Consider the following 54,741-nt stretch of genomic DNA (forward strand, 5'->3'; position numbering starts at 1 on the left):
ACACGACCAATTCGATCTACGCCGGGTCGCCACGCGCGTTCATCGCCGGAATGAAGCTGGCATTCAAATGATCGGACAACACTGCAGGAGGAGTAAAGCCATGCTGCGAATAAGCCTGCTCGCAACGCTCGCCTTCGCGCTTTGTCAGACTGCGGCGAATGCGCAGATGAATCATCATCAGCATGCCTCGGAAGCGGCGTGCGAGGAGACCGCCTTGCGCTGCGCCTCGAAGGTCACGCCGGCGTTTGCGCCTGACGGCACGCTGTGGCTTGCCTGGATGGCGGGTGGCCACATATCGGTGGCAAGTTCAAGGGATCAGGGACGCAGCTTTTCGACGCCGGTCCAGGTGACAAAAGAAAAGCTCAACCTCGATTGGGGCCCGGATGCGCGCCCGCAGATCGTCGTCGAGAAGAACGGCGGCATTGCGCTGGCGTTCTCGCGCTTCAGGGACAAGGCCTTCAACGGCCAGGTGCTTGTCACGAGGTCGGTCGATGGCGGCCAAAGCTTTGCCGAGCCGCAGCCGATCACACCGAACAACGACAGCCAGCGCTTTGTGGCGCTCGGTCTTGATGCTGACGGTTCGGTGTTTGCCGCTTGGATCGACAAGCGCAACCGGCTGCCCGTGCTTGAGGCGGGCAAAAAATACGAGGGGGCAGGGCTGTTCTTCGCGTCATCGAAGGACGGCGGCGCGACCTACTCCGAGACGCAGCTGGCCGCCGACAACACCTGCGAATGCTGCCGGCTCGGCCTCGCATTCGCCGGCCCCGGCCATCCCGTGGTCGTGTTCAGGAACATCTTCGAAGGCGGCGTACGCGATCATGCGGTCATGACGTTTGCCGATCCGGCAACGGCGGGCGAGGTTCGCCGCGTCAGTCAGGACGACTGGCAGATCGCTGCGTGCCCGCACCACGGCCCGAGTCTTTCAGTCTCGCCCACAGGCGCCTACCACGTGACCTGGTTCACCAGCGGCAAGGCCCGTAAGGGGCTGTTCTATGCCCGCTCGCAGGACGAGGGCCGCACGTTCTCCGATCCGCTTCCGCTCGGCCGCGCCGATCGCAATCCGACGCGGCCATATGTTCTTGCCGGCCCGCACCGCACAACCATGGTCTGGAAAGAGTTCGACGGCGAGAAGACCGCGGTTAACGCGATTGTCTCGCATGATGACGGCAAGAGCTGGTCAAAGCCGGTACCGATCGCCACGACGGCGGATACGTCCGACCATCCGCTGCTGGTCGGTGACGGACAGAAGACCTATCTTTCCTGGATGACCAAGGCCGACGGATATCGCCTTCTGCCGATCGGAGACGGATCATGAAACGCCTTCTGCTCGCCGCGGTAATCCTCGTTGCGTGGCTTGGCGCCGCGCCCGGAGCCGAGACGCCGTCATCCGGGCCCACGCTCAAGCCGTTTGTGCGGGGGAGCTGGCAGGATGTGCAGCGTTCGCATGCCGGGCGCCCGACGCTGGTGCACTTCTGGGGCGTCACCTGCGGCCCTTGCAAGGTCGAACTGCCGCTGCTCGGACGATTCATGAAGGATCATTCCGACATCGATGTCGTGATGATCAGCGCCGATCTGGTCCCGAATCTGGACAGCGCCACGCGTGCGATGCTGGAGAAGGCCGGGCTGGGATCGGCGGAGAACTGGATTTTCAGCGATGGCTTCGTCGAACGCCTGCGGTTCGAAATCGACCCCGCCTGGCAGGGCGATATTCCGCGTACGCTCCTGATCGGGCGGGATGGAACCGTCACGACGATCGAAGGTTCGGCAGAAATACCGGATCTCGAAAAATGGCTGGTTCAGCAAAAGGCCACGAACAAATAGCGATGCAATCCCGCTATCGTGAACACGAATGTTGCGTTCTCAAGTTAAGGCAGCGACGGCATCGATCGTCCGTTGTGCCGGCCATACTGGATAAATCGAAAGACATCCGATGAAACATGCCCCGCAATTCTTGGTCTTCGCCACCCTGTTTGCTTTCCTGGGCTCGCCCGCGCATGCGCAGGAGGTCAAGGCCGGCGACCTCGTCATCACCCAGGCCTGGAGCCGTGCTACGCCGAGCGGTGCAAAAATCGCCGGCGGATATCTCACCATCGACAACAAGGGCAGCACGCCGGATAAGCTCGTCGGTGGCTCGGGCGATAATTTCGGCAAGGTTGAGATTCACGAGATGGCCATGAAGGGCGGCGTCATGACGATGCGGCCGCTTGACAAGGGGCTGCCGATCGAGCCGGGCAAGACCGTCAAGCTCGGACCGGGCGGCTATCATCTGATGCTGATGGATCTCAAGCAGCCCTTCAAGCAGGGCGACAAGGTGCCGGTCACGCTTGAATTCGAGAAGGCAGGAAACGTGACATTGTCGCTCGACGTGCAGGGCGTCGGTGCGCAGGGTCCGGCGGACTCAGGCCATACGGGAATGAAGCATGATCATTCCGGCATGAAGAAATAGGGAGTGGCTTGTTGCGCTGATAGGGTGGGCGAAGGCGCACTTGCGCGGTGCCCACCATCGATCGGCAGATCGCGCGGAACATGGTGGGCACGCTTCGCCTTTTCCGACCCTACGAAGCCAACAATTCACCGCCGGAACGATCTACAAATCCTCGTTTTCAGAGGCTTTTTCGCGGCTTCCGGCCTTGTATTTTCGCACCCGATCCGGTTTCACTGCACCTTCTTCCGGTATCCCACTGATTCCTCGAGCTGACCCATGCGATTGTCGCGGTTTTTTCTGCCCATCCTGAAAGAGAATCCGAAAGAGGCGGAGATCGTCTCGCATCGCCTGATGCTGCGCGCGGGCATGATGCGGCAGGAAGCGGCCGGCATTTACGCCTGGCTGCCGCTTGGCTTTCGGGTTTTGAAGAAGATCGAGCAGATCGTGCGCGAGGAACAGGACCGCGCCGGCGCGCTGGAATTGCTGATGCCGACGCTGCAGCTTGCCGACCTCTGGCGCGAGAGCGGCCGCTACGACGCCTATGGTCCGGAGATGCTGCGCATCGCGGACCGCCACAAGCGCGAGCTCTTGTACGGGCCGACCAACGAGGAAATGATCACCGAGATTTTCCGCGCCTACATCAAGTCCTACCGGAGCCTGCCGCTCAATCTCTATCACATCCAGTGGAAGTTCCGTGACGAGCAGCGCCCGCGCTTTGGCGTGATGCGCGGCCGCGAATTCCTGATGAAGGATGCTTATTCCTTCGACATCGACGAGGCGGCGGCGCGCCGTTCCTATAACCGGATGTTCGTCGCCTACTTGCGCACGTTTGCGCGGATGGGACTGAAGGCGATTCCGATGCGCGCTGAGACCGGTCCGATCGGCGGCGATCTCAGCCATGAATTCATCGTGCTCGCGGAGACCGGCGAGTCCGGCGTGTTCTGCAACAGCGACGTGCTCAATCTGCCGATCCCGCCGGACGACGTGGATTATGACGGCGACCTGACGCCGATCATCAAGCAATGGACATCAGTCTACGCCGCGACCGAGGACGTCCATGATGCCGCGCGCTATGAGCGCGAAGTACCCGCCGACAAGCGCGTCAACACACGCGGCATCGAGGTCGGCCAGATCTTCTATTTCGGCACCAAATATTCCGACGCCATGAAGGCGCTGGTCGCAGGTCCTGACGGCGTCGACGTGCCGATCCACGGCGGGTCCTACGGCGTCGGCGTTTCGCGCCTGGTCGGCGCCATCATCGAAGCCTGCCATGACGACGCCGGCATCAAATGGCCGGCGGCGGTGGCGCCGTTCACCGCTGTGATCCTGAACTTGAAGCAGGGCGACGCGGCGGTCGACGGCGCGTGCGAAAAGCTTTATCGCGAGCTGCAGGCCAAGGGCGTCGACGTGCTCTATGATGACACGGACCAGCGCGCCGGCGCGAAATTCGCCGCCGCCGACCTGATCGGCATCCCCTGGCAGATTCTGGTCGGGCCGAAGGGCCTTGCGGAGGGCAAGCTCGAGATCAAGCGGCGAAGCGATGGGTCGCGCGAGAATCTCAGCCCGGCGGAAGTGGTGGCGAAGATCGCGGGATAAGATATCCACCGCGGCTGTAATGTTGGCCAATAAGGCCACATTTGGCCCGAATCATGGGATTATCGAGTAATGGATGAGACCATGAACGAGACAGCCCGCACGCCGCCTTTTGCGCCCTTCGAATGGCTGTTGTCCGGGCGTTATCTGCGGGCGCGTCGCAAGGAAGGCTTCATTTCCGTCATCGCCGGGTTTTCGTTCCTCGGCATCATGCTCGGTGTCGCTACCCTGATCATCGTGATGGCCGTGATGAACGGATTCCGCAAGGAACTGCTGGACAAGATTCTCGGCCTCAACGGTCACCTCCTGGTGCAGCCGCTGGAATCGCCGCTGACGGACTGGAAGGACGTCGCCGAGCGCGTCAGTCAGGTCGACGGCATCCGCCTTGCCGCGCCGGTCGTCGACGGCCAGGCACTGGCGTCCTCGGCGTTCAACGCTGCCGGTGTGCTGGTACGCGGCATGCGCTCTGCGGACCTGAACAACCTCACCTCGATCGCCAAGAACATCAAGCAAGGCACGATGGAGGGGTTTGACGAGGGGCAGGGCGTCATCATCGGACGCCGGCTCGCTGATCAATTGTCGCTGCATGCCGGCGACACCATCACGCTTGTTGCGCCCAAGGGGGCGGTGACCCCGATGGGCACGACGCCGCGCATAAAACCCTACAAGGTGGCGGCCGTGTTCGAGATCGGCATGTCGGAATATGACGCAAGCTTCGTGTTCATGCCGCTGCCGGAGTCCCAGGCCTATTTCAACCGCAAGGACGACGTGACCGCGATCGAGATATTCACCACCAATCCGGATCGAATCGACGCGTTCCGCAAGAGCGTGACGGAGGCAGCCGGGCGGCCGGTGTTCCTGGTCGACTGGCGGCAGCGCAACTCGACCTTCTTCAACGCGCTTCAGGTCGAGCGCAACGTGATGTTTTTGATCCTGACCATGATCGTGCTGGTTGCCGCACTCAACATCGTCTCCGGCCTGATCATGCTGGTCAAGGACAAGGGCCAGGATATCGCCATCCTGCGCACGATGGGCGCCTCGCAGGGCTCGATCATGCGGATCTTCCTGATCACGGGCGCTGCGATCGGCGTTGTCGGCACGCTGACCGGATTCTTCGTCGGCATGCTGATCTGCCTGAATATTGAATCGATCCGGCAGTTCCTCTCCTGGATGACCAACACCGAATTGTTCTCGCCGGAGCTTTACTTCCTCTCCAAGCTGCCGGCCGAGATCGATTTCGGCGAGACCGCCGCGGTGGTGATCATGGCGCTGACGCTGTCGTTCCTGGCGACACTCTATCCGTCCTGGCGCGCCGCGCGCCTCGATCCCGTCGATGCGCTGCGGTACGAGTGAGGACGAGATGGCCGAGGAGGCGGACGACGTACCGGTTATCTATCTCCATGAGATAAAACGCGAGTACAGGCAGGGCGAGGCGACGCTGACCATTCTCAACGGCGCCAAGCTTGCGTTGTGGGCGGGGCAGTCGGTGGCGCTGGTGGCCCCGTCGGGGTCGGGCAAGTCGACGCTGCTGCACATCGCGGGCCTGCTCGAAAGCCCCGACGACGGCGAGGTCTATGTTGCGGGCACGCCGACCTCGCAACTATCAGACATCGACCGCACCCAGATCCGGCGCTCCGACATCGGCTTCGTCTATCAATCGCATCGGCTGTTGCCGGAATTCACCGCGCTCGAAAACGTCATGCTGCCGCAGATGATCCGCGGCCTCAAACGCTCCGAGACGATCAAGCGCTCGCAGGAGATCCTGGCCTATCTTGGCCTCGGCGATCGCATCTCGCACCGCCCGGCCGAACTGTCCGGCGGCGAGCAGCAGCGCGTCGCCATCGCGCGCGCGGTCGCCAACGCGCCGCGGGTGCTACTTGCTGACGAGCCGACCGGAAATCTCGATCCGCATACCGCCGATCACGTCTTCAAGGCGCTGATGCAACTCGTGAAGGCGACGCAGGTCGCGATGCTGATCGCCACCCACAACATGGAGCTGGCCGGCCGCATGGACCGGCGGGTGTCGCTGGTCGACGGCCGGGTCGTCGAGCTCGAATAACGGCGCTCAGTAAGCGTTGCGGTACCGCTTGTTGCGATATGCCGCCGGTCCCTGAGCATGTGCGAAATAGGGATTGATGACGCACTGCGCCGAGCGGCCCGACGCCGACATGTTGCATTGGGGCAGCGAAGTATATCTGCATTCGTAATAGCTGACCCTGCCATACACATGCAGGCAAACCGGATAGCTGGGATCGTACGTCTGTGCTTGCGCCGGGGCGGCCGCCGAGGCTGCTCCGATCGCCAGAATTGCCAAAGCCAGAATGCGCATCAGAATCTCCTTGGAACTGCGTCCGTCCGCGTGTGCTGACGGACAGCAGACATTCGACGCAGTCCGGCGTCAAATCACGTTCACGCGCTATAGGTGCGGGCGCCCGGAGGCTCGCGTGTTGCGGCGGCGAAAGGCGCCGCTGCTCAGTATCTGCCGTAGCCGGGGGCGGGCGGCAGCGCGCGGCCGGGCAGCGGGCGATAATGGGAGGGCGGTGGTTCGCTCTCGCCGACATAATAAGGATTGGCGATGCAGGTGAGAAAGCGTCCCGAAGCGGTCGCCTGACACTGCTCGTAGCTCGTGAACGTGCAGTAGCTCAGCGCCGGATATTCATCGCCCTGAAGGCAGAACGGATATCGCGTGCCGACCGCTTCGGCAGGCGCAACACCGATAGCTGCCAATCCGATCGTGGTCAGCACGGCCAGAATCGCTCTCCGCATTTCGAATCTCCCTATATGGCGCATCGGCGCGTGGCCGTTCCACTTCATCGACACAAGCCGCAGCGCTGCAATCCCGTCAAGCCAATCCGCCTTGCAATACCGCCGCAAAACTAAATGTGAATTTTCTGCGGCGAGCTCCGGCGTAAAGTTTCGAAAGACGCCTGCAAGACAACATTAACTTGCGTTCACACTGCGGCCATTTGGTGTGGGCTGTTGCAGCGAGGTTACAGCAATTCGAGCCAACGATGCTATGAGCATGCCGCGGCCTTGGGGGCTGCTTAAAAAGGAACGGGAATAAGAATGAAGAAGGTTTTGCTTGTTACGGCCAGTCTGATCGCGCTCGGCGCGACTGCGCCGGCTGTTGCTGCTGATCTCGCTGCGCGCCCTTACACCAAGGCGCCCCCGATGGTCGCTGCGATCTATGACTGGAGTGGATTCTATATCGGTGCCAACGGCGGCTGGGGTTCGAGCCGTAACTGCTGGGACTTCCTGCCGGTTGCCGGCGGCGTTGCTTCCGATGGTTGCCATGACGCGTCGGGCGGCACAATCGGTGGCCAGATCGGCTATCGGTGGCAGGCCGGCACCTGGGTGTTCGGCGTGGAAGCGCAGGGCAACTGGGCCGACTTCGAGGGCAGCAATGTGGCCCTTTCCGACAGGAGGTTCCGCAACGAGTCGCGGATCGACGCGTTCGGCCTGTTCACTGGCCAGGTCGGTTACGCCGCCAACAATGTCCTGTTCTACGTCAAGGGCGGCGCGGCTGTGACCTCGAACGAGTACCGTACGTTTGCGGTCGCCACCAACGCGCTCGCTGCCACCACCAACGACGACACCCGCTGGGGTGGTGTGGTCGGCGTCGGCCTCGAATACGGCTTTGCGCCGAACTGGTCGTTTGGCGTCGAGTACAATCACCTGTTCATGCAGGACCGTACCTACACCTTCACCACGCCGGCCGGCGGCTTCTTCGCCAACGAACGCATCAGCCAGGACGTCGATCTCGTCACGGCCCGTCTGAACTACAAGTTCGGCGGTCCGGGCGTCGCGAGGTACTGATCGCTCGCGACCTGCGACCAACATCGAAGCCCCGGGACCTTCCCGGGGCTTTTTTGTTGGGGCGGCGCGCCGGTTAACCAAGCCGGAATGGTCCACGACGCCCCGAGAGATGGGCCCTTGACTCCTAGAACAAAAAAGGAACAATGTTCCTCATATGTTCTCGGACCGTAAGGAGTCGGATCATGTTGCGGATGTTCGTGGAAGAGGCGGCGGCGCTGGCGTCGATTACGCTGTTTGTGGGGATGATCGCGGTGTGGGCGCAGGTGATTCCGCAGCTTTGAAGCGGGGCGGAGACCCGGCCCGATCCGGCTTGGCGGGGTGGGCTGGGGAAAAGCTGGATGGCGGGTGCGCAAGCGGCGTTCCACGTGGACTTCGTCCGGCCAAGGCATCACCATTGCGGCAGCGAGTCGGCGCTTCCTTAGTTGCTGGCGATCGCTCCCCATCACGATGCAAGAGCCCCTTTTAGCGCATGTCCAGTGCCGGATTCGTTCATCTCCACGTTCATTCGGCCTATTCGCTGCTGAAGGGCTCCATCAAGATTGCCAAACTCGGCGAACTGGCGAAAGCCGACCGCCAGCCGGCGCTGGCGCTGACCGACACCGACAACATGTTCGGAGCGCTGGAATTCTCCGACAAGATGGCGGGCTATGGCATCCAGCCGATTGTCGGATGCGAGCTTGCCGTCGATTTCGGCGACCAGGATCCCAACGCCCGCAATTCGCTGGCGGCCACGCCGTCGCGGATCGTGCTGCTGGCGGCGCGGGAGCGCGGCTACCGCAGCCTGATGCGGCTGAACTCGCGGGCGTTTCTGGAAACGCCGGTCCATCAATCCCCGCACATCAAGCTCGAATGGCTGGAAGGCGATGCCGAGGATCTGATTGCGCTGACCGGCGGCCCCGACGGCCCGATCTCGCTGGCGCTCAATGCCGATCATGCAGCGCTCGCGGCAGGCCGTTGCGACCGGTTGGCTAATCTATTCGGCGATCGCCTCTACGTCGAATTGCAGCGCCATGGGGTCGACAAGGAGCGCCGCGTCGAGGGTGGCCTGATCGATCTCGCCTATGCCAAGGGCCTGCCGCTGGTCGCGACCAACGAGCCATATTTCGCATCGAACGACGATTACGAAGCGCATGACGCGCTGCTGTGCATCGCCGGCGGCAAGCTGATCGCCGAGACCGACCGTGAGCAGCTCACACCCGATCACCGCTTCAAGACCCGCGCCGAGATGGCGGTGCTGTTCGCCGACATTCCGGAAGCGCTGGCGTCCACGATCGAGATCGCGGAGCGTTGCTCGTTCCGCCCGAAGACGCGAAAGCCGATTCTGCCGCGCTTCACCGTCGGTGCAGATTCGGGATCCGATGCGGCAACCGAAGAAGCCGCGGAGCTGAAGCGTCAGGCCGAGGCGGGGCTTGCCCGGCGCCTGCAGGTTCATGGCCTGTCGCCCGGCACGACGGAGGAGGAGTACCAGAAGCGTCTCGCTTTCGAGATCGACGTCATCAACCGCATGAACTACGCGGGCTACTTCCTGATCGTCTCCGACTTCATCAAATGGGCCAAGGCGCACGACATTCCGGTCGGCCCGGGCCGCGGCTCCGGCGCCGGTTCGCTGGTCGCCTATGCGTTGACGATTACCGACCTCGATCCGATCCGCTTCGGCCTGCTGTTCGAGCGGTTCCTCAACCCCGAGCGTGTGTCGATGCCGGACTTCGACATCGACTTCTGCCAGGACCGGCGCGGCGAAGTGATCGACTACGTGCAGCAGCGCTACGGCCGCGATCAGGTGGCGCAGATCATCACCTTCGGTACGCTGCAGGCGCGCGGCGTGCTGCGCGACGTCGGCCGTGTGCTGCAGATGCCCTATGGGCAGGTCGACAAGCTGACAAAACTGGTGCCGCAAAATCCCGCCGCGCCGGTGACGCTGGCGCAGGCGATCGAGGGCGAGCCGAAGCTGCAGGCGTTCCGCGACGAGGACCCGGTGGTGGCGCGCGCCTTCGACATCGCCCAGCGCCTCGAAGGGCTGACACGCCACGCCTCGACCCACGCCGCCGGCATTGTGATCGGCGACCGACCTTTAAGCGAACTGGTGCCACTCTATCGCGATCCCAAATCCGACATGCCGGTGACCCAGTTCAACATGAAATGGGTCGAGCCGGCCGGGCTCGTGAAGTTCGACTTCCTCGGCCTGAAGACGCTGACCGTGCTCGACGTCGCAGTGAAGCTGCTCAGGCAGCGCGACATCCATGTCGATCTGGCGACGCTGCCGATCGACGATGCGCCGAGCTATCAGATGCTCGCGCGGGGCGACGTGGTCGGCGTGTTCCAGGTGGAAAGCCAGGGCATGCGGCGCGCGCTGATCGACATGCGCCCCGACCGTTTCGAGGACATCATCGCCCTCGTTGCGCTCTATCGCCCGGGCCCGATGGCCAACATCCCGACCTATTGCGCGCGCAAGCACGGCGACGAGGAGCCGGAATATCTGCATCCGGTCCTGGAGCCGATCCTGAAAGAGACCTTCGGCGTCATCATCTACCAGGAACAGGTGATGCAGATCGCACAGGTGATGGCCGGCTATTCGCTCGGCGACGCCGACCTGTTGCGCCGCGCGATGGGCAAGAAGATCCGCGCCGAGATGGACAAGCAGCGCGCGATCTTCGTCGCCGGCGCGGTCAAGAACGGCGTGCCGAAGGGACAGGCGGAAACGATCTTCGAGCTGCTCGCCAAGTTCGCCGACTACGGCTTCAACAAGAGCCACGCGGCGGCTTACGCGCTGGTGTCCTACCACACCGCCTACATGAAGGCGCATTACCCGGTGGAGTTCCTCGCGGCGTCGATGACGCTCGAACTCAACAACACCGACAAGCTGTCGGAATTCCGTTCCGAGGCGCAGCGGCTCGGCATCAAGGTCGAGGCACCCAACATCAACCGTTCGGGCGCCACCTTCGAGGTCGGCGCGAACACGATCTACTATGCGCTGGCCGCGCTGAAGGGCGTCGGCCTGCAGGCCGTCGAGCAGATTGTGGAGGAGCGCAAGAAGGGGGCCTTCACCTCGCTGGCTGACTTCGCCGCCCGCGTCAATCCGCGCGCGATCAACAAGCGCATCATCGAAAGCCTGGCCGCGGCCGGCGCATTCGACACGCTCGAATCCAACCGTGCCCGCGTCTTTGCCGGCGCGGATGCCATTCTCGCCGCCTGCCAGCGCAGCCACGAGGCGGCGACCATCGGGCAGAACGACATGTTCGGCAATGCATCCGACGCGCCGACCATCATGCTGCCGCAGATCGATCCGTGGCTGCCGGCCGAAAAGCTCCGCCGCGAATACGATGCTGTCGGCTTCTTCCTGTCCGGCCATCCGCTCGACGATTACGCCACCGTGCTGAAGCGGCTGCGGGTGCAATCCTGGGCGGAATTCTCCCGCGCCGTGAAAACCGGCGCGACCGCGGGCAAGGTCGCGGCCACCGTGGTGTCGCGGATGGAGCGGCGCACCAAGACCGGCAACAAGATGGGCATCATGGGCCTGTCAGACCCCACCGGGCATTTCGAGGCCGTCTTGTTTTCGGAAGGGCTTGCGCAATATCGCGAGGTCTTGGAGCCGGGGGCTGCGGTATTGCTGCAGCTCGGCGCCGAACTGCAGGGCGAGGACGTGCGTGCACGGGTGCTACATGCCGAGCCGCTGGATGACGCGGCGGCGAAGACCCAAAAGGGCCTGCGGATTTTCGTGCGCGACACCAAGCCGCTGGACTCCATCGCGCGACGGCTCAACATGCCGGAAGCCACGGCATCAAACGGATTGGCAAACGGTCTGACGAAGGGCCTGCCAGCGAAGCCCGCACCCGCGCCGTCGGGCGGCGCCGACGGCGACGTCTCGCTCGTCATGATGCTCGACCTGCAGACCGAGGTGGAGATGAAGCTGCCGGGCCGCTTCAAGGTCTCGCCGCAGATCGCCGGCGCGATCAAGGCGGTTGCCGGCGTAGTAGACGTGCAGACGCTGTAGGGTAACCGCGCGGATACGCCGTTAGTGCTAGTGCCTAGATGCCGCTCGGCATCGTCGGGCAAATCATTCCCTGATCTGCGCGCTACGACGCATTCGCATTCATCAAGAACTTGTCATTGCCTTTGCGATTCCGGCCCTACCCGATCCGTCGTATAATCCGATCGAGGGGGAACTGTGCTTCATCACGTGATTTATCACTGAAATCGCAGGTACGGAGGTCCGCCATGAAAGTCAAAGACGCGATGCACAAGGGCGTCGACTGGGTTAACCCCGACACGCCTATCACCGAAATTGCCAAGCTGATGCGCGAACATGACATCGGCTGCATTCCGATCGGAGAGGACGACAAGCTGGTCGGGATGGTGACCGATCGCGACATCGTCTGCAAAGGAATTGCGAACGGCAAGTTCGATCCAGCCCGCGCCCAGGCGCGCGACGTGATGACCGAAGGCATCCATTGCTGCCGGGAGGACGACGACCTGGCCAAGGCGGTCCATCACATGGAAACGCTGCAGGTCCGCAGGCTGCCGGTGATCAACAAGAACAAGCGAATGGTCGGCATGATCAGCCTCGGCGACGTCGGCCGCTTGGCGCCCAATGATCTGCTGGCCGGCTGCGTGAAGAGCGTCGCCGCGCATCACTGACGCGCGGCTGGGCGTTTGCGCAGGCCTATCATGATTTTCCCGTCCGCCGCGGGCTCGCCGCTGCGGCGGCGGCAGGAATGGATTTCTCCGGGGCATTTGCGTGGCTACAGGCGATGAGAACAAGCCTGGCGAACAGTGCATCGCCTTTCGGCCTTACGCAGTCTCCGATTTCGGGGCCGTCGCCGAGCTGTGGAGCCGCGTCAATCGGGAGCTGGCACCTGCCGGGATGGAATCCCTGTTCGAGCAATACATCGCGACCACAATCGAGGGCGAGCTCTCGCGTCTGCTTGATGTTTTCTCGCCGGCAAGACGCAATGCCTTATGGGTGGTTGCGCCAGCCGCCGACGACAAACGGATCGTGGGCACGTTCGGCATCGAATGTCACAGCGGTGACACGACAGAACTCCGGCGCATGTATCTCGATGCGGGCTGGCGTGGCCGCGGCTTGGCTCAGCGTATGCTGCGCACGGCCGAGGATATGGCCCGCGAGTCCGGCTTCGCCCGCATGATCGTCAGCACCGCTGACGTCCAGCGCGCCGCCTTGCGGTTCTACACCAAAAGCGGGTTCAAGCGCGTCAGAAGCGAAATCGCTGAAGCCATGACAGCGAAGCAGGCCGGCGGAGGGCTGCTGCGCCACTACTTCGAGAAGGCACTCTAGCGGGCATAATTACGATCGAGCGAACTCAATCATGCGTGCTGAAGTGGCCGCGCCAGGCCTTCGCCGTCAGTTTGGCGAACTGGTCGCCGGCCATACGGATCAGCGTCGAATGATCGCCGCCTTCCATATAGATATCCTGTCGCGCATCGATGCTGTCGTCGACGATGACGTCGAGCCCGTAGCACTCGCCGACCGGCGGGATGGCCCCAATGTCGCAATCGATAAACAGCTCCGCGATTTCCTTTTCGCTCGCGAGGTCGACCTTGTGGCCGAGCTGACTTCTCAGCGCCGACATATGAAGGTGATGGGAGGCCGGAAGCACAGCCATCATGTAGCCGCCGTCGCGGCGCAGCACGACGGCCTTGGCCAGCGCGTCGCCCGGCACGTGGCAGGCCTCCGCTGTACGCGTCGATGACTTCGTCGGAGCATGAGGGATCAGGTCGTAGGTGACGCTTTGATCCAGGTATTTCTGCAGCGTCGGGGAAACGGTCATGGCGGCTCCTCCATTGCACGGGCAATCCGCTACACCGGGAGGAACTCGCGCAGTCGCCTCACGATGCGGGCGAACACGATCTTGGTGAAAGGATACGCCCGCCTGACCGCTGCGACAATGCCAATTTCAGTGCAGGAACCGGGCGAAGCGGGCGCCATGCCTTGCTGAGAGCGCAATTGTTCAAGAAACCTTCAGCTCAAAGCGTCTTCCATGCGGCGCTCGGACGGCGACAGGGTGGGATCCATGCGGCGGTTGGTAAGAAGTCTCTCGGTCCTTTCGATCTCTCTCGCGGCGATATCCGGATTGGCGGGCTATTCGAGCCCCGCCGCTGCGCAGCAGCAGGAAAAGCGTATTGCGCTGGTGGTCGGCAATGGCGCCTATGTGAAATCGCCGCTTGCGACGGCGGCCAATGACGCCGGCCTGATCGCGCAGACCTTGCAGGCGGCCGGTTTCGACGTGATCGGTGCCCGCGATCTCGATGGCGACACGCTGCGCAAGAGTTTTCGCGATTTCATCCAGAAAGCCGAGAGCTCGGGGCCGGACACGGTCGCGATGGTGTATCTGGCCGGCTACGGGCTGCAGCTAGCGGGCGACAACTATTTCGTGCCGGTCGATTCCGCGATCAACCGCGATACCGATGTTCCGACCGAGGCGCTGCGGACCGGTGACTACATCCGTCAACTCGCCTCGCTGCCCCTGAAGGCCGGCATCGTCGTGCTCGACGCGGCGCGCCAGCAGCCTTTCGTCGAAGGACAGATTGCAAGCGGTCTGGCTCTAGTCGAGGCGGACCCGCACATGCTGATGGCGTTCAACGCGGCGCCCGGCACCGTGGCGCCGACCGAGCAGGGGCCGTACGGCATCTATGCGCAGTCGCTGGCCGAGATGATCCGGACCGGTGGATTGCCGCTGCCGGAAGTTTTCAATCGCGTACGGCTTCGCGTCAACGAAGCGAGCAAGGGCGCGCAGGTGCCCTGGGACAGCCAGAAGGTCGACGCGGGCTTTACGTTTTTCGAGCGCGCCCCCGATGCGCCCGCGATCGCGCAGCCGGATCAGGCCGCTGCCATCAAGGACAAGCCGATCCGCGATCTCGGCGTGCAGGACGCCTATGCCGCGGCGCTGGAGCGCGACACGCTGCAAGGCTACGAAGAATTTCTCGGCGCCTATGCGAGCGATCCGCTGGCGAAGCGGGTGAGGGCGATCGCGGCGGCACGGCGCGAGGCGATTACGTGGCGCCGCACCTATCGCGCCGACACCCCGAACGCCTACTGGTCGTATCTGCAACGCTATCCGCGCGGGCCGCATGCGGCCGATGCGCGCCGCCGCCTCGCCATTCTTACCGCGCCGCTGGAGCCGCCGCCGACGTTCGATGTCATCGATTACGACGTACCGCCGCCGCCACCGGACGAGGTCGTCTATATCGAGCGTCCCGTGCTGGCGTTCGGCGATCCCGAGTTCGATTTCGTCCCGCCGCCTCCACCGCCGGTCTACTACCTGCCGCCGCCGCCGGAGGATTTCGTGGTGCTGGAACCGCCACCGCCGCCGATCGGGCTGTTCATCCTGCCGCAGCCGGTCTTTGTGCCGATACCGGTCTATGTGCGGCCACCGCGCTATGTGGCGCCGCCGCCGAACAACATCATCTTTGCCAATATCCATAACCGGACCGTCATCAATAATGTCATCAACAGGCCGTCAGCGCAGGCGTTGCCCGCGGCAGGACTTGGCGACAGGGGGCGTCCCGGCCCGCCGGCCGGAGGGGTTGCGCCCCGGCCGGGGGGCGCGACGCCGGTGCTGCCGCCTGCGGTCGCGCAACGGGCCACGTTGATCCAGCAGGGTAAAGCGCCGTTGCCGCCAAGCGCTGCGATCAATCCTGCCGTCAGGACAGGTTTGCCCGGTGCTCCCGCGGGGCAGGTCGGAAGGCCTAATGCGGTGCAGCCGGCAAATGCGCCAGCCACGCTGCCGTCGACACAGCCCGCGCCGCGGACCAATGCCCTGCCGGTTCCAGGCGCCAGGGGCGCTCCGCCCGCACCTCCAAGCGCTGCAGTAGCACCGGGGACAGGCACTCCGAACGCGAGACTTGCGCCGGGCGCACCCCGCCCGGGACCCGCAACGCCGGCCGCTCCCGGCGGCGGTGCCACCGGCTCCAGGCCCGCCATCGGGGCCGCTGCGCCGGCCGCTGCAACGGACCAGCAGCCAAGGGTAGCCGCGCCGCCGCCCGGCGCCAGCGCACCGCCAAAGCCTGCCGCTGCCGTTGCGCCGAGACCGCAATTGCAGCCTGAGTTGCGGCGAGCGCCGCCGCCGTCTGCGGTGCAGGCGGCCAGGCCTCCGCTACCGCCGGCGGCCCGCGTTGCACCGGCCCCGCCACCGCGGATGGCTGCACCGCCGCCACCCGCGAGAATGGCTGCGCCGTCACCTCCGCCAAGGATGGCCGCACCACCGGCCCCGCCGCCGCGCATGGCCGCGCCACCGGCCCCGCCGCCGCGCATGGCCGCGCCACCGGCACCGCCGCCGCGTATGGCCGCGCCACCGGCACCGCCTCCGCGGATGGCAGCACCAGCGGCGCCTCCGCCCCGGATGGCCGCGCCAGCACCACCGCCACGGATCGCTGCCCCGCCGCCGCGCGCGGCACCTGCGGCGAGAGCATGCCCGCCGGGTGCCCGATGCTGATTGTTGACGAGCCAGATCGTCAGATCTGGCCGGGACGGCGGTAAATCACAGGGCTGAAAGGCCGAAAAACCGGCCGTATTTCCTTGCTTCTGGCTGGAATCCGGCTATATAGCGCGGCATCTCACACGGAAACATGGCTCTCAAAGGCCGTCCGGTGGCAACCGGGCCAGTCAGGCTCGTTTGCTCACACGTTTCCGGAGGAACCAACCGGAGAACTATTACGATGGCGCTACCCGATTTTTCCATGCGTCAGCTCCTTGAAGCTGGCGTGCACTTTGGCCACCAATCGCACCGCTGGAATCCGAAGATGGCGGATTACATTTTCGGTGCCCGCAACAACATCCACATCATTGACCTCGCCCAGACCGTGCCGATGCTGCATCGCGCGTTGCAGGCTGTGTCCGACACCGTCGCCAAGGGCGGCCGCATCCTGTTCGTCGGCACCAAGCGCCAGGCACAGGACGGCGTTGCCGAAGCGGCCAAGCGCTCGGCGCAGTATTTCGTCAACTCGCGCTGGCTCGGCGGCACACTGACCAACTGGAAGACGATTTCGGGCTCGATCAAGCGCCTGCGCCACCTCGACGAGGTGCTGTCGTCGGGCGAAGCCAACTCCTACACCAAGAAGGAGCGGCTGACGCTGCAGCGCGAGCGCGACAAGCTCGACCGTTCGCTCGGCGGCATCAAGGACATGGGCGGTCTTCCGGACATGATCTTCGTGATCGACACCAACAAGGAAGACATCGCGATCCAGGAAGCGCAGCGGCTCAACATTCCCGTCGCCGCGATCGTCGATACCAATTCCGACCCCAAGGGCATCACCTATGTGGTGCCGGGCAATGACGACGCCGGCCGCGCCATTTCGCTGTATTGCGACCTGGTGGCCCGCGCCGCCATCGACGGCATTTCGCGCGCGCAGGGCGAATCCGGCATCGATGTCGGCGCCGCCGTTCAGCCGCTTCGCGAGGAACTTCCGGCCGCCGCGCCCGAAACCTCCGGCTTCCAGGGGCTCGCCGGTCCGCGTGGCACCGCCGACAACCTCAAGAAGCTCACCGGCGTGTCGGGTACGATCGAGAAGAAGCTCAACGACCTCGGCATCTTCCACTACTGGCAGCTCGCCGAGCTCGACCACGATACCGCGCACAAGATCGGTGAAGAGGTTGGTCTTCCGAGCCGCGCCGATGCCTGGGTTGCCCAGGCCAAGGCGCTGACCGCGGAAGCGGAATAATTGGTACGCCGCGTGGCCGGGTCTTCCGGCCGCCGGCTCTGCTCACCAGATTACGGCATTCCCTGTAGCTGACGACGGCAGGGCGCAAAGCGCGCGCCGCGCCCGCCGCTCACGGGCAAGAAGGATATTCGACGATGGCAACGATCACTGCGGCGATGGTCAAGGAACTGCGCGAGTCGACCGGCGCAGGCATGATGGACTGCAAGGCCGCGCTCACCGAAACCAACGGCGACATGCAGGCGGCCCAGGACTGGCTGCGCAAGAAGGGCCTGTCGAAGGCCGCCAAGAAGGCCGGCCGCGTCGCCGCGGAAGGCCTGATCGGCGCTGTGACGTCGGGCACCAAGGGCGTCGTGGTCGAAGTCAATTCCGAGACCGATTTCGTGGCCCGCAACGAGCAGTTCCAGGGCCTTGTCAAGATGATCGCGCAGGTCGCGCTCGATGTCGGCGCCGACGTCGAGAAGATCAAGGCGGCCAAGGTCGGCAGCGTCACGGTCGAGACCGCGATTTCGGACGCCATCGCGACCATCGGCGAGAACATGACGCTGCGCCGCGCGGCTTCCCTCGAAGTCGGCAAGGGCGTGGTATCAAGCTACATCCATGGCGCAGTGATCGAGGGCGCCGGCAAGATGGGCGTGCTGGTCGCGCTAGAATCCACCGGCAAGACCGATGAGCTCGCGCATCTCGGACGTCAGCTTGCGATGCATGTGGCTGCGACCAATCCGCAGGCGCTGGATCCGTCCGGCCTCGACCCCGAGCTCGTCAAGCGCGAAAAGGACGTGCTGGCCGACAAGTACCGCCAGCAGGGCAAGCCGGAAAACGTGATCGAGAAGATCGTCGAGTCCGGCCTCAAGACCTATTACAAGGAAGTCTGCCTGCTCGAGCAGGCGTTCATCCACGACGAAAAGGGCAAGTCGGTCGCGCAGGCGGTGAAGGAAGCCGAAGGCAAGATCGGTGCACCAGTGAAGATTGCCGGGTTTGTGCGCTATGCTCTCGGCGAGGGAATCGAAAAGCAGGAATCCGATTTCGCGGCCGAAGTCGCGGCGGCCAGCGGCAAGAAGTAACCGCTGCGGTCACAGTCTTCCGGCGCCAATGTGCCGGAAGTCGCCTGCGCGGGAGAGGGAAGCGATAAGCAATGGCTGAGCCGGTCTATCGTCGCGTCGTGATCAAGCTCTCGGGCGAGTATCTCGCAGGCAGCCAATCCTTCGGTATCCACCAGCCCACCATCGACCGTATCGCCGACGACCTGATTGCGGCCAAGAAGCTCGGCGTCGAGGTGGCCGTCGTGATCGGCGGCGGCAACATCGTCCGCGGCGTGGAAGTCTCCTCGCGCGGCGTGTCGCGCCCGACTGGCGATACCATGGGCATGCTCGCCACGGTGATGAACTGTCTGGCACTGGAGGCGGCGATCGAGCGCAAGGGGACCCCGGCGCGAACGCTGTCGGCGTTCGTGATGCCCGAGATTTCCGAGCTGTTCACCCGCACTGCAGCGCACAAATATCTTTCCGACGGCCGGATTGTGCTGCTCGGCGGTGGAACCGGCAATCCATTCTTCACCACGGACACCACGGCCGTTTTGCGGGCGGCCGAGATCGGGGCGCAGGCGGTGCTCAAGGCCACCAATGTGGACGGCGTTTACAGCGCCGATCCCAAAAAAGACCCGTCAGCCAAGCGTTTTGACCGCCTGACGCATTCGCAGGCCATCGCCGGCGACTATAAGGTGATGGACGCGACCGCATTCGCGCTTGCCCGCGAGACGTCACTGCCTATCATCGTATTCTCGATCGCCGAGCCGGGTTCGATCGGCGCGATCCTGCGCGGGACCGGCCACGGCACGGTGGTTGCCGGCTAAGACGCCTGTGCAGTGTGAACCGCGGGCAGCAAAGAGGCCGGCGGCAGTTTCCAAGGAGGGGAGAGCGTTATGCCCACGCCCGGTTTTGACATCAACGAGTTGAAGCGCCGCATGCAAGGCGCCACCCACGCGCTCAAGCACGAGCTGGGTGGCTTGCGGACCGGCCGTGCGGCAGCATCCATGCTGGAGCCGGTGCAGGTCGAGGCCTACGGCTCGCACATGCCCCTCAACCAGCTTGCCACCGTCAGCGTGCCCGAGCCGCGCCTGCTTTCAGTGCAGGTATGGGACAAGTCGATGGTGAAGGCCGTTGAAAAGGCGATCGTCGATTCCAATCTCGGCCTCTCGCCCGCGACCGAGGGGCAGGTGCTGCGTTTGCGGATTCCCGAGCTCAACGAGGAGCGGCGCAAAGAACTGGTGAAGGTCGCGCACAAATACGCCGAAGCCGCCAAGGTCGCCGTCCGCCATGTCCGCCGCGACGGGCTCGACATCGTCAAGAAGCTCGAGAAGAATCACGAGATTTCCGAAGATGATCAGGAGCGGCTCGCCAACGAGGTGCAGAAGGCGACCGACGGAACGATCGCGGAAATCGATCAATTGCTTGCGGCGAAGGAAAAGGAAATCCTCACCGTTTGACGGCAACCTGGAAGAGTTGAGACTGGTTCTGGAATTTTGATGATGCCGAACGCCGCCGCTACTGCCACGGAAGGACCGGATCGATCCGTTCCGTTGCATGTGGCGATCATCATGGACGGAAACGGGCGCTGGGCGGCAGCGCGCGGCTTGCCGCGTGCCGAAGGCCACCGTCGTGGCGTCGAGGCGTTGCGGCGTGTCGTTCGCGCCGCCCATGAACTCGGCGTGCGCTATCTGACGATCTTTTCGTTCAGCTCCGAGAACTGGTCACGGCCGGCAACCGAAATCGGCGATCTGTTCGGATTGCTCCGTCGCTTCATCCGCAACGATCTGGCAACGCTGCACAGCGACGGCGTGCGCGTGCGCGTAATCGGTCAGCGGGAAGGGCTGGAGCCCGACATCTGCACGCTGTTGAACGAGGCCGAGGAGCTCACCAAGGACAACAGCAAGCTCAATCTGGTGGTCGCATTCAACTACGGCTCACGCCAGGAAATCGCGGGCGCCGCGCAGCGGCTGGCACGTGAAGTGGCGGAGGGTAAGCGCGATCCGACATCGATCGACGCCGATACGCTCGGCCGCTATCTCGACGCACCCGACATTCCCGATCCCGACCTGATCATCCGCACCAGCGGCGAGCAGCGGCTGTCGAACTTCCTGATGTGGCAGGCCGCCTATAGCGAGCTCGTTTTCGTGCCGATCCACTGGCCGGATTTCGATAAGGCCGCGCTTGAAAGCGCGATTGCCGAATATGCCAGACGGGAGCGCCGATTCGGCGGTCTGGCCGCGAAAACCGGATCGTGACCGAGCCTGAGGCCGCGCCGGCGGCAGCGAGCGGATCAGACAAGCGCAATCTCGCGATGCGCATCGCCGCTGCCGCCGTGCTGATCCCGCTGGCGGTTGCGATCGCCTATGCAGGCGGCTGGCTGTGGGCGGCGCTGGTGACGCTGGCGGCAATCGGCCTGTTCGTGGAATGGCTCGCGATCGTGGGCTTCACCGGTGCGATGCGCGTGATCGTACCCGGCGCGGCTGCGCTTGCGATCGCGGGGGTTTGCTTTGCGTTGCGCCGGCTCGACGCCGCACTGATCGTGCTTGCGGTTGGTTTTGTTGCTGTCGCCGCGATGGCGCCGGAGCGGCGAAGCTGGGCAGTGGCGGGATTTCTGTACGCGGCGGCCGCCGAGATCGCCTCCATTCTGGTGCGCCTCGATTCGGTGAAGGGGTTTGCCGCCCTGATGTTCGTGCTGCTGATCGTGTGGGTGACCGACAGCGGCGGCTATTTCGCGGGACGCGGCATTGGTGGGCCGAAGCTCTGGCCGCGCGTCAGCCCGAAAAAGACCTGGGCGGGCGCCGCCGGCGGATTTGTCGCCAGTCTGGCCGTGGCGTTCGGATTTGCGGTGTTCGACATTGGCAGAGTAGGGCCGCTATTGGTGCTTTCGGCGGCCCTCTCGGTCGTTTCGCAGCTCGGCGATCTCTTTGAATCCGCCGTGAAGCGGCGTTTCGGGGTAAAGGACTCAAGTCACATTATTCCCGGCCACGGCGGGCTAATGGATCGCCTGGATGGATTTGTCGCAGCCGTCGTCGTGGCGGCAGTTTTCGGTCTTTTGCGGGGTGGCGCCGATGGCGTCGGCCGCGGTCTTATGGTTTGGTGAAACGATGAGCGCAGTTCCATTGCGTAACAACAGAGCCGTGGCGGCCGCCGCGCGCACCGTCACGGTGCTGGGCGCCACCGGCTCGATTGGCGACAGCACCATGGATTTGCTGCGCAGCGCGCGCGACCGCTATCAAGTCGAGGCGTTGACCGCTAATTCCAACGTCGAGGCGCTGGCCAAGCTCGCGAAGGAATTCGGCGCGCGATTCGCCGCAATCGCAGACCCGGCGCGCCTTGGCGAACTGAAGAACGCGCTGGCCGGCACGGGCATCGAATGCGGTGCGGGCGAGAGCGCCATCATCGATGCCGCCGCGCGTCCCGCCGACTGGGTGATGGCGGCGGTGAGCGGCGCGGCCGGGTTGAAGCCCGCGCTGGCCGCGGTCGACCGCGGCGCTGCGGTTGCGCTCGCCAACAAGGAATGCCTGGTTTGTGCCGGCGATTTCTTCATGCAGCGCGCCGCGAAGGCCGGTGCCTGCATCCTGCCGGCGGATTCCGAACACAACGCGCTATTTCAGGCGCTCTCTTCCGGCAATCGCGAAGAACTGGTGCGCGTGATCATCACTGCTTCGGGCGGGCCGTTCCGCACCTGGGCGCCGGCCGACATCGAACAGGCGACGCTCGAGCAGGCCCTGAAGCATCCGAACTGGAGCATGGGCCAGAAGATCACGATCGATTCCGCCTCGATGATGAACAAGGGCCTCGAAGTGATCGAAGCCTCTTATCTCTTTGCGCTCTCGGCTGATGAAATCGACGTTCTCGTGCATCCGCAATCAATCATTCACGGCATGGTTGAGTTTTCCGATCGCTCGGTGGTTGCGCAGCTCGGCGCGCCCGACATGCGCATTCCGATAGCGCACTGCCTGGGATGGCCCGACCGAATCGTCGGGCCGTCGGCCCGGCTCGATCTCGCAAAAATCGGCCAGTTGACCTTCGAGGCGCCGGACTTTGAGCGGTTCCCAGGCTTGCGGCTGGCCTACGAAGCCTTACGTACGGGCCGTGGTGCGACCACGGTATTCAACGCCGCCAATGAGGTGGCGGTGGCGGCTTTCATCGCCGGAAAGATCAAATTCGGATCGATCGCGCGCCTGGTCGAAGCCACCATCAACGACTGGATTCGCGCCGGGAACCTTGCGCCTTTGAGCTCGGCCGACGACGCGATCTCCATTGATTATAACGCGCGAAATAGAGCCGCCTCCCTATTGCCTCAAATTGCCTCAAAGGCATCCTAGAGGGTTGGGACGGAGCCATCGGCTCTTGTCGAGGGGAACCTGATGTCAGAATTTTTTTTACATAGTTTCAATACGTTGAGCCACGGGCTCATCGGCTACATCATTCCCTTTTTGTTTGTTCTGACCATCGTCGTGTTCTTCCATGAACTCGGCCACTTCCTGGTCGCGCGATGGGCCGGCGTGAAAGTATTGACGTTCTCGCTTGGCTTCGGGCCGGAACTCGCCGGTTTCAACGATCGCCATGGCACGCGCTGGAAGATCTCCGCGATCCCGCTCGGCGGCTACGTGAAGTTCTTCGGCGACGAATCGGAAGCCTCGACACCGACCTCGGCCGAGACGCTGGCCAAGATGACCGAAGAGGAGCGGGCGGGCAGTTTCCATCATAAAAAGGTCGGCGCACGCGCTGCCATTGTTGCCGCCGGCCCGATCGCGAATTTCATCCTGGCGATCGTCATCTTCACCTGTCTCTTCACCTTCTTCGGCAAGCCGAGCACGACGGCGCGCGTCGACAAGATCGAAGCCAGCAGCGCTGCCGAGCGGGCGGGCTTTCAGGTCGGCGACGTCGTCACGGCCATCGATGGCAAGAAGATCGGCAGCTTCTCCGACATGCAGCGCTTCGTCAGCGTGCGCGCCGGGGAGACCATGACCTTCACCGTCAAGCGCGGTGATTCCACGCTGGAGCTCAAGGGCACGCCGGAACTGCGCGAGGTGAAGGATCCGTTCGGCAATACGCAGCGGCTCGGAATTCTCGGCATTACCCGCGCAACATCGCCGGGCGAGGTGACCACGGAGAAGGTCGATCCGGCGAGCGCGCTGTGGCTCGGAATCAAGGAAACCTGGTTCGTCATCGAGCAGACGCTCGCCTATATCGGCAACATCTTTACCGGCCGGGCCAGCGCAGACCAGATCGGCGGGCCGATTCGGATCGCGCAGATTTCGGGGCAGGTCGCCACGCTCGGGCTGATTCCCCTGCTTCACCTGGCGGCGGTGCTGTCCATTTCCATCGGGCTGCTGAATCTCTTCCCGGTTCCATTGCTCGATGGTGGTCACCTTTTGTTCTATACGGCCGAAGTGGTCCGGGGGCGTCCATTGTCAGAAAAATCGCAGGAATATGGGTTCCGCGTGGGCCTAGTCCTGGTCCTGATGCTGATGGTGTTCGCTTTCTATAACGATTTCCATCAGGTGCCGTGGCTGAAGGGGTTGTTCGGCAGATCGTAGAAGCGGCTTTTTTATGACGTTGCCCATTGGCAACGTCTTGGAATGAAAATGGAATCGCATCGCGAAGTCTGGTTTGCCGCCCTGTCGAAATTGGCTACAAGCAATGCAACTTAGGGAATCTGCCGGTTCGTAAAGGGGTACGGGCCGGCATTGCAATGACGAGGGCGCGTTGCGCATGATGTTGGGAATGCGAGTGCGGGGGGGCTTGCTGGCCGCTCTGATCATGGTTGCCGCGCCGATGGGGAGCGCGCTGGTGTCTGCGCCGGCTGCGGCCCAGACCGCGGCGTCGATCGCCGTTGAGGGGAACCGGCGTGTCGAGGCCGAGACCATTCGCTCCTACTTCAAGCCGGGTCCTGGCGGTCGCCTTGGGCAGGCGCAGATCGACGACGGCCTGAAGGCGCTGATCGAAACCGGCCTGTTCCAGGATGTGCGAATCAATCAGGTCGGCGGCCGGCTCGTCGTCACCGTGGTCGAAAACGCCGTGATCGGGCGCATCGCTTTCGAAGGCAACAAGAAGGTCAAGGACGAGCAGCTTTCGGCTGAAATCCAGTCCAAGCCGCGCGGCACATTCTCGCGCCCGATGGTCCAGTCGGACGCCCAGCGCATCGCCGAGATCTACCGGCGCTCCGGCCGCTATGACGTGCGCGTCACCCCGGAAATCATCGAGCAGCCGAACAACCGCGTCGACCTGGTCTTCACGATCACCGAGGGCAGCAAGACAGGCGTCAAGTCGATCGAGTTCATCGGCAACGTCGCTTATTCGTCCTATCGTCTTAAGGACGTTATCAAGACGCGCGAATCCAACCTTCTGAGCTTCCTCGGCGGCGCCGACGTCTACGATCCTGACCGGGTGGAGGCCGACCGCGACCTGATTCGGCGCTTCTACCTCAAGAACGGCTACGCCGACGTGCAGGTGGTCGCCGCGCTGACCGAGTACGATCCCGACAAAAAGGGCTTCCTCGTCACCTTCAAGATCGAGGAAGGGCAGCAATATCGCGTTGCTTCCGTCGATTTCCAGACCTCGATCCCAACCCTCGATGCCGCCTCACTGCGCAGCTTCTCGCGCGTCAGCGTCGGCTCGGTCTACAATGCCGAAGCGCTCGAGAAATCCGTCGAGGAAATGCAGATCGAGGCCTCGCGCCGCGGCTATGCCTTCGCGGTGGTGCGTCCGCGCGGCGATCGCAATTTCGAACAGCACACGGTTTCGATCGTATTCGCCGTCGACGAAGGCCCGCGAACCTATATCGAGCGTATCAACATCCGCGGTAACACCCGTACCCGCGACTACGTGATCCGCCGCGAGTTCGACCTGTCCGAAGGCGACGCCTACAACCGCGCGCTGGTCGATCGCGCCGAGCGCCGGCTGAAGAACCTCGACTTCTTCAAGACCGTGAAGATCGTCACCGAGCCCGGCTCATCGACCGATCGTGTGATCCTGATCGTTGATCTCGAAGAAAAATCGACCGGCGACTTCTCGGTTTCCGGCGGCTATTCGACCACCGACGGTGCGCTGGCCGAAGTCAGCATCTCCGAGCGCAACTTCCTCGGCCGCGGCCTCTATGCCAAGGCGGCTGTGACCTACGGTCAGTATGCGCGCGGCGGTTCGCTGTCGTTCGTCGATCCCTACCTGTTCGACTACCGCGTCGCGCTCGGGCTCGACCTGTTCTACCGCGAGCAGCTCGCCAACAGCTACATCGCCTACGGCACCAAGACGCTGGGCTTCAGCCCGCGGCTCGGCTTCACCCTGCGGGAAGACCTCGCGCTGCAGCTGCGTTACTCGATCTATCAGCAGGAAATCTCGCTGCCGAGCCAGCTCGCGAACTGTAACAACGTTCAGTTCCTGCCTGACGGATCACCGAATCCGAACTTCAATCCCAGCCCGGCCTTTGCAAATGCGACCGGGATTAGCCTGGTCTCCACAAACGGTCTCGGATGTTACTTCGACGGCGAAGCATCGCTGCCGGTCCGCAGGGAATTGCAGAGCGGCAAGGCGCTGACCTCGGCGGTCGGCTATTCGCTGAACTACAACACCCTGGACAACAACAAGAATCCGACCGACGGCTTGCTGATCGACTGGAAGCAGGACTTCGCCGGCGTTGGCGGCGACGTGAAGTACATTAAGTCGGCGATCGACGCGAAGTACTACACCCCCCTGGTCGCCGATATCGTCGGTTTGATCCACCTCCAGGGCGGTATCCTCAATCAGTTCGGCGGCAGCGAGCTGCGCATGCTCGACCACTTCCAGATGGGTCCGAATCTGGTTCGTGGTTTCGCGCCAAACGGCATCGGTCCGCGCGATATCAACCCGTTCGGCACACGTGACGCGCTCGGCGGCACCAAGTACTGGGGCGCTTCGTTCGAACTGCAGATGCCGTTCTGGTTCCTGCCGAAGGAAGTCGGGCTCAAGGGCTCGGTCTATGCCGATGCCGGCGGACTGTTCGACTACAAGGGACCGACGTCCTGGGCACAGACGGGCGAAGTTAATGTGCCTGGCTGCGTCCCGCCGACACAGGCAACCGCAACGACCGCGGCCACTCCCGGGACCTGTTTGGGATTGCAGTACGACAACGGCAATGTGGTTCGCACCTCGGTGGGTGTCGGTATTATCTGGGCCTCGCCGTTCGGTCCGCTGCGCTTCGACTATGCGGTTCCGCTTACGAAGGGTCAGTTTGACCGCGTGCAGGAATTCAAGTTTGGCGGTGGCACATCGTTCTGAGGCGTCTCGTAGCAAGCGGACGTAGGGTCCGCGTGACGAGAACACCAGGGAATAAGAGGAGGGCTTGGCTCCGTTTTGTCGGAGCCGGCCCTCAGGTGTGAGCACCGGCCGGACTGCGACGGGTGGAATGGCGCAGCCAATATTCTTCAAGCAACCACCTTCCGCGATGCTGGCCGACCTGGCCGCGTTGACGGGAGCGGTATTGGTTGACCCCGCACGGGGTGGTCACGTGATCAGGGGTCTCGCTTCGCTCGACGAAGCCGGCCCGATGCATCTGGCGTTCTTTGACAACCTCAAATACGCCGATCAGCTCAAGACGACCAAGGCCGGCGCCTGCCTGGTCAGCCCGCGTTTCGAGGCCCAGGTGCCGGTCCATGTGGCGGCGCTGCGGGCCGCCCAGCCGTTCCGCGCTTTCGTGAAGCTGGCGCGCGAATGGCATGGCGATGCGCTTCGTCCGCAATCCTGGTTCGACAATGAGGGCATCGCGCCGTCGGCGATCATCGACCCTTCCGCGCATCTGGAGGACGGCGTCATCGTCGATCCGCTGGCAGTGATCGGTCCGCGGGTCGAGATCGGCACTGGCACCGTGATCGGCGCCGGCGCGATAATCGGCGCAGACGTCAAGATCGGCCGCGACTGCAATGTCGGCGCGCGCACCGCGATCCAGTTCTCACTGATCGGCAACAACGTCCTGATCCATCCGGGCTGCAGCATCGGCCAGGACGGCTACGGGTTCATCTTCTTCGGCCCCGAAGGCCACCTCAAGGTGCCCCAGACCGGGCGCGTCCTGATCCAGAACGACGTCGAGATCGGCGCCGGCACCACTATCGACCGCGGCAGCCTGCGAGACACGGTGATCGGCGAAGGCACCAAAATCGACAATCAGGTCCAGATCGGCCACAATGTAACCATCGGCAGGCACTGCCTGCTCGCCGCCCAGATCGGACTCGCGGGCAGCTTGACGATCGGTGACAACGTCGCGCTGGGGGCGAAGGTGGGTATCAACAACCACCTCAAGATCGGCGACGGCGCCCAGGTGACGGCCATGAGCGCGGTCAAGGACGATATTCCGCCGAATGGCCGCTGGGGCGGTCATTTTGCCAAACCGACCAAGCAGTGGTTTAGAGAGATTGTTGCGGTGGAGCGGCTGGTGCAAGGCGGTACGGCCGACCCGAAAGGCGAAGGGCGAGAGTGATGGAGGAGGCACCAGTCAGGTTTGAGCTCGTGGATATCAACGAGATCCTCAAGACGCTTCCCCACCGTTATCCGATGCTGCTGATCGACCGGGTGATCAAGATCCGGACCGACTACAGCGGCATCGGCATCAAGAACGTCACCTTCAACGAGCCGCCGTTTCTCGGCCATTTTCCCGAGCGGCCGGTCTATCCCGGCGTGATGATGATCGAGGCCATGGCGCAGACCGCCGGCGTCATCGGCATCAAATCGGTCGAGGGCACCGAGAAACCGCGCGCGGTTTATTTTCTTACCATCGACAAGTGCAAATTCCGCAAGCCGGTGATGCCCGGCGACACCATCGAGTACCACATGCGCTCGATCGGTCGCCGCAAGGCGATGTGGTGGTTTCACGGCGACGCCAAGGTGAATGGCAGCGTGGTCGCCGAGGCCGACGTCGGCGCGATGCTGACCGATTGAATCTGACCGGATTTTTCCGTCACACAACTGACGGATTCCTGATGTCTCTGCTCAATCATTGGTGGTGGAACCCATGCCGAGGTCGATTGAGGAGATTTGCTGCCTAAATTCCGGGTTGGGTCCACGCTTTTCAACGGGGGCGTCCGTGAACAAGCTTGCTTCCATCATTTCGTGTTTGGTCATTTTTCTGCTGATGTCGTCGCCTGGTTACGCGACTGATCTGAATGGACTTGTCGCGTCGCTCAAGGGCGGTGGTTACGTCATCGTGTTTCGGCACGGCGCCACCGACGATAGCCAGAAGGACGTCTATCCCTTCAAATTCGACGACATGAGTGCGCAGCGGCAACTAAGCGACAAGGGCCGCGCCCTGGCGCGCGAACTTGGGGCCGCGCTCGCGAAACTGGGCGTGCCGATCGGCGAAATTTACACGAGCCAACTGAACCGCGCGGTCGAGACCGGCAGGCTGATCGGCGGCAAGGACGTGTCTCCTGTCGAGGCCCTGACAGATAGCGGCGCGGGCAGTTGGTCGGCGATGGCGAATCCCGATGGCAAGAACGCCAACATTGGACGCTCCGTGCGCGACTTGGTCAGTGCGCCCCCGAAAGCCGGCGTCAACAATCTGGCGGTAACGCACAAGACCAATGTCGCCGACGCCTTCGGCAAGGAATTTGCCGATATCCGCGAAGGCGAAGCGCTGGTGTACAAGGCCAGCACGTCGGGTCAGCCCGTCCTGGTTGCGCGCGTGCAACCCGGCGAATGGATCGCGCAGGCCGGCAGCTAGATTTGAACGCGGCGCCTGCGCGAAAGCCGTCGTCAGTGTGATCTGCCTGCCACAAGGCACGGCATCGGCAGGAGCCCTTGTGCTGCGCAAAAGCTGCTTAATGTCGGATCGTCGACAGAGCGAGGTACTCGGCTGCGCAGCACGTGCGGTCCGTCATTGCGGGCCGGTTACGTCGGGAACTTAGCTTCCTCGACGGACTTGTAATCTCCGGGCGACAGATCGCTGTTTGAGATAGTCGCATGAGATTTCTCAGAACTGCTGTAGTGCTCATTGGCTCGGCCTCTGTTTTCGCCGGAAGCGCAATGGCACGCGACGACGGCCGTTACGCCAATTCCCCGCTCAAGTCCTGGTTCGACAGCCTGAAAAGCGGCAAGGGGCCGTGCTGCTCCGACGCCGACGGTTCGGCCGTCTCCGACGTCGATTGGGAATCGAAGGATGGTCACTATCGCGTGCGACTGGAAGGTCAGTGGATCGACGTCCCTGACGACGCCGTCATCACCGAGCCAAACCGCGTCGGCCGAGCGATGGTGTGGCCGATCAAGGGATCGTATGGAATATCGATCCGCTGCTTCCTGCCCGGCAGCATGACGTGAGGCCACCGATCGTTCTGGCGTTCGGCAGGCTCGGCTGGACACCTCGAAACACGCCGTAACCATACGTCACTAGACAGCCCTGGTATGCCGCGCTAACCACCGGAAAACGCGAGATATTCGCGTGCAACGGATGGGCTGGGCTGCTTGATGGGTACGATCGATCCAACCGCGCGGGTTGAGGATGGCGCTGTGATCGGTGAGGGGACCTCGATCGGTCCTTACTGCATCGTCGGGCCCAATGTCGTCATCGGTGCGCACTGCAAGCTGATCGCACATGTGAACGTGACGGGGCATACCACCATCGCCGATGGTTGCATGATTTACCCATTTGCGGCACTCGGCGGCCCGCCGCAGGATCTCAGCTATCGCGGCGAACCGACCCGCCTCGAAGTTGGCGAAGGCTGCACCATCCGCGAAGGCGTAACAATGAATATCGGAACGAAGAAGGGTGGTGGCCTCACCCGGGTGGGCGCACGCGGTTACTTCATGAACAATAGCCACGTCGGCCATGACTGTGTCGTCGGCAATGACGTGATCTTCGCCACGTCGGCGACGCTGGGCGGCCACTGCGAGATCGGCGATTTCGTCTATATCGGCGGGCTCTCCGCCGTGCATCAGTTCACCCGGATCGGACGGCAGGTGATGGTCGGCGGCGTCTGCGGGGTGCGCGGCGACATCATTCCGTTCGGGCTCGCCAACGGCCAGTATGCCAGCCTCGAAGGGCTGAACATCATCGGCATGAAGCGCCGCAAGTTTACCAGGGAGCGGCTCGCGAAGGTGCGCGCCTTCTACCAGAAGCTGTTTCACGGCCCCGGCATCTTCGCGGAGCGGCTGAATGACGTGCAGCCGCTGGCTGGAGAGGATCCGGCGATCGCGGAAATCCTCGCCTTCATCGGTGATGGCAAGCTCCGCCCGCTCTGCCTTCCTGCCGGCGACGGCAACCGGAATTGATCACGGATCGCCGCAGCCATGACTTCAGCGGCTTCTGACATCTCATCACCCGTCGGCGTCATCGCAGGCGGCGGCACGATGCCGTTTGCGGTGGCGGATTCGCTTGCCGCGCGGGGGATCGCCCCGGTGTTGTTCGCGCTACGTGGCGCCTGCGATCCCGATCGCGTTGCCCGCTTCCGGCATCACTGGATTTCAGTGGGGCAGCTTGGTCGCGCGACAAAGCTGTTCCGCAGCGAGGGATGTCGCGACCTGATCTTCATTGGCACGCTGCTGCGCCCGGCGCTATCCGAAATCAGGCTGGACTGGGGAACGATCCGCGTCCTCGGCCGCGTCTGGGCTGCGTTTCGTGGCGGCGATGATCATCTGCTGTCGGGGATCGGCCGCATCCTCGAACAGGATGGTTTCCGGATGGTTGGTATCAGGGATGTGGCGCCCGAGGTCCTGATGCCGGAGGGAAGTATTGCCCGTGCCTTGCCCGATCCCGATGCTGCCGCCGATATCGAAAAAGGGCGGAAAGTCCTCGCTGCGCTCGGCCCATTCGACATCGGCCAGGCTGTTGTGGTGATCGACGGGCATGTGGTGGCGGTGGAAGACATCGAGGGCACTGACGGGCTATTGGCGCGCGTGGCACGGCTGCGCGAGGCCGGGCGCATTCGCGCCAAGTCCGGTCGCGGCGTGCTGGTGAAAGCGCCGAAGAGCGGGCAGGATTTGCGCTACGACCTGCCGACAGTGGGCGCCAGGACGGTCGAGGGCGCAGCCCAAGCCGGCCTCGCCGGCATTGCCGTGATCGCCGGACAGACGATCGCCGCGGATTCGCAAGCGATGATCGCGGCGGCCGATGGCGCCGGCCTGTTCGTTCAGGGGCTGCCCGCGTGACGCCGGGTCGCGCCACCGCCGGGATGGAGCGGAGGGTATTTCTGATCGCGACGGAAGAGTCTGGCGATCGTCTCGGCGCCAATCTGATGAAAGTGCTGCGCCAGCGCCTGGGCGACGCGGTGCGGTTCGAAGGCGTCGGCGGCCGCGCGATGGCACGCGAGGGCCTGGACACGCTGTTTCCGATCGAAGAGCTCTCGATCATCGGGCTTGCTGCCGTCGTCAAGGAATTGCCGAAGATCCTCGGACTGATCAAAGAAACCGCGATCGCGGTGACCGAAGCGGCACCGGATATCCTCATCATCATCGATAGTCCGGACTTTACCCACCGCGTTGCAAAGCGCGTGCGCGCCAAGAATCCCACGATTCCGATCGTCGACTATGTGTCGCCCTCGGTCTGGGCGTGGCGGCCTGGCCGGGCGCGCGCGATGCTGAAATATGTCGACCACGTACTGGCGCTCCTGCCGTTCGAGCCCGATGCCTATCGCAGGCTGCATGGGCCGCCCTGCAGCTATGTCGGCCATCCCCTGACCGAGCAATTGGGCTCGCTGCGTCCGAACGCCGATGAAGCGAGGCGACGGGCGGAATCGCCGCCGGTGCTGTTGGTGTTGCCGGGAAGCCGGCGCAGCGAAATCCGCCACCACATGGCGGTATTCGGCCAGGCGGTGGGATTGCTGCAGGAGCAGGGCACGGCCTTCGAGCTGGTGCTGCCGACCATGCCGCATCTGCAGGAAACGGTCGTCGAGGCGGTGAAGGGCTGGCCGGTCCAGCCCCAGGTCGTGATCGGCGAGCAGGACAAGCGGGCGAAGTTTCGCATCGCCCATGCGGCGCTCGCCAAGTCCGGCACCGTGACGCTTGAGCTGGCATTGGCCGGCGTACCGATGGTGACGGCCTACCGCGTCGGCGCCATCGAAGCGTTCATCCTGCGGCGCGCGATCCGGGTGTCGTCGGTGATCCTCGCCAATCTCGTGATCGGAAAGGACGTCATTCCCGAATTCCTTCAGGAGGAGTGCACGCCTCAGAAACTGGCACAGGCACTTCGCGATGTGCTGTCGGATTCCGCCCTGCGCCGCCAGCAACTCGAAGCTTTCGCTACGCTGGACGATATCATGTCGACCGGCAATCAGCCGCCGAGCGTGCGCGCGGCCGATATCGTGCTGGCGACAATGCACAAGGCGCGGCGGCCATAAGGTGCCGTTGCTGGGCAAAGCGCAGCGTGCCCACCATTGTCACCAACAGTTCGGAGTGATGGTGGGCCCGCGGGAGCCTGTCATCGGGCGCGCATTCGCGCGACCTGTTGGCTTTGCCACCCTACAAAAAAGCCGGACGCGACTATCGGGTCCGGCTTCTCTGTTGTCGCAGTGGTCGCCGTTACTTCCGCTTGTCCATCGGGACGTAATCGCGACGGGCAACGCCCGTGTAGAGCTGCCGCGGGCGGCCGATCTTCTGCTGCGGATCCTCGATCATCTCGCTCCACTGGCTGATCCAGCCGACAGTGCGGGCGACCGCGAACAGCACGGTGAACATCGAGGTCGGGAAGCCCATCGCCTTCAGCGTGATGCCCGAATAGAAGTCGACGTTCGGATAGAGCTTGCGGTCGATGAAGTACTGATCGCTCAAAGCGATCTTTTCCAGTTCCATCGCGACCTTCAGCATCGGGTCGTCGCCATGGCCGGTCTCGGCCAGCACGGCGTGACACATCTTCTGCATGATCTTGGCGCGCGGATCGTAGTTCTTGTAGACGCGGTGACCGAAGCCCATCAGGCGGACTTCCGAGTTCTTGTCCTTCACCTTCGCGATGAACTCGGGGATCTTGTCGACGGAACCAATCTCCGCGAGCATCGCAAGCGCCGCTTCGTTGGCGCCGCCATGCGCGGGGCCCCATAGGCAGGCGATGCCGGCTGCGATGCAGGCGAACGGGTTGGCGCCGGAAGAGCCGGCGATACGCACCGTCGAGGTCGAGGCGTTCTGCTCGTGATCGGCGTGCAGGATGAAGATCTTGTCCAGCGCGTCAGCCAGCACCGGATTGATCTTGTAGTCCTCGCACGGCACCGCGAAGCACATGTGCAGGAAGTTCTCGGCAAAGGAGAGCGAGTTCTTCGGATACATGAAGGGCTGGCCGACGGTGTATTTATAGGCCATCGCAGCGAGCGTCGGCACCTTCGCGATCATGCGCATGGAAGCGATCATGCGCTGCTTCGGATCGTTGATGTCGGTGCTGTCGTGATAGAACGCGGCCAGCGCGCCGACGGCGGCGACCATGATCGCCATCGGATGGGCGTCGCGGCGAAAACCCTGGAAGAAGCGGGCCATCTGCTCGTGAACCATGGTGTGATGGATCACGCGGTAATCGAAATCCTGCTTCTGGGCCTTGGTCGGAAGCTCCCCGTAGAGCAGCAGGTAGCAGGTCTCGAGGAAGTCACCCTTTTCGGCGAGCTGCTCGATCGGGTAGCCGCGATATTCCAGCACGCCGGCGTCGCCGTCGATGTAGGTGATTTTCGACTGGCAGCTCCCGGTGGAAGTGAAGCCGGGGTCGTAGGTGAACATCCCGGCCTGGGCGTAGAGCTTGGCGATGTCGATGACATCCGGCCCTACCGTACCGCTGAGGATCGGGAAATCGTAGGTCTTGTTACCTACCGTGAGCGTTGCAGTCTTGTTGCTGGATTTTGCGTCCATCGTGCATCCCCGATGAAATCGTTACGAAAACCGCGCCTCACCTCGGTACCATTTTCGGGGCACGGACAGGGAGACCGGCTTGTCTAGAAGCGGCGGGAAATGGGTTAGCTTATTGCCCTGTGCACCGCAAGATGGCCGGAAACAGCACAAGGTAGGGGCTTAACCAGCCGCCTGATCGGCAAGCCGTGCCAGGCATTCCTCTCGACCCAAGACGGCCAAAACGTCGAATATGCCGGGAGACGTCGTGCGCCCGGTCAGGGCGACCCGGAGCGGCTGGGCGACGGCGCCGAGCTTGAGGTTGTTCTGCTCTGCGAAATTCCGCATGGCGGATTCCGTGGTCTCGGCGCGCCAGTCGGTAACCACTTCCAGCGCGGTCCGGAGCTGGCCGATCAGGGCGCGCGTCTCCGGCGTCAGCAGGGCAGCGGCCTTGGCATCGATCTGAAGCGGCCGGTCGGCAAAGATGAAATAGGCGCTCGAAATCAGCTCAATCAGTGTCTTGGCGCGCTCCTTCAGGCTCGGCATCGCCCGCAGCAATTGCGCGCGGGTGGTGTCGTTGAGCTTCGCCTTCAGCGTCGCGCCGTCGGGGACATAGTCCAGTACGCTCTCGAACTGGGCCACCAGCGCGCGGTCATCGGCTTGGCGAATGTAGTGGCCGTTGAGGTTTTCCAGCTTGGCGAAGTCGAACCGCGCCGCGGAGCGGCCGATCGCGGGCAGGTCGAACGCATTGATCATTTCCTGCGTCGAGAAGATTTCCTGGTCGCCATGGCTCCAGCCGAGCCGCACCAGATAATTGCGCAATGCCGCCGGCAGATAGCCCATGGCGCGGTAGGCATCGACGCCGAGCGCGCCGTGGCGCTTCGACAACTTCGAGCCGTCAGGTCCGTGGATCAGCGGGATGTGCGACATGTTCGGAATGTCCCATCCGAGCGCATCGTAGATCTGCTTCTGGCGCGCGGCGTTGATCAGATGGTCGTCGCCGCGGATGACATGGGTCACGCCCATGTCATGGTCGTCGACCACGACGGCCAGCATGTAGGTCGGGTTGCCGTCACCACGCAGCAACACGAGATCGTCGAGGTTCTCGTTCTGCCAGACCACGCGGCCCTGCACCTGGTCCTCGATCACGGTCTCGCCGGTCTGGGGTGCTTTCAGGCGGATGGTCGGCTTCATGCCGGCCGGCGCTTCCCCCGGATCGCGCTCCCGCCACATCCCGTCATAGAGTCGGGTGCGGCCTTCCGCGCGCGCCTTCTCGCGCATCGCCGCCAGTTCCTCCCCGGTGGCAAAGCAGCGGTATGCCTTGCCGCTGGCGAGCAGTTGCTCGGCGACCTCGCGGTGCCTGGCAGCGCGGCTGTATTGGTAGATGACGTCGTCATCCCAATCGAGCTCGAGCCATTTCAGCCCGTCGAGAATGGCCGATATGGCGGCTTCGGTCGACCGCTCGCGGTCGGTATCCTCGATCCGCAGCAGCATCTTGCCGCCGCGCTTCTTGGCATAGAGCCAGTTGAACAGCGCAGTCCGGGCGCCTCCGATATGGAGGAAACCAGTGGGCGAGGGGGCGAAGCGTGTGACGACGGAATCTGTCATTACCTGATGGGACGAAGGTGTGAATTGGCGGTGGTGTATAGCAGGAACGGTGCATAACTAAAGCCTTAGCCAGCGCAAAGTAGGCTTGGCTCACAAGGGCGAATTTGGCAGAAGGTTCGCCAATCCCTAACAGGAACTTAGGATGACCACAGAACCGGTAACGGCAGAGGCGGGGCGCGATTTCATTCGCGACATCGTCCAGGCCGATCTCTCCTCCAAGAAGCACAGCCGGATCGTGACCCGATTCCCGCCCGAGCCGAATGGCTACCTGCACATCGGCCATGCCAAGTCGATTGCCCTGAATTTCGGCATCGCGCAGGAATTTGGCGGCAAATGCCACCTGCGCTTCGACGACACCAATCCGACCAAGGAAGAGCAGGAATATATCGATTCCATCCAGGCCGACGTGCGCTGGCTCGGCTACGACTGGGGAACCGACCTCTATTACGCCTCCGACTATTTCGACCGCCTATATGACTGGGCGGAGGGCCTGATCAAGGCCGGCTATGCCTATGTCGACGACCAGTCGCAGGAGGAAATCCGCGCCAGCCGCGGCACGCTGACGGAACCCGGCAAGAACTCGCCATTCCGCGACCGCACCGTTGAGGAAAACCTCGATCTGTTCAGGCGCATGAAGGCGGGTGAATTCCCGAACGGCACCCGCGTGCTGCGCGCCAAGATCGACATGGCCGCCGGCAACATCAACCTGCGCGACCCCGTGCTCTACCGCATCCTGCATGCCGAGCATCCGCGCACCGGCACCAAATGGTCGATCTATCCAAGCTATGACTACGCGCATGGCCAGTCGGACGCCATCGAAGGCATCACCCATTCGATCTGCACGCTGGAATTCGAGGACCACCGGCCGCTCTATGAATGGCTGCTCGACAAGCTACCGGTCCCCTCCAAGCCGCGGCAGTACGAGTTCGCCCGCCTCAACCTGACCTACACGCTGTTGTCGAAACGCGTGCTGACGCAGCTCGTGCGCGACGGCCATGTATCGGGCTGGGACGACCCGCGCATGCCGACGATTGCCGGGTTGAAACGGCGCGGCGTGCCGCCGGCCGCGGTGCGCGAATTCGTCAAGCGCATCGGGGTTGCGAAAGCCAACAGCGTCGTCGATGTCGGCATGCTGGAATTCTGCATCCGCGAGCATCTCAACAAGACGGCGCAGCGGCGCATGGCGGTGTTGCGGCCGCTCAAGGTCGTGATCGAGAACTATCCGGAAGGCCAAGTCGAGGAGCTCGAAGCCGTCAATCATCCCGACGATCCGGCCGCGGGTACGCGAAAAATTTCGTTCGGCCGCGAGCTCTATATCGAGCGCGATGACTTCATGGAGAACCCGCCGAAAAAATTCTTCCGCCTTTCGCCGGGCAACGAAGTGCGGCTGCGCTACGCCTATTTCGTCAAGTGCACCGGCGTCATCAAGAACGATGCCGGTGAGGTCGTCGAGCTCCGCTGCACCTACGATCCCGCCACGAAGGGCGGCAACGCGCCCGACGGCCGCAAGGTCAAGGCCACGATGCATTGGCTGTCGGCCAGGGATTCGGTGTCGGCGGAAATCCGCGTCTACAACCAGCTCTTCTCGAACCCGAGCCCCAGCGCTGCGGACTTCGCCGCCGATCTCAATCCGGAATCGCTGGAAGTGTTGCCCGAGGCGCGGATCGAGCCGTCGGTCGCAGCGGATAATTCCGGAGAGGTGATGCAGTTCGAGCGGCAGGGCTACTTCGTGCGCGACAAGGATTCCGCGCCGGGCAAGCCCGTATTCAACCGCACCATTGGACTCCGCGACACATTTGCCAAGGAAGTCGGGGGGAAGGTGTAAGCAGAGCTTTTCGCGCGGCGAATGTTGTGTCAGACCTCATCCTGAGGAGCGGCGCCTGCGCCGCGTCTCGAAGGATGAATGGCACGAAACCGGGCCACATGGTCCGAGACGGCGCCAAAGCGCTTCCTCACCATGAGGATCTAATGTCGGATTGGACCATCGATGCAGAGCGCAACCAACGACATCGTCGCCCGCATCATGAAAAAATGGGCGGCAGCGTTCAGCAAATTGGATGCCCCAGCGCTCGCCGCACTCTATTCGAAGAACGCATTCTTCTTCGGCTCGAACCCGAACTTTTACCGCGGCGATGACGGCGTTAGGGCCTATTTCGAGGGCTTGCCGAGATGGCAGTCGCCATCGGTTGAATTCACCGATGTCAGCATGGCGCAGGCTGCTCCTGACTTGATCAACGTCGCGGGCACGGCGTCGTTCACGATCGAGAAAGACGCCGAACCGCTGGTGGTGAAAATCACCTGGGTGATCGTTCGTGAAGACAGCGACTGGAAGATCGTCAGCCACCACGTCTCGTTGAAGACGCCGCTGATCATGCCGTAGCCGGCGCTACGCCTAACAGCCCCGGCAAATGCCCCGAATGGCCTTTGCGAGTTGCGCGTCGTCCGCCGCCATCGGCTCGTAAGGTTTTGGCTGTTCAGCCTGCCGGGACTCGTTCATCTTTTGCCGCGCCAATCGCGCCGCCTCCTGGCGCTGATAGCACGCCTCGCGCTCGGCACGCGCCTCAATAAAGCGGCATTGCTCTGGTGTGGCGGCAGCGGCGGGAGAGCCAGTCAGGGCCACCGTCAGTAAAATCCAAGACACACGCTTCATATTACCTCTTGCCGGATGTTCGATTCACGACGTGCAACAGTAACCCCGGCCGACGTAGGTTGCTTCCGCTTTCTGCGCCGTGACGGTAGCAGGTTCACCGCCCAAATGGCGAAATCTTCATTGCGGATCAATCAAATGTGGAAGCACGCTCCCGGTGACTTCCGACACGTCATCGGAGAGGCGCCAAGCCGCTACTCCGAAGCATGCCGTGAGCATCAGAGCCGTCACAAGCAGAAGCGTGCAAGAAAACTGGCTCACATCACACTCCGCAACCAGCCCGCGAATTTCAAAGCACGCTTCATCGAGTCGGAAAATGCAGTTGATCTGACTTAACGGCAGTTTTCCACCGCGGATGAATGGCTCTCTGGGTCCTTGGTTCGTCCCCCGACGTTGTGCATTTCTTCAGGTTTCTGCATCCGTTCTGCTAGCGGTCCAATTGCACCGTCCGGTAGTCTTGCGCTCTCCATGAGATTGTAAGGTGTAGGCTCGGTGGCGGAGCAGGGTGACACGTCGGGCCGGAAGCGGGGCTATGCCGGCACCTGGCCGCCGCGCGCTGCCGCGCCTATTGGCGGCCTTGCGCCGGCCCGCCCGGCCTTCTGGCCGCCGCTGCTCGAAACCCTGCGCGCATGGGCGCGGGCGGAAGCCGGCGCTGGGCGGCTGCTGCCCTGGGTGCCCGTGGCGTTCGGGACCGGCATCGCACTTTACTTCGCCGCCGATCACGAGCCGGTGCTGTCAGTAGCGGTCGTCGTGGCCATCGCGTTGGGCGCAGTGGCGGTCCTGCTGCGGCGGCAAAAATTCTTTCCCTTAGCCGTCATGCTCGCAGCCGTCGCGGCAGGCTTTGCGGTCGCGACCTGGAAGACCGCGCGGGTCGCCCATGGCGTATTGGGGCGGCCGATGTTCTCGGTGTCGTTGACGGGTTTTGTCGAGACGCGGGACATCCGCGAGCGTACCGACCGGTTTGTCCTGCGCGTGGCCACGATGGAAAGCGCGCGCGGGACGACCAAGCTGGAGCGCGTACGGCTGTCGGTGAAAAAGGGCACGGCGCCTGCGGTCGGCAGCTTCGTCGAATTGAAGGCGCGGCTGTTGCCGCCGCTCGGGCCGGTGCGCCCGGGCAGCTATGATTTCAGCCGCGACATGTTTTTCGCCGGCATCGGCGCTTCCGGCTTCGTGATGGGCGCGATCAAGACCGCGGAGCCGCCGGAGGGCGGCGGGCTGCGCCTGCGCTATTCCGCCTTCATGCAGGGCCTGCGCGATACGATCAATGCGCGGATCAGGACCAGGCTTGAGGGCGACAAGCGCGCGATTGCGACCGCGCTGCTGACCGGCCGGCGCGATGCGATCTCGCCGCCGGTCAACGACGCCATGTTCATCTCGGGCCTGGGGCATGTGCTGTCGATCTCGGGCTATCACATGGCCGTCGTCGCCGGCGTCGTGTTCTTTGCGGTGCGGGCGCTATTGGCGCTGTTCCCGGTGCTCACGGTCGGCTACGCCATCAAGAAATGGGCGGCGGCAGCCGCGCTCGTCGCTGCCGCATTCTATTTGTTGCTGTCGGGGGCGGAGGTGGCAACGCAGCGGTCGTTCTTTATGACGGCCGTGGTGCTGATCGCCGTCATGGTCGATCGTCGCGCCATCACCTTTCGCACGCTCGCGGTCGCCGCCCTGATCGTGCTTTCGGTCGCGCCGGAAGCGCTGGTGCATCCGAGCTTTCAGATGTCGTTTGCTGCCACGCTCGGCCTGGTGGCGCTGGTGCAGATCGGCATGCCGCGCCTGTTCGCCGCGCCCGACCACACCGCAACCGCGCGCGCGGCGCTGTGGGGTGGCCGCGAGCTCACCATGCTGCTGCTGGCGTCGCTGGTCGCGGGGCTCGCGACCATGCCTTATGCGGCTTTTCACTTCCACCGGGTCACGCCTTATGGCGTGCTCGCCAATCTCGCGGCGATGCCGGTGGTTTCAGCGATCGTGATGCCAATGGGCCTGCTTGGCCTGGTCGCGATGCCATTCGGCTTCGATTCTCTGTTCTGGGCGATCATGGGCGTCGGCATCGACTGGATGATTGCGGTGACGCAATGGGTCGCGGCATTGCCCGGCGCGGTCGGCCGGGTGCCGGCCTTCGGCATCGGTCCGCTGATCGCGGCCAGTCTTGGCATCATTTTGCTCGGATTGTTGCGCACGCCATTGCGCTGGTCGGGCGCCCTCTTGATGCTATCAGCGGCGCTGTGGGCGGCGAGGGTGCCGCAGCCGGACATCCTGATTTCCGCCGACGGCCGTCATGTCGGCGTCCGCGGCCAGGACGGCCGGCTGCATCTGATGCATGCGGTCAAGGGCTCAAAGGATACCTTCCTCCTGAAGGAGTGGCTGGCGGCGGATGCGGACGCGCGCAACGCAGCCGATGCCTCGCTCACGTCGGGCGTCTCATGCGACGACCATGGCTGCGTGGTGCAATCCGCCACCGGCGCGTTGGTCGCGCAGGCCTACCGGCCCGAGGCGCTTTCGGACGATTGCGAGCGCGCCGCGCTGATCGTGACGCTGCGGCAGCCAGCCGCGGCCTGCAGCGCGTCGGTCATTGGCGCCGAGCGGCTGCGCCGGCAAGGCGCGATGGCATTGCGGCGAGGCAGGGAGGGATTTGCGGTCGAGGCGGTCAGGCCGAAAGGGATTGATCGTCCGTGGTCGCCCGCCGCAGCCGACGAGAGCGAGGCTGACGCCGCCGTGCTTGCACCGCGCGTGGTGCCGCCCCGCGCGGTCGACGCCACGCCGGCCGAGGCCGACCTTCAGGCGGAGGAGTAGGCGGATTTCAGTGCTCGTCGCGCCGGGGATTGGCGGGCTTGGCCGGTATTTCAAACGCGCCGAGGTGGAATTCCTCAGGGGCGTCGGGTGCCGAGGGCAGGTTGACCAGCGTGAACGATGCGTCGGGGAATTGCTGCCAGATTGCGAGATCTTCCGCCGTGACGGTGAGCCAGCCGTACCTGAACATGTACCGTCCGGGCTCGGTGACCCGTCCGGCCTTTTGCCATGTGATCTTGTTGACCACCGACTGCCCCCTCGGTGCCTAATTGCCCAAAAACAAAAAATGTGTCGCCGCGATCCGCCGGTTTGAGCCGGCGGATCGCCTATGGGTTGCATTTATCCGGTCACGATTGATTCCGCCGGAGGCGCTTCCGTCACCTTCGGTGCACGTTCGCCACCGGTCTGGACGACCGGCAATTGCAGCACGGTCGCGCGCTGGCCTTCGCAAAGCTGCGTCACCAGCACGTGGCTGCCATCGGGAAATTCGATCGCGTCATGATGACGGTCGGATATATGCGGGTCGATCTGGTTGAACTTGCCGACGCGCCAGTCGGTGGTTCGCGTCCAGATCCACCGGTTGTCGTATCTGACGTCCTCGGCGAAGGCCAGTTCGGTGCCGGGAAGCATGCAGACCGCCACTGCAGGCTCGCGTTCGGACGCAAAGCCGCGGGTGGACGTGCCGCGGAATGTCGTGGTGATCAGCGTCTCGCCGACCTGGGCAGGGCGCGTCGCCACAGCATGCAGGCTATAGTCACACATCGGATGGCTCCCTCGTTTGAGATAGCTGACCCGTGTCTAGAAGGAGGCACAGGCCTCTATCAGAGTGGACATGGCGCAGAGCCTTTTCTTGTTTCTGGGCAATTATGCGACTGCCAGACTGCGCCTAAATCACAAACGCGCTAACGGCTCTTGGTTCCGGGGCCGCAGCAAAAAACCCCGGCCGAAAGACCGGGGTGGGATTTGCCGTCGCAGTCATGTGCGCAAACCGACGGATCAATACTTTCGGTACAGCCCGACCAGCTTGCCCTGAATCCGGACCCGGTTCGGCGGCAGGATGCGGACTTCGTAGGCGGCGTTGGCGGGCTCGAGTGCAATCGAGGCGCCGCGGCGGCGAAAGCGCTTCAGGGTGGCTTCCTCCTCGTCGATCAGCGCCACCACGATATCGCCGGTGTCGGCGGTCTCGTTGCGCTGGATCAGCGCCATGTCGCCGTCGAGAATGCCGGCTTCCACCATGGAATCGCCGCGCACCTCGAGCGCGTAATGTTCGCCGGAGCCCAGCATGTCCGGCGGCACGCTGATGGTGTGGCTGCGGGTCTGCAGCGCCTCGATCGGCGTACCGGCGGCGATCCGGCCCATCACCGGGACGGCGACCGCGCGATTGCCGTCATCCTCGGCAGCCGGCACGTTCACCTGGCGCCTGCCGAGCGCGCCCTCGATCACGCTCGGCGTGAAGCCGCGGCGGCCGTTGCCGGCGGCGGCGAGCTCCGGCAGCTTGATGACTTCGATGGCGCGGGCGCGGTTAGGCAGGCGGCGGATAAAGCCGCGCTCCTCCAGTGCCGTGATGAGGCGATGGATTCCGGACTTCGAACGCAGGTCGAGCGCGTCTTTCATCTCGTCGAACGAGGGCGGCACACCGGCCTCTTTCAGCCGTTCATTGATGAAACGCAGAAGTTCGTACTGTTTGCGCGTAAGCATCGCGAGCAATCCCCCGGTTTTGGCGTCATCGTTTCGAATCTTCAGGGCCCAGATCGCGGGAAGTCCCAAACTGCCCGGACAGACACTACCAGTCGAAACAAATCATGAACGGACACTATATGTTCGATATGTGTTCCGCAACCACTTAATTTCAGGTGAACGCATTACGGTTTCGACCCAAAGCGCCATTGAGGCGCTGTTCCCCGCGTTATTCCGGAAGCCGGAGCAGCTCGCAAGGCGATCCCCTGGCGGCCGCCGGCGCGAACGGTGGACGTATCACAAGCGCCTGTGCCGCAGCGAGATTTCCGAGCAGCGACGAGTCCTGGTGGTTCACCGGCAGGGCCAGCAGCGTGCCGTCCTTGCGCATCTCGAGACGGGCGCGCAGATAGTCTTCGCGCTGGTCGTTGGCGGCGAGGTCGCGCCCCAAGATGGCGCTCCGGCGCTGGTGGTGGACGTGGTCTCGACCCGATAAAGCGCGAATCAAGGGCACCAGAAACAGGAAGCCGCAGACATAAGAGGACACAGGATTGCCGGGTAGCCCGATCACCCGCATATCGCCGAGCCTTCCGTGCATCATCGGCTTGCCCGGCCGCATCGCGATCCGCCAGAACGCCATCGTGACGCCCTCGGCCTCCAGCGACCGTTTGACGAGGTCATGGTCGCCGACCGAGGCGCCGCCCATGGTGATCAGGACATCGGCATTGGTCTCGCGCGCGCGGCGGATGCCTTCCGTCGTTGCACCGACCGTGTCGGCGGCAATTCCGAGATCGACCACCTCGGCGCCCTCGGCATGCGCCAGCGCCCGCAATCCGTAACCGTTGGAATAGACAATCTGGCCGGGGCCGGGGATCGCGCCGGGCATCACCAGCTCGTCGCCGGTTGCCAGCATCGCGATTTTTGGGCGGCGGTGCACCGCAAGCTCGGGATAGTTCATGCCGGCAGCGAGCGACAGGTCGCGGTCGGTCAGGCGGCGCCCGCGCTTGAGCAGAACCTCGCCCTCGCGGAAATCGACGCCGGCGGGACGGATATGCCGCCCCGCAATCGCGGCTTCCGTGATGGTGATATGATCGCCGTCGATCGCGGTGTCTTCCTGGATGATGACGGCATCCGCGCCATCGGGGATGACGCCGCCGGTGAAGATCCGCACCGCTTCGCCGCTGCCGACCTTCCGCTCGAACGGGCGGCCGGCGGCGACCTCGCCGATCACCTTCAGCCGCGCGGAGCGATCGGCGGCGTCAGCGGCGCGCACCGCGTAGCCGTCCATTGCCGACATCGCCTGCGGCGGTTGCGTCCGCCGCGCGGCGACGTCGCGCGCGAGGGTGCGATGATAGGTGGCATCAAGCGCCACCATTTCTTCGGGCAGGGGATCGGCGCCGCTGAGGATCGCGGACAATGCATCGGCGACAGGCATCAAGTCCACGGGCAGACCTCCTCAAACTCCAAGTGCGGTCAGTGCCCTCGCCACGTCATCCGTCGATGTCACGTGGATGGCACGAAGGCCACGCGCCCGCGCGCCTTCGATATTTGCGGCCGAATCGTCGAAGAACAGGATCCGCGATGCCGGCACGCCGATGGATTTTATCACATGATCATAGGCTTCCGCGTCGGGTTTGCGCAAACCGATCGTCGAGGACAGGAATATCTCGCGGAAATGGCTGAGCACGTCCGCATAGGCTTGCGAGAAATGCGCAACGTGAGCCGGATTGGTATTGGAGAAGGCATAGAGCGGCATACGCTTTGCCGCGCTTGCCAATAGCGGCGCAATGCCGGGCATCTCGCCGGCGAAGATCGCGTTCCAGCCCTCCAGGAACTGCGCGTCGGTGATGCCGATGCCGAGCGACTGGCGCAAGTTCGCAAAGAAGGCCGCGTCGTCGATCCGGCCGGTCTCGTGATGTTTGAAACTGTCGTCGACGACAAAGCGGCCGGCAAGGTGGGCAGGCTCGCAGCCCGCATGCCCGGCCCAGCAGGTCATCACCTGATCGAAACTGATATCGAGCACGACACGGCCAAGGTCGAACAGCAACGCGTCGACGGAGTTGGGCGCTGGCGGCGAATTCATGGCAGTCGTTTACAAAACTGGACCAGCCCCGGCAACGGCCCGCAGTCGTCGTCGACGTCCAATCTGATGCTTAAGCCGGTCCGTGAGCTGTGCTAAGGCTTGGGCCAATTTCAGGGAGTAGTCGCATGCAAGCCGTTGGCAGAATCCTGGGCGCCGTCGCCATGATCGCATTATTGGCCGGACCCGCTGTGGCCCAAAAAGGTCCCGCCAGATACGGTGAAACCGACAAGGACAAGACGCCGTCCGAAAAAGCGGCTGAGCGGGAGGCTGAACGGGCCTACCAGCGGTCGCTCGGTAACATCCCCGAACAGCAGAAGAGTTCCGACCCCTGGGGAACGATGCGCGGCGACAGCCCGACGCCGAAAGCCGCCGCCAAGGCCTCGCCGGCCAAGCCCAAGGCCAAATCCGCCGAGGGCGCTGCAAAATAGACGGCACCTCCCTGTGCCGGGCCGGGACCATGGCATCTCCGTGATGTGCGGGTATGACACGGCTCATTTCGGAGCCGATAAGGCCTTCTGATCGGCATTGCCGCGGGACCGGCGTGCCTTGATCCGACCAAAAAGCCATTGTGAGTTGGCTGGGCCGGGACAGGGGCGCCGATTCATGGGGATCGCTGGCGTCCGTCAGCGAAAAGGGACGCCAATGCGCAGGAATTTTGCCTTTCTTCTCGGCACGGTGACGGGCGCGTGTCTGACCGCTGCTGTGATAGGGCCGCAGGGCGCGCATCTGGTGGCGGCGGCCAAGGCCGCGGCCCGTTCCGACACCTACACCCAGCTCAATTTGTTCGGCACCGTGTTCGAGCGGATCAAGACCAGCTACGTCGAAAAGCCCGACGATTCCAAGCTGATGGAAGGCGCCATCAACGGCATGATCTCCGCGCTCGATCCTCATTCGCGTTACATGAATGAGAAGGGCTGGAGCGACATGCAGGAGACCACCCATGGCGAGTTCGGTGGGCTCGGCATCGAGGTCACGATGGAAGACGGCCTGGTCAAGGTGGTCACGCCGATCGACGATACGCCCGCGGCAAAGGCCGGCATCCTGTCGGGCGACGTGATCACCCAGATCGATGACGAGGTGATCCAGGGCATGAGCCTCGAGCAGGCGGTGAGCCGGATGAAGGGCCCCGCCAACAGCAAGATCAGGCTGAAGGTGATGCGCAAGGGGGCTGCCGCGCCGATCGATGTTGCCATCATGCGCGAGATCATCCGGGTGCGGCCGGTCCGCTTCAAGGCTGAAGGGGGCGACATCGGCTATATCAGGATCACCCGCTTCAACGAGCAGACCACCGACGGCCTGAAGAAGGCGATTGCAAGCATCTCAAAGGAAATTCCGCCGGAAAAACTTGCGGGCTATGTCGTCGACCTCCGCAACAATCCCGGCGGCTTGCTCGATCAGGCCGTATCCGTGTCGAGCGCCTTCATGAATCGGGGCGAAGTGGTCTCGACGCGCGGCCGCACCGCGGAAGAAACCCAGCGTTTCAGCGCGCGCGGCGGCGATATCACCAAAGGCAAGCCGCTGGTCGTGCTGATCAATGGCGGCTCAGCTTCGGCTTCCGAGATCGTGGCGGGCGCGCTTCGCGACCACAAGCGCGCCACCCTGATCGGCACGCGCACTTTCGGCAAGGGCTCGGTGCAGACCATCATTCCGCTGGGGCAGGGCAACGGCGCGCTGGCGCTGACCACGGCGCGTTATTTCACGCCGTCGGGACGCTCGATCCAGGCCCAGGGCATCGCGCCAGATGTCGAAGTGCTGCAGGAGGTGCCGGACGAGTTCAAGGGCCGCGCCGAACTGAAGGGCGAAGCCTCTATGCGCGGTCACTTGGCGGCCGATGGCGCCGAGCAGACCGGCTCGCAGGCCTACGTCCCGCCCAACGAAAAGGACGACAAGGCGTTGAACGCCGCCTTCAATCTGCTGCGTGGCGTCACCGTGAATGCGAACGGCCCGGCGATGGCCAAGCGTGCGGTGCCGAACTGACGGCAGCCGGGCGCTGTTGACGCTATCGGAATTCGAACTCTCCGCGTCATTGGTGCGCGAAGCGGACCGGTCGCCGTAGCTCAACGAGCGAAGGCGGAAGCAATCCGTCTCTCTGTTCATGCGCAGGAGAAGCGCATGGCCTCGTCGCTGCCGCTGCCCGTACCGACGTGATGCAGATGCCCTTTGGCAGTACACCGTAAGGCCGGGACACAAATCTCGAAAACAACCCCATGCAAAGTAGAATGGGTGTCCTTTTTTGAAACTCCGTCGCCAACCGGCCGTAGCTCGCGCGCGAGATCTTTCACCAGGCCGGTTCCCGCTCCATGCGTGTTCAAACGGAGTAGTCATGTCGAGAAAATGGACTTCGCTGACCCTGATTCTGTTCCTCGGTTCAGGTGGAACGCTGCAGGCAGAACCGCTCGATTCACCAGGCGTCGTGTATATCGACGGAAAGCCGTGCAATCGCGCGTGCCAGTCCTACATGGACTGGTCTTACCGGATGTTGTCCGCCCGGCGCCACGAGGAAGGCGAGACCAGTGTCGCGGTACCGGCCGAGGCGGAAACAGATCGGGTCGAGCCCGTGGCCCGCCCGCGTGTGGCAAGGCATGCCGCGCCGGTTTCCCGTACCGCGCCGCACGCCGGCAAGGCGGCGTCGAATGGCAGGACGACCGGCAACAAGGCGCCAAACAGCAAAAAGATCGCCGCCGCCAATGCCGCGCCTCAAACACCGATGAAAGAAATTCCGGCGGTCGCGGCGGCTCTGCCTCCGCCCAGCGAGATTGGAAAGACCGCATCCGCATCGTCCGATGATCAGGACAATCTGGTCGCGCTCGTGCTGGCTCGCCCCGAGATCAATTCATTGTCCGACCTGAACAACAAGAACATCGCGATCACCGAGAAGCAATCCGCCTCGAGTGGACGCGTCAGCGCAGCGCTGATGGCGGCGGGAGCCGCCGAAGTCCAGTTCAGTGAGGTGAAAACCAGCGCGATCGATCGCTTGATGAGCGGCGAAGTCGCGGCCGCGGTCCTGCTTGCCTCGCGCGAAGCAGCCGATCTATTTCCCGAGCTCGCGGGATTCCGGACTTTCCGGGTGCCGCTCACGCAGAAGGCGCGGCTCTAACTTAATGTCGCACGAAGCGTAACCGGATGTCGCTTGGCTCACGCTACGCCGTCCGCACCACCGGCTTGCGCCGGCGCGGGCGGTTTGTGCGCGCCGCATGCGGATGTCCCCGATCCACCAGCAACAGCGGCCTGATTTCTGCCGCAGGCTTCGGTGGGCTGAACAAATAGCCCTGGATTTCCGAACAGCCGAGTTCGCACAGCAACTCGCGCTGCTGCTCGGTCTCGACGCCTTCGGCCGTCGTCGTCATGTGGCGTTCGGCGGCGATGTTCACCACCGCTTCCACGATGCAGGATGAGCCTTCCGCCTCGGCGATATCGGTGACGAAGCAGCGGTCGATCTTGATCTTGTCGAACGGGAAGCGCTGCAGGTAGCTCAGCGAGGAATATCCGGTGCCGAAATCGTCGAGCGCAATGCGGACCCCGATGGCGCGAAGATCGTGGAGCACGGCGAGCGCCGCCTCGTCGTCGCGGATCAGAACGGCCTCGGTGATCTCGAGCTCCAGCCGGCTCGCCGCAAGGCCGGATGCGGCGAGCGCCGCCATCACCTTCAGCGCCAGCGTGCCGCTCCTGAATTGAATCGGCGAGACGTTGACCGCGAGCCTGATGTTGTCGGGCCAGGTCGCCGCTTCCCGGCAGGCCGTGGTCAGCACCCACTCGCCGAGCTGGTTGATCAGGCCGGTGTCCTCGGCGAGCGGCACGAACTCGGCAGGCGAAATCATGCCGCGCTGCGGATGGCGCCAGCGCACCAGCGCCTCGCAGCCGGTGATCGCATTGGTCTGCAGGCTGAGGCAGGGCTGGTAGTGGACTTCGAAGCCGCCGTCGACGAGCGCCTGACGCAGGTCCATTTCCAGGCTGCGGCGGGCGCGGACCTCGGCCTCCATGTCCGGTTCGAAGAAGCGATAGGTGCGGCGGCCGGCGGCCTTGGCCGCGTACATCGCCAGATCCGCGTTCTTCAGGATCTGGTCGATATCGGAGCCGTCCTGCGGCGCCAGCGCGATGCCGATGCTGGCGTCGGTGGTCAATTGGTGACCGAGGCATTGATAGGGCGAGCGGATCGCCATGAAGATGCGGCTGACGAGCTTCATCACGTCGTCGGTATCTTCGATCCCGGTCTGCACAATCGCGAACTCGTCACCGCCGAGCCGGGCTACGAAATCACCCTTGCGTGCGCAGGCGGCGAGGCTGGCGGCGACCGATTTCAGGAGCTCGTCGCCGATGATGTGGCCAAGCGAATCGTTGACGCTCTTGAATTCATCGATGTCGATATAGAGCACAGCCAGTTGCCGGTTCGGCGCAAGATAAGACAATTCGCGCTTGAGCCGTTCGTGGAACAGCGTGCGGTTCGGCAGGTCGGTCAGCGCATCGTAATGGGCGAGGTGGGTGATGCGCTCCTCGGCGCGCCGGCGCTCGGTGATGTCTTCATGGGTCGCAAGCCATCCGCCGTCCGGCACCGGCTCATTGACTACCTGGATCGAGCGCCCATCCGGCGTCGATATGACCATGATGTTACGGTGCGCAACGTCGCGCAGCACCACCTCGACGTAATGATCGACGTCTCCGACGAACGAGCCGGTCTCCTTGCGGTGCGCGATCACCTCGCGAAAACTGCAGCCCGGTTTTACAACGTCGGCCGACAGCCCGTACATTTCGACATACCGCTTGTTGCAGATGATGAGCTTCTGCTTTGCATCGAACAGCAGAAGCCCCTGCGTCATGTTGTTGACGGCGGTGTCGAGACGCTGCTTTTCAAGCGTCAGCCGCTGCTTGGACGCGCGGTGCTGATAGGAAAGCTTGCGGACGACGAGGAAGAGCAGGGCGCCGATCGCCAGCACGGAAAGTCCGGTGACCGCGATCAGAATTCCGATCTGCTCGCGCCAATCGGCCAGCGCGCCGGCGGTCGTGGTCGAAGCGACAATTACGATCGGAAAATTCGTCAGCGCGTGGGAGGCGATCAGCCGGTCCTCGCCGTCGATCGGGCTGGTGAGGCGCGATGTGGTGCGGGGGGCCTCGAAGACCCGCCGCTGGGCGGCCGGGCCGGACCTGAAGTTCCTGCCGACCAGCTCCGCGATGTGCGGATAACGGGCCAGCAGCGTGCCGTCGCTGTGGTGCATGGCGATGGAGGCGCCGGGTCCGAGCGCGATGGTGGCGAAGAATTTTTCAAAATTGGCGGGTTCGATGCCGCGGCCGATGGTGCCGAGGAATTCGCCGTTCGGCCCGGTAATTTTGCGTGCGATCACCGTGGTCCAGACGCCAGTGATGCGGCTGTAGACCGGTTCGACCAGCATTTCCGGCGATTGCGGGTTAGACTTGAAGGTTCTGAAGAAGGCGCGGTCCGCCGAGTTGATCGCTGGCACCGGCCAGGCGGCCGATGCATTGATCAGATTGCCGTCGGCATCGAAGACGTTGATGCCGCCGACATAGGACAGCGCTTCGAGCTTGGATTTCAGCAGCAAATGGATGTCATGGCCGGACATCCGCCGCTTGTAGGTTTCGGGCGTCGCGATACCGCTGGCGCGCATGAACGCGATCAGGTCTTTCTGGACGACCTGAAAGTCTTCGAGCTGCTGGTCGAAATGGCGGGCGAGCAGCAACACCGTGTTTTCCAGCTCGCGTTCGCTGTTGCGCAGCGCGCGTTCGCGGAAATTGCTGGCCATGACAGTTGCGCCGATCGCGATGGCTGCGATCAGGAGCATGCCGCCGAGACTCAACCAGCGGATCGGGCCGCCGCGGAAGGCGGACACAAATCTCAATGAAGCGGTACCGGTTGAAGCCATTGAACGCAATCGCTGCCGAGAATGAACTTCCGGAAGCGGAGTTCTGCCAACCCCCGGCCCATGGCTTCGATACCGCGCCGAGATGGAGTTGCCGTTAGGAAGTCTGGTTAATGAAACGTTAGCCGGGTGGTGCGAGGTTCCACCAGCAACCCAGGGAAGCATGCTTGACGATGGAACCGGCAAGGCAGCGCCGGACAAGGAAGCGGCGGATCGTGGCGGTCCGCCGATCGATGCCTGAGTTTAGGCTAACGAGCTTGGCAAAGAGGGGGCCGCCGTCACCGCAGGGATGTCCGAGATCGATGCGTGCGCTTTTTTGCGACGACACCGCGTGCGGCCGAACCGTCCGGAACGGCGTAGCCCTGGCTGAACCGCCGCGGATCGGTATATGGATTGCCCGGACCCTTGTTCTGGCAATTGGCGTTCGGATAGAAAAATGCGCAATAGCCGGGTTCAGAGATCACTTGCTGCGCCATCGCAGGTGTCATCGCAGTTGCCATGGCAAGTGCCGAAATCACCGCCAAGGCAGCCGCCGTACCGACGAGCCTGGAAATCGACATCGGAATTCCTCCTTGTGAAGGTCCCGATGAAACAACCCCGCCGGCCGCCGGTGCATTCCTATTGCGCCGGTCACACGCGCGTGACGATGGCGACACTCGCCGGCTTACCGATCTGCGCGGTAATGTCCGGACTTGCCGCCGACCTTCTCGACGAGGTGGACGTCTTCGATACGAACGCCGCGTTCGACCGCCTTGATCATGTCGTAGATCGTAAGACACGCGACCGATACCGCCGTCAGCGCTTCCATCTCGACGCCGGTCGGGCCGGTGACCTTGACGGTGGCGCGGACGATGCAGCCCGGAAGTTTCTTGTCCGGCGTGATATCGACCGTCACCTTGGACAGCGCCAGCGGATGGCACAGCGGAATCAGTTCTGACGTGCGCTTGGCCGCCATGATGCCGGCAATGCGCGCCGTGCCCAGCACGTCGCCTTTCCTGGCATTGCCGGAAACGATCAGATCGAGCGTTGCCTTGGTCATGATGACGCGTCCCTCGGCGACCGCCGTCCGCTCGGTCGCCGGCTTCTCCGAGACGTCGACCATCCGCGCTTCACCGGACGCACCGATATGGGTGAGAACGCCGCCTGTGGAAGTCTTCCGCGTCATCTGCTAGCCGGTCCCGTCGCGCGCGGACTGTCGGTGCGCGCCAGCAGGGCGCGTGTCGCTGCCGTCACATCGGCCTGCCGCATCAGGCTTTCACCGACCAGGAAGGTCGATATGCCGACCCGTTCGAGGCGGGCGAGGTCATCAGGCGTGAAGATGCCGCTTTCGCCGACCATCAGCCGATCGTGCGGGATCAGCGGCGCCAGCGCCTCGCTGGTCGCCAGCGTGGTTTCGAAGGTGCGCAAGTTACGGTTGTTGACGCCGATCATCGACGAGCGAAGTTTTAGCGCGCGGTCGAGCTCGGCGCGATCGTGGATTTCGATCAGCACGTCCATGCCGAGTGCAATGGCCGCGTCCTCGATATCCTTGGCGGTGGCGTCGTCGAGCGCGGCCATGATGATCAGGATGCAGTCCGCGCCATGGGCGCGGGCTTCCACCACCTGATAGGTATCGAACATGAAGTCCTTGCGCAGCACCGGCAGATGGGTCGCCGCGCGCGCCGCCACCATGCAGTCGAGATGGCCCTGGAACGAGGGCGCATCCGTCAGCACCGACAGGCACGCCGCGCCGCCGGCCTCGTAAGCTTGTGCAAGTACCGGCGGATCGAAATCGGCGCGGATCAGCCCCTTGGATGGCGAGGCTTTCTTCACTTCCGCGATCAGCGCGTAATCGCCGCGGGCAAGCTTTTCCCGGATGGCGCGCACGAAGCCACGCGGCGGCGGCGCCGTCCTGGCGCGGGCGTCGATTTCGGAAAGCGGATGCGCCCGCTTGGCCGCAGCGATTTCCTCGCGCTTATAGGCTTCGATTGTCGACAGGATATCGGACATCTCTTGCCGCTCCCTCGGATCAGCCGCGCGAGACCGCGATCAGGTGCTTCAACCGTGCGGCTGCCGCGCCGCTGTCGAGCGATTTGGCGCCGATCGCGACGCCGTCCCTGAGATCGTTGGCGCGGCCGGCCACGATCAACGCCGCCGCGGCGTTCAACAGCGCGACGTCGCGATAGGCGCTGGGCTTGCCGTTGAGCACGCTCTGCAGCGCCAGCGCATTGGCATCTGCGTCCCCGCCCTTGAGCGCGTCGACATTGCAGCAGGTAAGACCCGCGTCCTCCGGCTTGATCTCGAAGGTGGTAATCTTGCCGTTGTCGAGGCTGGCGACGAAGCTCGGGCCGGTGAGGGTGATTTCATCAAGCCCGTCGGAGCCGTGCACGACCCAGACGGATTCGGAGCCGAGATTTTTCAAGACCTGCGCCAGCGGCTGCACCCAGTGCCTGGAGAACACGCCGACCATCTGCCGCTTCACGCCGGCCGGATTGGAGAGCGGGCCGAGTAGGTTGAAGATCGTGCGGGTGGCGAGCTCGACCCGGGTCGGGCCGACGTTCTTCATCGCCGGATGATGCGCAGGCGCGAACATGAAGCCGATGCCCGCCTCGGCCACGCAGCGGCCGACCTGGTCGGGCGTGAGGTCGATCTTGACGCCGAGCGAAGCCAGTACGTCGGCCGCGCCCGAGCGCGACGACAAGGCGCGGTTGCCATGCTTAGCGACGGGTACGCCGGCGCCTGCGACGATGAAGGCCGCGCAGGTCGAGACGTTGACCGATCCGGAGCCATCACCGCCGGTGCCGACCACGTCGACCGCGTCCGCGGGCGCCTTGACCCGCAGCATCTTGCTGCGCATCGCCGCCACAGCGCCGGTGATCTCGTCGACGGTTTCGCCGCGGACCCGCAGCGCCATCAACAGGCCGCCCATCTGCGAAGGCGTGGCCTCGCCGGACATCATGGCGTCGAAGGCGGATGCCGCTTCTTCACGCGATAGCGTCGCGCCGGTGGCGACTTTTCCGATGATAGATTTGAGGTCGTCCATCGCTTGGCTTTCAAAATCACGACCTCATGGCGAGGAGGCACTTTCGCGCCGCCTCCGGTCGATGCTTCGCATCGCTCGGAGAACCATCAGGCCCGGCTCTCACCCTTCGAGACGCGGCCAAGTGGCTGCTCCTCAGGATGAGGTGAGGGTTATTATGCTCAATTGTTGGCGCCCGTCACCTGCGCGAAGGCGGCCTGGTTGATGGAAGTGCCGATCTCGGATTCGATCTTCGTCACATATTGCGCGACCTGTTCGTCGGTCAGGCCGCGCTGCAACGTCTCCTTCAATTTCTTCAGCTCTTCGGACGCAGCATCGACCGGCGGCACGGTCACGTCGGTGACGCGAAATACCACCCACTCGCTGCCGCCGGTGCCCGGCGTCTGTCCGACACCGTCCTTCGGCGTCCGGAATGCGGCCGTGACGGCAGCGGTAGGCACGCCTGAAAGCGAGGCGTCGCGGCGGAAACCGGTCGCGGTCTCGACCTTCGATCCGACCGCTGCCGCCTCGGTGGCGAGGCTGCTGCCTTGCTCGACCTTCTGCACCATCTCGGTCGCCTTCGCGCGCAGCCGGTTCGAAATCTGGTCTTCGCGCCATTTCGCCTCGACCTGGCTGCGGACTTCGTCGAGCGGCCGCTCGCGCGAGGGCGTGATGCCGAGCACGTCGTACCAGACATAGCCGCCGGCAAACTGGATCGGTTCGTTGTCGACGCCGACATCGCTGTTGAAGGCCTGCGAGACCACGTCGAGGCCGCGCG

Annotated in this window: 50 protein-coding genes and 1 pseudogene (1 of these 51 running past the window's edge); 34 read left to right on the forward strand and 17 right to left on the reverse strand. The window is 63.6% G+C overall.

Annotation, left to right across the window (positions count from 1 at the left end; all coding sequences use genetic code 11):
- From HCN50_RS25050 to HCN50_RS25080, 7 genes are all read left to right on the forward strand, one after another.
- A protein-coding gene (locus HCN50_RS25050) for a TonB-dependent receptor family protein (RefSeq protein ID WP_171712542.1) crosses the window boundary here: on the forward strand, window positions 1–71 show its 3' portion. Its footprint begins 2,314 nt before the window's first position; 71 of the gene's 2,385 nt are visible here — the last part of the coding sequence; its start codon lies beyond the left edge, outside the window; it ends in the stop codon at window positions 69–71.
- A gap of 29 nt (window positions 72–100) precedes the next feature.
- Window positions 101–1,315, forward strand: a complete 1,215-nt coding sequence (locus tag HCN50_RS25055; protein ID WP_171712543.1) for a sialidase family protein — start codon at window positions 101–103, stop codon at window positions 1,313–1,315.
- Complete coding sequence (locus HCN50_RS25060) at window positions 1,312–1,821, forward strand: TlpA family protein disulfide reductase (protein WP_171712544.1); 510 nt, start codon at window positions 1,312–1,314, stop codon at window positions 1,819–1,821. The genes HCN50_RS25055 and HCN50_RS25060 overlap by 4 nt, the downstream gene beginning before the upstream one ends.
- Before the next feature lie 109 nt (window positions 1,822–1,930).
- On the forward strand, window positions 1,931–2,446 hold the full coding sequence (locus HCN50_RS25065; protein WP_171712545.1) for a copper chaperone PCu(A)C: 516 nt from the start codon (window positions 1,931–1,933) through the stop codon (window positions 2,444–2,446).
- Between the two features lie 255 nt (window positions 2,447–2,701).
- A complete protein-coding gene (gene proS, locus HCN50_RS25070) occupies window positions 2,702–4,021 on the forward strand; it encodes a proline--tRNA ligase (RefSeq protein WP_171712546.1) in 1,320 nt (439 codons plus the stop codon).
- A 69-nt stretch (window positions 4,022–4,090) separates the two neighbouring features.
- Entirely contained in the window at window positions 4,091–5,371 is a 1,281-nt protein-coding gene (locus tag HCN50_RS25075; RefSeq protein WP_171712547.1) for a lipoprotein-releasing ABC transporter permease subunit, read from the forward strand.
- 7 nt (window positions 5,372–5,378) lie between these two features.
- Window positions 5,379–6,077: an ABC transporter ATP-binding protein gene (locus HCN50_RS25080; protein ID WP_171712548.1), complete on the forward strand. Its 699-nt coding sequence runs from the start codon at window positions 5,379–5,381 to the stop codon at window positions 6,075–6,077.
- A gap of 6 nt (window positions 6,078–6,083) precedes the next feature.
- Here the strand turns inward: HCN50_RS25080 and HCN50_RS25085 are convergent, their stop codons facing one another.
- Window positions 6,084–6,347: a DUF3551 domain-containing protein gene (locus tag HCN50_RS25085; RefSeq protein WP_171712549.1), complete on the reverse strand. Its 264-nt coding sequence runs from the start codon at window positions 6,345–6,347 to the stop codon at window positions 6,084–6,086.
- Between the two features lie 143 nt (window positions 6,348–6,490).
- Complete coding sequence (locus tag HCN50_RS25090; RefSeq protein ID WP_171712550.1) at window positions 6,491–6,784, reverse strand: DUF3551 domain-containing protein; 294 nt, start codon at window positions 6,782–6,784, stop codon at window positions 6,491–6,493.
- 300 nt (window positions 6,785–7,084) lie between these two features.
- Here HCN50_RS25090 and HCN50_RS25095 point away from each other — a divergent pair, with 300 nt between their 5' ends.
- The 4 genes from HCN50_RS25095 (at window position 7,085) to HCN50_RS25110 (ending at window position 13,127) form a co-directional block, all read left to right on the forward strand.
- Window positions 7,085–7,834, forward strand: coding sequence for an outer membrane protein (locus HCN50_RS25095; protein WP_171712551.1), 750 nt, complete (start codon window positions 7,085–7,087; stop codon window positions 7,832–7,834).
- 469 nt (window positions 7,835–8,303) lie between these two features.
- A complete protein-coding gene (gene dnaE, locus HCN50_RS25100) occupies window positions 8,304–11,825 on the forward strand; it encodes a DNA polymerase III subunit alpha (RefSeq protein WP_171712552.1) in 3,522 nt (1,173 codons plus the stop codon).
- A 224-nt stretch (window positions 11,826–12,049) separates the two neighbouring features.
- Window positions 12,050–12,469: a CBS domain-containing protein gene (locus tag HCN50_RS25105; protein ID WP_171712553.1), complete on the forward strand. Its 420-nt coding sequence runs from the start codon at window positions 12,050–12,052 to the stop codon at window positions 12,467–12,469.
- Between the two features lie 100 nt (window positions 12,470–12,569).
- The gene (locus HCN50_RS25110; RefSeq protein WP_171712554.1) at window positions 12,570–13,127 is read left to right on the forward strand and encodes a GNAT family N-acetyltransferase; all 558 of its coding nucleotides are present in this window, start codon (window positions 12,570–12,572) and stop codon (window positions 13,125–13,127) included.
- Window positions 13,128–13,152: 25 nt separating this feature from the next.
- On the opposite strand, the gene HCN50_RS25115 is transcribed toward HCN50_RS25110, so the two are convergent.
- Window positions 13,153–13,620, reverse strand: a complete 468-nt coding sequence (locus HCN50_RS25115) for an aminoacyl-tRNA deacylase (protein WP_171712555.1) — start codon at window positions 13,618–13,620, stop codon at window positions 13,153–13,155.
- A 243-nt stretch (window positions 13,621–13,863) separates the two neighbouring features.
- Here HCN50_RS25115 and HCN50_RS25120 point away from each other — a divergent pair, with 243 nt between their 5' ends.
- The 17 genes from HCN50_RS25120 to lpxB all read left to right on the forward strand — a co-directional run bounded on the left by HCN50_RS25120 (window position 13,864) and on the right by lpxB (window position 32,837).
- The gene (locus tag HCN50_RS25120) at window positions 13,864–16,284 is read left to right on the forward strand and encodes a caspase family protein (RefSeq protein WP_171712556.1); all 2,421 of its coding nucleotides are present in this window, start codon (window positions 13,864–13,866) and stop codon (window positions 16,282–16,284) included.
- A gap of 223 nt (window positions 16,285–16,507) precedes the next feature.
- Window positions 16,508–17,509 carry a 30S ribosomal protein S2 gene (locus tag HCN50_RS25125; protein ID WP_171712557.1) on the forward strand — a complete coding sequence of 334 codons (1,002 nt, stop codon included), beginning with the start codon at window positions 16,508–16,510 and terminating at the stop codon, window positions 17,507–17,509.
- Window positions 17,510–17,643: 134 nt separating this feature from the next.
- Complete coding sequence (tsf, locus tag HCN50_RS25130) at window positions 17,644–18,570, forward strand: translation elongation factor Ts (protein WP_171712558.1); 927 nt, start codon at window positions 17,644–17,646, stop codon at window positions 18,568–18,570.
- A gap of 71 nt (window positions 18,571–18,641) precedes the next feature.
- Window positions 18,642–19,358 (forward strand): UMP kinase, encoded by a 717-nt coding sequence (gene pyrH, locus HCN50_RS25135; protein WP_171712559.1) that lies wholly within the window; start codon window positions 18,642–18,644, stop codon window positions 19,356–19,358.
- Window positions 19,359–19,427: 69 nt separating this feature from the next.
- A complete protein-coding gene (gene frr, locus HCN50_RS25140; protein ID WP_057843034.1) occupies window positions 19,428–19,991 on the forward strand; it encodes a ribosome recycling factor in 564 nt (187 codons plus the stop codon).
- A 42-nt stretch (window positions 19,992–20,033) separates the two neighbouring features.
- Entirely contained in the window at window positions 20,034–20,789 is a 756-nt protein-coding gene (locus HCN50_RS25145; RefSeq protein WP_171712618.1) for an isoprenyl transferase, read from the forward strand.
- A complete protein-coding gene (locus tag HCN50_RS25150) occupies window positions 20,786–21,634 on the forward strand; it encodes a phosphatidate cytidylyltransferase (RefSeq protein ID WP_171712560.1) in 849 nt (282 codons plus the stop codon). The genes HCN50_RS25145 and HCN50_RS25150 overlap by 4 nt, the downstream gene beginning before the upstream one ends.
- 4 nt (window positions 21,635–21,638) lie before the next feature.
- Entirely contained in the window at window positions 21,639–22,862 is a 1,224-nt protein-coding gene (dxr, locus tag HCN50_RS25155; protein ID WP_171712561.1) for a 1-deoxy-D-xylulose-5-phosphate reductoisomerase, read from the forward strand.
- A gap of 42 nt (window positions 22,863–22,904) precedes the next feature.
- A complete protein-coding gene (rseP, locus tag HCN50_RS25160) occupies window positions 22,905–24,080 on the forward strand; it encodes an RIP metalloprotease RseP (RefSeq protein WP_171712562.1) in 1,176 nt (391 codons plus the stop codon).
- Window positions 24,081–24,255: 175 nt separating this feature from the next.
- Window positions 24,256–26,796: an outer membrane protein assembly factor BamA gene (bamA, locus tag HCN50_RS25165; RefSeq protein WP_171712563.1), complete on the forward strand. Its 2,541-nt coding sequence runs from the start codon at window positions 24,256–24,258 to the stop codon at window positions 26,794–26,796.
- A gap of 127 nt (window positions 26,797–26,923) precedes the next feature.
- Window positions 26,924–27,991, forward strand: coding sequence for a UDP-3-O-(3-hydroxymyristoyl)glucosamine N-acyltransferase (gene lpxD / locus HCN50_RS25170; protein WP_171712564.1), 1,068 nt, complete (start codon window positions 26,924–26,926; stop codon window positions 27,989–27,991).
- A complete protein-coding gene (gene fabZ / locus HCN50_RS25175) occupies window positions 27,991–28,449 on the forward strand; it encodes a 3-hydroxyacyl-ACP dehydratase FabZ (RefSeq protein ID WP_057859038.1) in 459 nt (152 codons plus the stop codon). The genes lpxD and fabZ overlap by 1 nt, the downstream gene beginning before the upstream one ends.
- A 145-nt stretch (window positions 28,450–28,594) precedes the next feature.
- Complete coding sequence (locus tag HCN50_RS25180) at window positions 28,595–29,230, forward strand: histidine phosphatase family protein (protein ID WP_311968217.1); 636 nt, start codon at window positions 28,595–28,597, stop codon at window positions 29,228–29,230.
- A gap of 239 nt (window positions 29,231–29,469) precedes the next feature.
- Window positions 29,470–29,823: a hypothetical protein gene (locus HCN50_RS25185; RefSeq protein ID WP_171712565.1), complete on the forward strand. Its 354-nt coding sequence runs from the start codon at window positions 29,470–29,472 to the stop codon at window positions 29,821–29,823.
- 147 nt (window positions 29,824–29,970) lie between these two features.
- Entirely contained in the window at window positions 29,971–30,774 is an 804-nt protein-coding gene (gene lpxA / locus HCN50_RS25190; protein WP_171712566.1) for an acyl-ACP--UDP-N-acetylglucosamine O-acyltransferase, read from the forward strand.
- Between the two features lie 18 nt (window positions 30,775–30,792).
- Window positions 30,793–31,650 carry an LpxI family protein gene (locus HCN50_RS25195; RefSeq protein WP_171712567.1) on the forward strand — a complete coding sequence of 286 codons (858 nt, stop codon included), beginning with the start codon at window positions 30,793–30,795 and terminating at the stop codon, window positions 31,648–31,650.
- 23 nt (window positions 31,651–31,673) lie between these two features.
- The gene (gene lpxB, locus HCN50_RS25200; RefSeq protein WP_171712620.1) at window positions 31,674–32,837 is read left to right on the forward strand and encodes a lipid-A-disaccharide synthase; all 1,164 of its coding nucleotides are present in this window, start codon (window positions 31,674–31,676) and stop codon (window positions 32,835–32,837) included.
- Between the two features lie 181 nt (window positions 32,838–33,018).
- On the opposite strand, the gene gltA is transcribed toward lpxB, so the two are convergent.
- Both gltA and gltX read right to left on the reverse strand, forming a co-directional pair.
- A complete protein-coding gene (gltA, locus tag HCN50_RS25205; protein WP_171712568.1) occupies window positions 33,019–34,323 on the reverse strand; it encodes a citrate synthase in 1,305 nt (434 codons plus the stop codon).
- Window positions 34,324–34,482: 159 nt separating this feature from the next.
- A complete protein-coding gene (gene gltX, locus HCN50_RS25210) occupies window positions 34,483–35,907 on the reverse strand; it encodes a glutamate--tRNA ligase (RefSeq protein WP_171712569.1) in 1,425 nt (474 codons plus the stop codon).
- 142 nt (window positions 35,908–36,049) lie between these two features.
- Between gltX and HCN50_RS25215 the strand changes: the two genes are divergently transcribed.
- Window positions 36,050–37,732, forward strand: coding sequence for a glutamine--tRNA ligase/YqeY domain fusion protein (locus HCN50_RS25215; protein WP_171712570.1), 1,683 nt, complete (start codon window positions 36,050–36,052; stop codon window positions 37,730–37,732).
- Between the two features lie 162 nt (window positions 37,733–37,894).
- The gene (locus HCN50_RS25220) at window positions 37,895–38,287 is read left to right on the forward strand and encodes a YybH family protein (protein ID WP_171712571.1); all 393 of its coding nucleotides are present in this window, start codon (window positions 37,895–37,897) and stop codon (window positions 38,285–38,287) included.
- Window positions 38,288–38,299: 12 nt separating this feature from the next.
- On the opposite strand, the gene HCN50_RS25225 is transcribed toward HCN50_RS25220, so the two are convergent.
- The gene (locus tag HCN50_RS25225; RefSeq protein ID WP_171712572.1) at window positions 38,300–38,557 is read right to left on the reverse strand and encodes a hypothetical protein; all 258 of its coding nucleotides are present in this window, start codon (window positions 38,555–38,557) and stop codon (window positions 38,300–38,302) included.
- Between the two features lie 489 nt (window positions 38,558–39,046).
- Here HCN50_RS25225 and HCN50_RS25230 point away from each other — a divergent pair, with 489 nt between their 5' ends.
- Window positions 39,047–41,341, forward strand: coding sequence for a ComEC/Rec2 family competence protein (locus HCN50_RS25230; RefSeq protein WP_171712573.1), 2,295 nt, complete (start codon window positions 39,047–39,049; stop codon window positions 41,339–41,341).
- A gap of 7 nt (window positions 41,342–41,348) precedes the next feature.
- Here HCN50_RS25230 and HCN50_RS25235 read toward each other — a convergent pair whose 3' ends face one another.
- From HCN50_RS25235 to HCN50_RS25255, 5 genes are all read right to left on the reverse strand, one after another.
- On the reverse strand, window positions 41,349–41,585 hold the full coding sequence (locus tag HCN50_RS25235) for a hypothetical protein (RefSeq protein ID WP_171712574.1): 237 nt from the start codon (window positions 41,583–41,585) through the stop codon (window positions 41,349–41,351).
- 92 nt (window positions 41,586–41,677) lie between these two features.
- On the reverse strand, window positions 41,678–42,100 hold the full coding sequence (locus HCN50_RS25240) for a hypothetical protein (RefSeq protein WP_171582453.1): 423 nt from the start codon (window positions 42,098–42,100) through the stop codon (window positions 41,678–41,680).
- 234 nt (window positions 42,101–42,334) lie between these two features.
- Window positions 42,335–43,036, reverse strand: a complete 702-nt coding sequence (gene lexA, locus HCN50_RS25245; RefSeq protein ID WP_171712575.1) for a transcriptional repressor LexA — start codon at window positions 43,034–43,036, stop codon at window positions 42,335–42,337.
- Between the two features lie 208 nt (window positions 43,037–43,244).
- Window positions 43,245–44,456, reverse strand: a complete 1,212-nt coding sequence (locus HCN50_RS25250) for a molybdopterin molybdotransferase MoeA (protein WP_171712576.1) — start codon at window positions 44,454–44,456, stop codon at window positions 43,245–43,247.
- A 12-nt stretch (window positions 44,457–44,468) separates the two neighbouring features.
- Window positions 44,469–45,095 (reverse strand): HAD family hydrolase, encoded by a 627-nt coding sequence (locus tag HCN50_RS25255; RefSeq protein WP_171712577.1) that lies wholly within the window; start codon window positions 45,093–45,095, stop codon window positions 44,469–44,471.
- Window positions 45,096–45,220: 125 nt separating this feature from the next.
- Between HCN50_RS25255 and HCN50_RS25260 the strand changes: the two genes are divergently transcribed.
- From HCN50_RS25260 to HCN50_RS33790, 3 genes are all read left to right on the forward strand, one after another.
- On the forward strand, window positions 45,221–45,523 hold the full coding sequence (locus tag HCN50_RS25260; RefSeq protein WP_171712578.1) for a hypothetical protein: 303 nt from the start codon (window positions 45,221–45,223) through the stop codon (window positions 45,521–45,523).
- Window positions 45,524–45,737: 214 nt separating this feature from the next.
- Window positions 45,738–47,072 carry a S41 family peptidase gene (locus tag HCN50_RS25265; protein WP_171712579.1) on the forward strand — a complete coding sequence of 445 codons (1,335 nt, stop codon included), beginning with the start codon at window positions 45,738–45,740 and terminating at the stop codon, window positions 47,070–47,072.
- A gap of 346 nt (window positions 47,073–47,418) precedes the next feature.
- Window positions 47,419–48,192, forward strand: a complete 774-nt coding sequence (locus HCN50_RS33790; RefSeq protein WP_235977198.1) for a hypothetical protein — start codon at window positions 47,419–47,421, stop codon at window positions 48,190–48,192.
- A gap of 43 nt (window positions 48,193–48,235) precedes the next feature.
- Here HCN50_RS33790 and HCN50_RS25275 read toward each other — a convergent pair whose 3' ends face one another.
- The 6 genes and pseudogenes from HCN50_RS25275 to HCN50_RS25300 form a co-directional block, all read right to left on the reverse strand.
- Window positions 48,236–50,968, reverse strand: coding sequence for a bifunctional diguanylate cyclase/phosphodiesterase (locus tag HCN50_RS25275; RefSeq protein WP_171712580.1), 2,733 nt, complete (start codon window positions 50,966–50,968; stop codon window positions 48,236–48,238).
- 275 nt (window positions 50,969–51,243) lie between these two features.
- Window positions 51,244–51,525, reverse strand: coding sequence for a hypothetical protein (locus tag HCN50_RS25280; protein WP_171712079.1), 282 nt, complete (start codon window positions 51,523–51,525; stop codon window positions 51,244–51,246).
- A 104-nt stretch (window positions 51,526–51,629) separates the two neighbouring features.
- Window positions 51,630–52,130 (reverse strand): cyclic pyranopterin monophosphate synthase MoaC, encoded by a 501-nt coding sequence (gene moaC, locus HCN50_RS25285; RefSeq protein ID WP_171712581.1) that lies wholly within the window; start codon window positions 52,128–52,130, stop codon window positions 51,630–51,632.
- Entirely contained in the window at window positions 52,127–52,954 is an 828-nt protein-coding gene (gene trpC / locus HCN50_RS25290) for an indole-3-glycerol phosphate synthase TrpC (RefSeq protein WP_171712582.1), read from the reverse strand. The genes moaC and trpC overlap by 4 nt, the downstream gene beginning before the upstream one ends.
- Before the next feature lie 19 nt (window positions 52,955–52,973).
- Entirely contained in the window at window positions 52,974–53,987 is a 1,014-nt protein-coding gene (gene trpD / locus HCN50_RS25295; RefSeq protein WP_171712583.1) for an anthranilate phosphoribosyltransferase, read from the reverse strand.
- 158 nt (window positions 53,988–54,145) lie between these two features.
- Window positions 54,146–54,741: pseudogene (locus HCN50_RS25300) on the reverse strand (peptidylprolyl isomerase); the annotation flags it as partial.

This window comes from Bradyrhizobium archetypum (assembly GCF_013114835.1).
Taxonomy (GTDB): domain Bacteria; phylum Pseudomonadota; class Alphaproteobacteria; order Rhizobiales; family Xanthobacteraceae; genus Bradyrhizobium; species Bradyrhizobium archetypum.

Bases quoted from the DNA above. Each gene is read 5' to 3' on its own strand.
- HCN50_RS25055 (WP_171712543.1), top strand. From the start codon at position 101: ATGCTGCGAATAAGCCTGCTCGCAACGCTCGCCTTCGCGCTTTGTCAG.
- HCN50_RS25060 (WP_171712544.1), top strand. From the start codon at position 1,312: ATGAAACGCCTTCTGCTCGCCGCGGTAATCCTCGTTGCGTGGCTTGGC.
- HCN50_RS25065 (WP_171712545.1), top strand. From the start codon at position 1,931: ATGAAACATGCCCCGCAATTCTTGGTCTTCGCCACCCTGTTTGCTTTC.
- proS (WP_171712546.1), top strand. From the start codon at position 2,702: ATGCGATTGTCGCGGTTTTTTCTGCCCATCCTGAAAGAGAATCCGAAA.
- HCN50_RS25075 (WP_171712547.1), top strand. From the start codon at position 4,091: ATGGATGAGACCATGAACGAGACAGCCCGCACGCCGCCTTTTGCGCCC.
- HCN50_RS25080 (WP_171712548.1), top strand. From the start codon at position 5,379: ATGGCCGAGGAGGCGGACGACGTACCGGTTATCTATCTCCATGAGATA.
- HCN50_RS25085 (WP_171712549.1), bottom strand. From the start codon at position 6,347: ATGCGCATTCTGGCTTTGGCAATTCTGGCGATCGGAGCAGCCTCGGCG.
- HCN50_RS25090 (WP_171712550.1), bottom strand. From the start codon at position 6,784: ATGCGGAGAGCGATTCTGGCCGTGCTGACCACGATCGGATTGGCAGCT.
- HCN50_RS25095 (WP_171712551.1), top strand. From the start codon at position 7,085: ATGAAGAAGGTTTTGCTTGTTACGGCCAGTCTGATCGCGCTCGGCGCG.
- dnaE (WP_171712552.1), top strand. From the start codon at position 8,304: ATGTCCAGTGCCGGATTCGTTCATCTCCACGTTCATTCGGCCTATTCG.
- HCN50_RS25105 (WP_171712553.1), top strand. From the start codon at position 12,050: ATGAAAGTCAAAGACGCGATGCACAAGGGCGTCGACTGGGTTAACCCC.
- HCN50_RS25115 (WP_171712555.1), bottom strand. From the start codon at position 13,620: ATGACCGTTTCCCCGACGCTGCAGAAATACCTGGATCAAAGCGTCACC.
- HCN50_RS25120 (WP_171712556.1), top strand. From the start codon at position 13,864: ATGCGGCGGTTGGTAAGAAGTCTCTCGGTCCTTTCGATCTCTCTCGCG.
- HCN50_RS25125 (WP_171712557.1), top strand. From the start codon at position 16,508: ATGGCGCTACCCGATTTTTCCATGCGTCAGCTCCTTGAAGCTGGCGTG.
- tsf (WP_171712558.1), top strand. From the start codon at position 17,644: ATGGCAACGATCACTGCGGCGATGGTCAAGGAACTGCGCGAGTCGACC.
- pyrH (WP_171712559.1), top strand. From the start codon at position 18,642: ATGGCTGAGCCGGTCTATCGTCGCGTCGTGATCAAGCTCTCGGGCGAG.
- frr (WP_057843034.1), top strand. From the start codon at position 19,428: ATGCCCACGCCCGGTTTTGACATCAACGAGTTGAAGCGCCGCATGCAA.
- HCN50_RS25145 (WP_171712618.1), top strand. From the start codon at position 20,034: ATGCCGAACGCCGCCGCTACTGCCACGGAAGGACCGGATCGATCCGTT.
- dxr (WP_171712561.1), top strand. From the start codon at position 21,639: ATGAGCGCAGTTCCATTGCGTAACAACAGAGCCGTGGCGGCCGCCGCG.
- rseP (WP_171712562.1), top strand. From the start codon at position 22,905: ATGTCAGAATTTTTTTTACATAGTTTCAATACGTTGAGCCACGGGCTC.
- bamA (WP_171712563.1), top strand. From the start codon at position 24,256: ATGATGTTGGGAATGCGAGTGCGGGGGGGCTTGCTGGCCGCTCTGATC.
- lpxD (WP_171712564.1), top strand. From the start codon at position 26,924: ATGGCGCAGCCAATATTCTTCAAGCAACCACCTTCCGCGATGCTGGCC.
- fabZ (WP_057859038.1), top strand. From the start codon at position 27,991: ATGGAGGAGGCACCAGTCAGGTTTGAGCTCGTGGATATCAACGAGATC.
- HCN50_RS25185 (WP_171712565.1), top strand. From the start codon at position 29,470: ATGAGATTTCTCAGAACTGCTGTAGTGCTCATTGGCTCGGCCTCTGTT.
- lpxA (WP_171712566.1), top strand. From the start codon at position 29,971: ATGGGTACGATCGATCCAACCGCGCGGGTTGAGGATGGCGCTGTGATC.
- HCN50_RS25195 (WP_171712567.1), top strand. From the start codon at position 30,793: ATGACTTCAGCGGCTTCTGACATCTCATCACCCGTCGGCGTCATCGCA.
- lpxB (WP_171712620.1), top strand. From the start codon at position 31,674: ATGGAGCGGAGGGTATTTCTGATCGCGACGGAAGAGTCTGGCGATCGT.
- gltA (WP_171712568.1), bottom strand. From the start codon at position 34,323: ATGGACGCAAAATCCAGCAACAAGACTGCAACGCTCACGGTAGGTAAC.
- gltX (WP_171712569.1), bottom strand. From the start codon at position 35,907: ATGACAGATTCCGTCGTCACACGCTTCGCCCCCTCGCCCACTGGTTTC.
- HCN50_RS25215 (WP_171712570.1), top strand. From the start codon at position 36,050: ATGACCACAGAACCGGTAACGGCAGAGGCGGGGCGCGATTTCATTCGC.
- HCN50_RS25220 (WP_171712571.1), top strand. From the start codon at position 37,895: ATGCAGAGCGCAACCAACGACATCGTCGCCCGCATCATGAAAAAATGG.
- HCN50_RS25225 (WP_171712572.1), bottom strand. From the start codon at position 38,557: ATGAAGCGTGTGTCTTGGATTTTACTGACGGTGGCCCTGACTGGCTCT.
- HCN50_RS25240 (WP_171582453.1), bottom strand. From the start codon at position 42,100: ATGTGTGACTATAGCCTGCATGCTGTGGCGACGCGCCCTGCCCAGGTC.
- lexA (WP_171712575.1), bottom strand. From the start codon at position 43,036: ATGCTTACGCGCAAACAGTACGAACTTCTGCGTTTCATCAATGAACGG.
- HCN50_RS25255 (WP_171712577.1), bottom strand. From the start codon at position 45,095: ATGAATTCGCCGCCAGCGCCCAACTCCGTCGACGCGTTGCTGTTCGAC.
- HCN50_RS25260 (WP_171712578.1), top strand. From the start codon at position 45,221: ATGCAAGCCGTTGGCAGAATCCTGGGCGCCGTCGCCATGATCGCATTA.
- HCN50_RS25265 (WP_171712579.1), top strand. From the start codon at position 45,738: ATGCGCAGGAATTTTGCCTTTCTTCTCGGCACGGTGACGGGCGCGTGT.
- HCN50_RS33790 (WP_235977198.1), top strand. From the start codon at position 47,419: ATGTCGAGAAAATGGACTTCGCTGACCCTGATTCTGTTCCTCGGTTCA.
- HCN50_RS25275 (WP_171712580.1), bottom strand. From the start codon at position 50,968: ATGGCTTCAACCGGTACCGCTTCATTGAGATTTGTGTCCGCCTTCCGC.
- HCN50_RS25280 (WP_171712079.1), bottom strand. From the start codon at position 51,525: ATGTCGATTTCCAGGCTCGTCGGTACGGCGGCTGCCTTGGCGGTGATT.
- moaC (WP_171712581.1), bottom strand. From the start codon at position 52,130: ATGACGCGGAAGACTTCCACAGGCGGCGTTCTCACCCATATCGGTGCG.
- trpC (WP_171712582.1), bottom strand. From the start codon at position 52,954: ATGTCCGATATCCTGTCGACAATCGAAGCCTATAAGCGCGAGGAAATC.
- trpD (WP_171712583.1), bottom strand. From the start codon at position 53,987: ATGGACGACCTCAAATCTATCATCGGAAAAGTCGCCACCGGCGCGACG.